The organism is Enterobacter sp. DSM 30060 (genome assembly GCF_013375955.1).
GTDB lineage: Bacteria > Pseudomonadota > Gammaproteobacteria > Enterobacterales > Enterobacteriaceae > Enterobacter > Enterobacter intestinihominis.
Map to the genome: position 1 here is coordinate 3890237 of NZ_CP056118.1, position 56252 is coordinate 3946488.

The 56252-nt window shown below is 54.3% G+C and carries 54 protein-coding genes and 3 pseudogenes (2 of these 57 running past the window's edge); 27 read left to right on the forward strand and 30 right to left on the reverse strand.

The annotated features are described in order from the left end of the window. The 5 genes from HWQ15_RS18690 to HWQ15_RS18710 all read right to left on the reverse strand — a co-directional run. Positions 1 to 269 carry the start of a dimethyl sulfoxide reductase anchor subunit family protein gene (locus HWQ15_RS18690; protein ID WP_063149346.1) on the reverse strand. The gene continues 586 nt to the left of window position 1, outside the view, so the window shows 269 of its 855 coding nt (coding positions 1–269); it begins with the start codon at positions 267 to 269; the stop codon falls past the left edge of the window. 1 nt (position 270) lies between these two features. After that, positions 271 to 888: a DMSO/selenate family reductase complex B subunit gene (locus HWQ15_RS18695; protein ID WP_063929058.1), complete on the reverse strand. Its 618-nt coding sequence runs from the start codon at positions 886 to 888 to the stop codon at positions 271 to 273. Between the two features lie 10 nt (positions 889 to 898). Further along, positions 899 to 3337, reverse strand: a complete 2439-nt coding sequence (gene ynfE, locus HWQ15_RS18700) for a selenate/tellurate reductase subunit YnfE (RefSeq protein WP_023300003.1) — start codon at positions 3335 to 3337, stop codon at positions 899 to 901. A gap of 130 nt (positions 3338 to 3467) precedes the next feature. Then, positions 3468 to 3773 (reverse strand): DUF1161 domain-containing protein, encoded by a 306-nt coding sequence (locus HWQ15_RS18705; protein ID WP_006808860.1) that lies wholly within the window; start codon positions 3771 to 3773, stop codon positions 3468 to 3470. A 102-nt stretch (positions 3774 to 3875) separates the two neighbouring features. After that, complete coding sequence (locus HWQ15_RS18710; RefSeq protein ID WP_023306114.1) at positions 3876 to 4730, reverse strand: beta-1,4-mannosyl-glycoprotein beta-1,4-N-acetylglucosaminyltransferase; 855 nt, start codon at positions 4728 to 4730, stop codon at positions 3876 to 3878. 192 nt (positions 4731 to 4922) lie between these two features. On the opposite strand from HWQ15_RS18710, the gene HWQ15_RS18715 reads away from it, so the two are divergent. After that, a complete protein-coding gene (locus tag HWQ15_RS18715) occupies positions 4923 to 5633 on the forward strand; it encodes a YnfC family lipoprotein (protein WP_045621666.1) in 711 nt (236 codons plus the stop codon). 17 nt (positions 5634 to 5650) lie between these two features. Here HWQ15_RS18715 and speG read toward each other — a convergent pair whose 3' ends face one another. Together speG and HWQ15_RS18725 are read right to left on the reverse strand one after the other, a co-directional pair. Beyond that, positions 5651 to 6211 (reverse strand): spermidine N1-acetyltransferase, encoded by a 561-nt coding sequence (gene speG / locus HWQ15_RS18720; protein WP_022647983.1) that lies wholly within the window; start codon positions 6209 to 6211, stop codon positions 5651 to 5653. Further along, entirely contained in the window at positions 6211 to 6549 is a 339-nt protein-coding gene (locus HWQ15_RS18725) for a DUF1283 family protein (RefSeq protein ID WP_023300007.1), read from the reverse strand. The genes speG and HWQ15_RS18725 overlap by 1 nt, the downstream gene beginning before the upstream one ends. Positions 6550 to 6699: 150 nt before the next feature. On the opposite strand from HWQ15_RS18725, the gene HWQ15_RS18730 reads away from it, so the two are divergent. The 5 genes from HWQ15_RS18730 (at position 6700) to HWQ15_RS18750 (ending at position 12526) form a co-directional block, all read left to right on the forward strand. Beyond that, positions 6700 to 7026: a YnfA family protein gene (locus HWQ15_RS18730; protein WP_023300008.1), complete on the forward strand. Its 327-nt coding sequence runs from the start codon at positions 6700 to 6702 to the stop codon at positions 7024 to 7026. A gap of 111 nt (positions 7027 to 7137) precedes the next feature. Beyond that, entirely contained in the window at positions 7138 to 8352 is a 1215-nt protein-coding gene (gene manD, locus HWQ15_RS18735; RefSeq protein WP_063215913.1) for a D-mannonate dehydratase ManD, read from the forward strand. A 14-nt stretch (positions 8353 to 8366) separates the two neighbouring features. Then, positions 8367 to 9386: a Zn-dependent oxidoreductase gene (locus HWQ15_RS18740; protein ID WP_045309024.1), complete on the forward strand. Its 1020-nt coding sequence runs from the start codon at positions 8367 to 8369 to the stop codon at positions 9384 to 9386. A gap of 73 nt (positions 9387 to 9459) precedes the next feature. Then, on the forward strand, positions 9460 to 10839 hold the full coding sequence (locus tag HWQ15_RS18745) for an MFS transporter (protein WP_063148833.1): 1380 nt from the start codon (positions 9460 to 9462) through the stop codon (positions 10837 to 10839). A 223-nt stretch (positions 10840 to 11062) separates the two neighbouring features. Beyond that, positions 11063 to 12526, forward strand: coding sequence for a mannitol dehydrogenase family protein (locus tag HWQ15_RS18750; protein ID WP_058676693.1), 1464 nt, complete (start codon positions 11063 to 11065; stop codon positions 12524 to 12526). Between the two features lie 44 nt (positions 12527 to 12570). On the opposite strand, the gene ydfZ is transcribed toward HWQ15_RS18750, so the two are convergent. Next, positions 12571 to 12774 (reverse strand): putative selenium delivery protein YdfZ, encoded by a 204-nt coding sequence (gene ydfZ, locus HWQ15_RS18755; RefSeq protein WP_003857405.1) that lies wholly within the window; start codon positions 12772 to 12774, stop codon positions 12571 to 12573. Between the two features lie 287 nt (positions 12775 to 13061). On the opposite strand from ydfZ, the pseudogene HWQ15_RS18760 reads away from it, so the two are divergent. Beyond that, positions 13062 to 13492: pseudogene (locus HWQ15_RS18760) on the forward strand (universal stress protein). Between the two features lie 35 nt (positions 13493 to 13527). On the opposite strand, the gene HWQ15_RS18765 reads toward HWQ15_RS18760, so the two are convergent. Together HWQ15_RS18765 and ydfG are read right to left on the reverse strand one after the other, a co-directional pair. Then, entirely contained in the window at positions 13528 to 14214 is a 687-nt protein-coding gene (locus HWQ15_RS18765) for a GntR family transcriptional regulator (protein WP_003857403.1), read from the reverse strand. Positions 14215 to 14304: 90 nt separating this feature from the next. After that, the gene (gene ydfG, locus HWQ15_RS18770; RefSeq protein WP_038415990.1) at positions 14305 to 15051 is read right to left on the reverse strand and encodes a bifunctional NADP-dependent 3-hydroxy acid dehydrogenase/3-hydroxypropionate dehydrogenase YdfG; all 747 of its coding nucleotides are present in this window, start codon (positions 15049 to 15051) and stop codon (positions 14305 to 14307) included. Between the two features lie 143 nt (positions 15052 to 15194). Between ydfG and dcp the strand changes: the two genes are divergently transcribed. Continuing rightward, positions 15195 to 17228 (forward strand): peptidyl-dipeptidase Dcp, encoded by a 2034-nt coding sequence (gene dcp / locus HWQ15_RS18775; RefSeq protein ID WP_063148835.1) that lies wholly within the window; start codon positions 15195 to 15197, stop codon positions 17226 to 17228. A gap of 297 nt (positions 17229 to 17525) precedes the next feature. Here the strand turns inward: dcp and HWQ15_RS23430 are convergent, their stop codons facing one another. Both HWQ15_RS23430 and HWQ15_RS18780 read right to left on the reverse strand, forming a co-directional pair. Next, positions 17526 to 17633, reverse strand: a complete 108-nt coding sequence (locus HWQ15_RS23430; RefSeq protein ID WP_022647993.1) for a YnaM/YnfT family protein — start codon at positions 17631 to 17633, stop codon at positions 17526 to 17528. A 209-nt stretch (positions 17634 to 17842) separates the two neighbouring features. After that, on the reverse strand, positions 17843 to 18070 hold the full coding sequence (locus HWQ15_RS18780) for a hypothetical protein (protein ID WP_071881491.1): 228 nt from the start codon (positions 18068 to 18070) through the stop codon (positions 17843 to 17845). Between the two features lie 149 nt (positions 18071 to 18219). On the opposite strand from HWQ15_RS18780, the gene HWQ15_RS23135 reads away from it, so the two are divergent. Then, complete coding sequence (locus HWQ15_RS23135; protein WP_213083702.1) at positions 18220 to 18384, forward strand: YnfU family zinc-binding protein; 165 nt, start codon at positions 18220 to 18222, stop codon at positions 18382 to 18384. 248 nt (positions 18385 to 18632) lie between these two features. On the opposite strand, the gene HWQ15_RS18785 is transcribed toward HWQ15_RS23135, so the two are convergent. The 3 genes from HWQ15_RS18785 to HWQ15_RS18795 form a co-directional block, all read right to left on the reverse strand. Further along, positions 18633 to 18851 (reverse strand): cold shock domain-containing protein, encoded by a 219-nt coding sequence (locus HWQ15_RS18785; RefSeq protein WP_022647994.1) that lies wholly within the window; start codon positions 18849 to 18851, stop codon positions 18633 to 18635. 367 nt (positions 18852 to 19218) lie between these two features. Then, positions 19219 to 19908, reverse strand: coding sequence for an SOS response-associated peptidase (locus HWQ15_RS18790; protein ID WP_058646326.1), 690 nt, complete (start codon positions 19906 to 19908; stop codon positions 19219 to 19221). A gap of 263 nt (positions 19909 to 20171) precedes the next feature. Beyond that, positions 20172 to 20411 carry a DinI family protein gene (locus tag HWQ15_RS18795; RefSeq protein WP_006808847.1) on the reverse strand — a complete coding sequence of 80 codons (240 nt, stop codon included), beginning with the start codon at positions 20409 to 20411 and terminating at the stop codon, positions 20172 to 20174. A 326-nt stretch (positions 20412 to 20737) separates the two neighbouring features. Between HWQ15_RS18795 and HWQ15_RS18800 the strand changes: the two genes are divergently transcribed. Beyond that, entirely contained in the window at positions 20738 to 21157 is a 420-nt protein-coding gene (locus HWQ15_RS18800) for a translesion error-prone DNA polymerase V autoproteolytic subunit (protein WP_022647996.1), read from the forward strand. A 1-nt stretch (position 21158) separates the two neighbouring features. Next, positions 21159 to 22427, forward strand: a complete 1269-nt coding sequence (locus HWQ15_RS18805; RefSeq protein ID WP_032622206.1) for a Y-family DNA polymerase — start codon at positions 21159 to 21161, stop codon at positions 22425 to 22427. Between the two features lie 79 nt (positions 22428 to 22506). Here the strand turns inward: HWQ15_RS18805 and HWQ15_RS18810 are convergent. Next, positions 22507 to 22611: pseudogene (locus tag HWQ15_RS18810) on the reverse strand (ASCH domain-containing protein); the annotation flags it as partial. Between the two features lie 117 nt (positions 22612 to 22728). Here HWQ15_RS18810 and HWQ15_RS18815 point away from each other — a divergent pair. Then, the gene (locus HWQ15_RS18815; RefSeq protein ID WP_063148836.1) at positions 22729 to 23490 is read left to right on the forward strand and encodes an OBAP family protein; all 762 of its coding nucleotides are present in this window, start codon (positions 22729 to 22731) and stop codon (positions 23488 to 23490) included. A 74-nt stretch (positions 23491 to 23564) separates the two neighbouring features. Here the strand turns inward: HWQ15_RS18815 and HWQ15_RS18820 are convergent, their stop codons facing one another. The 3 genes from HWQ15_RS18820 to HWQ15_RS18830 form a co-directional block, all read right to left on the reverse strand. Further along, positions 23565 to 26873: an autotransporter domain-containing protein gene (locus HWQ15_RS18820; RefSeq protein WP_063215914.1), complete on the reverse strand. Its 3309-nt coding sequence runs from the start codon at positions 26871 to 26873 to the stop codon at positions 23565 to 23567. A 333-nt stretch (positions 26874 to 27206) separates the two neighbouring features. Further along, positions 27207 to 28172, reverse strand: a complete 966-nt coding sequence (locus HWQ15_RS18825) for a magnesium and cobalt transport protein CorA (RefSeq protein ID WP_022648001.1) — start codon at positions 28170 to 28172, stop codon at positions 27207 to 27209. Between the two features lie 121 nt (positions 28173 to 28293). Further along, the gene (locus HWQ15_RS18830; RefSeq protein WP_023306125.1) at positions 28294 to 29151 is read right to left on the reverse strand and encodes an alpha/beta fold hydrolase; all 858 of its coding nucleotides are present in this window, start codon (positions 29149 to 29151) and stop codon (positions 28294 to 28296) included. 368 nt (positions 29152 to 29519) lie between these two features. Here HWQ15_RS18830 and HWQ15_RS18835 point away from each other — a divergent pair, with 368 nt between their 5' ends. Both HWQ15_RS18835 and HWQ15_RS18840 read left to right on the forward strand, forming a co-directional pair. After that, positions 29520 to 29885 (forward strand): hypothetical protein, encoded by a 366-nt coding sequence (locus tag HWQ15_RS18835; protein ID WP_023300020.1) that lies wholly within the window; start codon positions 29520 to 29522, stop codon positions 29883 to 29885. A gap of 10 nt (positions 29886 to 29895) precedes the next feature. Beyond that, the gene (locus tag HWQ15_RS18840; protein ID WP_022648004.1) at positions 29896 to 31992 is read left to right on the forward strand and encodes a pyrroloquinoline quinone-dependent dehydrogenase; all 2097 of its coding nucleotides are present in this window, start codon (positions 29896 to 29898) and stop codon (positions 31990 to 31992) included. Positions 31993 to 32067: 75 nt separating this feature from the next. Here the strand turns inward: HWQ15_RS18840 and HWQ15_RS18845 are convergent, their stop codons facing one another. Then, positions 32068 to 32658: a DUF4142 domain-containing protein gene (locus tag HWQ15_RS18845; protein ID WP_032624324.1), complete on the reverse strand. Its 591-nt coding sequence runs from the start codon at positions 32656 to 32658 to the stop codon at positions 32068 to 32070. A gap of 249 nt (positions 32659 to 32907) precedes the next feature. On the opposite strand from HWQ15_RS18845, the gene HWQ15_RS18850 reads away from it, so the two are divergent. Both HWQ15_RS18850 and HWQ15_RS18855 read left to right on the forward strand, forming a co-directional pair. Next, positions 32908 to 33186, forward strand: a complete 279-nt coding sequence (locus tag HWQ15_RS18850) for a DUF1471 domain-containing protein (protein WP_003857380.1) — start codon at positions 32908 to 32910, stop codon at positions 33184 to 33186. 307 nt (positions 33187 to 33493) lie between these two features. Continuing rightward, complete coding sequence (locus tag HWQ15_RS18855; RefSeq protein ID WP_022648006.1) at positions 33494 to 33667, forward strand: GnsA/GnsB family addiction module toxin; 174 nt, start codon at positions 33494 to 33496, stop codon at positions 33665 to 33667. An 87-nt stretch (positions 33668 to 33754) separates the two neighbouring features. On the opposite strand, the gene HWQ15_RS18860 is transcribed toward HWQ15_RS18855, so the two are convergent. Both HWQ15_RS18860 and HWQ15_RS18865 read right to left on the reverse strand, forming a co-directional pair. After that, positions 33755 to 34591, reverse strand: a complete 837-nt coding sequence (locus HWQ15_RS18860; protein ID WP_063148838.1) for an alpha/beta fold hydrolase — start codon at positions 34589 to 34591, stop codon at positions 33755 to 33757. A gap of 658 nt (positions 34592 to 35249) precedes the next feature. Then, a complete protein-coding gene (locus tag HWQ15_RS18865) occupies positions 35250 to 36239 on the reverse strand; it encodes a 2-hydroxyacid dehydrogenase (protein ID WP_022648008.1) in 990 nt (329 codons plus the stop codon). A 210-nt stretch (positions 36240 to 36449) separates the two neighbouring features. Here HWQ15_RS18865 and HWQ15_RS18870 point away from each other — a divergent pair, with 210 nt between their 5' ends. Genes HWQ15_RS18870 through HWQ15_RS18880 form a run of 3 tightly spaced genes read left to right on the forward strand, consistent with a single transcriptional unit; the run spans position 36450 to position 39602 of the window. Beyond that, positions 36450 to 39089: a YdbH family protein gene (locus HWQ15_RS18870; protein ID WP_063148839.1), complete on the forward strand. Its 2640-nt coding sequence runs from the start codon at positions 36450 to 36452 to the stop codon at positions 39087 to 39089. Next, the gene (locus HWQ15_RS18875; protein WP_003857369.1) at positions 39086 to 39277 is read left to right on the forward strand and encodes a YnbE family lipoprotein; all 192 of its coding nucleotides are present in this window, start codon (positions 39086 to 39088) and stop codon (positions 39275 to 39277) included. The genes HWQ15_RS18870 and HWQ15_RS18875 overlap by 4 nt, the downstream gene beginning before the upstream one ends. Before the next feature lie 7 nt (positions 39278 to 39284). Further along, the gene (locus HWQ15_RS18880) at positions 39285 to 39602 is read left to right on the forward strand and encodes a YdbL family protein (protein ID WP_022648010.1); all 318 of its coding nucleotides are present in this window, start codon (positions 39285 to 39287) and stop codon (positions 39600 to 39602) included. Here HWQ15_RS18880 and feaR read toward each other — a convergent pair whose 3' ends face one another. Then, the gene (feaR, locus tag HWQ15_RS18885) at positions 39603 to 40511 is read right to left on the reverse strand and encodes a transcriptional regulator FeaR (RefSeq protein WP_023300024.1); all 909 of its coding nucleotides are present in this window, start codon (positions 40509 to 40511) and stop codon (positions 39603 to 39605) included. It abuts the gene before it with no gap. A 241-nt stretch (positions 40512 to 40752) separates the two neighbouring features. Between feaR and HWQ15_RS18890 the strand changes: the two genes are divergently transcribed. Together HWQ15_RS18890 and HWQ15_RS23485 are read left to right on the forward strand one after the other, a co-directional pair. After that, positions 40753 to 42252 carry an aldehyde dehydrogenase family protein gene (locus HWQ15_RS18890; protein ID WP_063148840.1) on the forward strand — a complete coding sequence of 500 codons (1500 nt, stop codon included), beginning with the start codon at positions 40753 to 40755 and terminating at the stop codon, positions 42250 to 42252. Positions 42253 to 42630: 378 nt separating this feature from the next. Further along, positions 42631 to 42705, forward strand: a pseudogene (locus HWQ15_RS23485) (hypothetical protein); the annotation flags it as partial. A gap of 97 nt (positions 42706 to 42802) precedes the next feature. On the opposite strand, the gene HWQ15_RS18895 reads toward HWQ15_RS23485, so the two are convergent. The 7 genes from HWQ15_RS18895 to paaZ form a co-directional block, all read right to left on the reverse strand. After that, complete coding sequence (locus tag HWQ15_RS18895; RefSeq protein WP_045309013.1) at positions 42803 to 43909, reverse strand: GGDEF domain-containing protein; 1107 nt, start codon at positions 43907 to 43909, stop codon at positions 42803 to 42805. A 52-nt stretch (positions 43910 to 43961) separates the two neighbouring features. Further along, positions 43962 to 45935: an alkyl/aryl-sulfatase gene (locus HWQ15_RS18900; RefSeq protein WP_063148841.1), complete on the reverse strand. Its 1974-nt coding sequence runs from the start codon at positions 45933 to 45935 to the stop codon at positions 43962 to 43964. Positions 45936 to 46101: 166 nt separating this feature from the next. Next, the gene (tynA, locus tag HWQ15_RS18905) at positions 46102 to 48375 is read right to left on the reverse strand and encodes a primary-amine oxidase (RefSeq protein ID WP_063148842.1); all 2274 of its coding nucleotides are present in this window, start codon (positions 48373 to 48375) and stop codon (positions 46102 to 46104) included. Positions 48376 to 48534: 159 nt separating this feature from the next. Beyond that, complete coding sequence (locus HWQ15_RS18910) at positions 48535 to 48930, reverse strand: hypothetical protein (protein ID WP_022648016.1); 396 nt, start codon at positions 48928 to 48930, stop codon at positions 48535 to 48537. Continuing rightward, complete coding sequence (locus tag HWQ15_RS18915) at positions 48908 to 49201, reverse strand: polymorphic toxin type 44 domain-containing protein (RefSeq protein WP_223825170.1); 294 nt, start codon at positions 49199 to 49201, stop codon at positions 48908 to 48910. The genes HWQ15_RS18910 and HWQ15_RS18915 overlap by 23 nt, the downstream gene beginning before the upstream one ends. Positions 49202 to 49314: 113 nt before the next feature. Continuing rightward, positions 49315 to 49797 (reverse strand): Hcp family type VI secretion system effector, encoded by a 483-nt coding sequence (locus tag HWQ15_RS18920; protein WP_022648017.1) that lies wholly within the window; start codon positions 49795 to 49797, stop codon positions 49315 to 49317. A gap of 225 nt (positions 49798 to 50022) precedes the next feature. Then, positions 50023 to 52062, reverse strand: coding sequence for a phenylacetic acid degradation bifunctional protein PaaZ (gene paaZ, locus HWQ15_RS18925; protein ID WP_063138214.1), 2040 nt, complete (start codon positions 52060 to 52062; stop codon positions 50023 to 50025). Positions 52063 to 52347: 285 nt separating this feature from the next. On the opposite strand from paaZ, the gene paaA reads away from it, so the two are divergent. The 6 genes in view from paaA to paaF are tightly spaced (at most 12 nt apart) and all read left to right on the forward strand, a layout consistent with a single transcriptional unit that may run on beyond the window. Further along, complete coding sequence (paaA, locus tag HWQ15_RS18930; RefSeq protein WP_022648019.1) at positions 52348 to 53277, forward strand: 1,2-phenylacetyl-CoA epoxidase subunit PaaA; 930 nt, start codon at positions 52348 to 52350, stop codon at positions 53275 to 53277. A 12-nt stretch (positions 53278 to 53289) separates the two neighbouring features. Further along, positions 53290 to 53577: a 1,2-phenylacetyl-CoA epoxidase subunit PaaB gene (paaB, locus tag HWQ15_RS18935; RefSeq protein ID WP_003857353.1), complete on the forward strand. Its 288-nt coding sequence runs from the start codon at positions 53290 to 53292 to the stop codon at positions 53575 to 53577. 8 nt (positions 53578 to 53585) lie between these two features. Next, positions 53586 to 54332 (forward strand): 1,2-phenylacetyl-CoA epoxidase subunit PaaC, encoded by a 747-nt coding sequence (gene paaC, locus HWQ15_RS18940; RefSeq protein WP_063148843.1) that lies wholly within the window; start codon positions 53586 to 53588, stop codon positions 54330 to 54332. A gap of 11 nt (positions 54333 to 54343) precedes the next feature. Continuing rightward, positions 54344 to 54841 carry a 1,2-phenylacetyl-CoA epoxidase subunit PaaD gene (gene paaD, locus HWQ15_RS18945; protein ID WP_032624316.1) on the forward strand — a complete coding sequence of 166 codons (498 nt, stop codon included), beginning with the start codon at positions 54344 to 54346 and terminating at the stop codon, positions 54839 to 54841. 7 nt (positions 54842 to 54848) lie between these two features. Continuing rightward, positions 54849 to 55919, forward strand: coding sequence for a 1,2-phenylacetyl-CoA epoxidase subunit PaaE (paaE, locus tag HWQ15_RS18950; protein ID WP_032676250.1), 1071 nt, complete (start codon positions 54849 to 54851; stop codon positions 55917 to 55919). Continuing rightward, positions 55916 to 56252 carry the start of a 2,3-dehydroadipyl-CoA hydratase PaaF gene (paaF, locus tag HWQ15_RS18955; RefSeq protein WP_022648023.1) on the forward strand. Its footprint extends 431 nt past the window's final position, so only the first 337 of its 768 coding nucleotides appear in the window; its start codon is at positions 55916 to 55918; its stop codon lies beyond the right edge, outside the window. Before paaE ends, paaF begins: the two co-directional genes overlap by 4 nt.

A 56252-nucleotide genomic window follows, 5' to 3' on the forward strand; every position in this document is an offset into this window, starting at 1 on the left:
CCCGCCGCGATCTCATTACTCAGCGCTGACGTTCCCACGCGGTTAAGCGAGTTGAAGGCGCGCAGCGGGGAGCCAAGATGCAGTACCGAGGCCATAAACCCAATACCCATTACCAGCCAGAGAAAAAACAGGCTGCGCACGATGCGTATTCTGGCCTTGTCATCACGTTCATTCAGCCAGGCGAAGCCCATCACGATTAATGCGCCAGCCACGCACTGCCCGAAAACGGTGAAGATCACCAGCGGCCATTCATGCCATCCACTTCCCATCTCACACCTCCTTCGGGTTTGCCAGGTAGCCGGTGGTGTCACCCGTCGGACGGCTGTTGGCGTTAGGTTTAATCACAATACTCGGCTTCGTGAAGTGCGCAGACGGCAGCGGCGCGACCGCAGCAAGCTGGCCGTGTTTTTTGCGCAGCTCTTCAATCGGGCCTAAGTCCAGCGCGCGCAGCGGGCAGGACTCGACGCAGATGGGCTTTTTGCCGTCCGCCACGCGGCTGTGGCAGCCGTCGCACTTGGTCATGTGGCCTTTAGCCGCGTTATACTGCGGCGCACCGTACGGGCAGGCCATGTGGCAGTAGCGACAGCCGATGCAGACATCCTCGTTCACCACCACAAAACCGTCGTCTCGCTTGTGCATTGCCCCGCTCGGGCAGACCTTAGTGCAGGCCGGATCTTCGCAGTGGTTGCAGGCAATCGACAGGTAATAGGCGAAGACGTTCTGATGCCAGACGCCGTTATCCTCCTGCCAGTCGCCGCCCGCGTATTCATAAATACGACGGAAGCTGACGTCCGGGGTCAGATCTTTGTAATCCTTGCAGGCCAGCTCGCAGGTTTTACACCCGGTGCAGCGGCTGGAATCAATAAAAAATCCATACTGGGTTGTCATCGGTTAATCCTTATGCCTTCTCGATCTGCACCAGGTTCGTGTGCTGCGGATTGCCTTTCGCCAGCGGTGACGGGCGGTGTGTGGTCAGGGTATTGATGCAGGAGCCGTGATCGACACGATCGCCGTTCATGTTGGCGTCATGCCAGGCGCCCTGGCCCATCGCGCTCACACCAGGCATGATGCGCGGGGTGACTTTGGCGGCAATGCGCACTTCGCCGCGATCGTTAAACACGCGCACCGTGTCACCGTTTTTAATGCCGCGCTTCTCGGCGTCTACAGGGTTAAGCCACACCTCCTGGCGACAGGCGGCCTGGAGCACATCCACGTTGCCGTAGCTGGAGTGGGTACGGGCTTTAAAGTGGAAACCGAACAGTTGCAGCGGGAATTTGCTGCGCTCGGGCGCGTCCCAGCCTTCAAAGGTTGAGGTATAGACCGGTAGCGGGGTGATGGTTTCGTCTTTTTGCAGTTCCCAGGTTGCCGCAATATCCGCCAGCTTGCTGGAGTAGATCTCGATTTTCCCCGACGGGGTTTTCAGCGGATTGGCATCCGGATCGTCACGGAATTTTTTATAGGCCACAAAATGTCCATTTGGATCTTTGCGCTTATAAATACCCATTTTTTTCAGCGCGTCGTAGGACGGCAGCAGCGGATCTTTGGCAACCATTTTGGCGTAAAGGTAGCGCAGCCACTGCTCCTGCGTACGGCCTTCGGTGAATTTCTGATAGACATCCGGTCCGAGACGTTTCGCTACTTCGCTCATGATCCAGTAGATGGGCTTGCGCTCGAACTTCGGGGCGGTTACCGGCTGGAGGAAAATCAGGTATCCCATGTTGCCGGCGTAATCGTTGGGGATGATATCTTCCTGCTCAACGGTCATCAGGTCCGGCAGGACAATATCGGCATACTTCGCGGACGAGGTCATGAAGTTGTCGATAACGACGATCGTTTCGCACTTACTCTCATCCTGCAAAATGTCGTGAGTTTTGTTGATATCAGAGTGCTGGTTGATGATGGTATTACCCGCATAGTTCCAGATGAACTTGATCGGCACATCCAACTTATCCTTACCGCGTACGCCGTCGCGCAGGGCGGTCATCTCCGGTCCACGCACGATGGCATCCGTCCAGCTGAAGCAGGAGATTTGCGTTTTCACAGGATTTTCCGGCAGCGGCATACGTTCGATGGTGATGGTGTAGGTCGATTCGCGCGCGCCGCTGTTGCCGCCGTTAATGCCGACGTTGCCGGTCAGGATCGGCAGCATGGCGATGGCGCGGGATGTCTGCTCGCCGTTGGCCTGACGCTGCGGGCCCCAGCCCTGGCAAATGTAGGCCGGTTTTGCCGAACCGATTTCACGGGCCAGCTTAATGATGCGATCGGCAGGAATGCCTGTAATGCGCGACGCCCATTCCGGGGTTTTCGCGGTTTTGTCATCACCCTGGCCGAGAATATAGGCTTTGTAATGACCGTTAACAGGTGCGCCTTCCGGCAGGGTTTTTTCGTCATAACCTACGCAGTATTTATCGAGGAAGGGCTGATCGACGAGGTTTTCATTAATCAGCACCCACGCAATACCTGCCACCAGTGCGGCATCGGTGCCCGGACGAATCGGGATCCACTCGTCTTCGCGGCCTGCGGCGGTGTCGGTGTAGCGCGGATCGATAACGATCATTCGTGCGTTAGACCGTTCACGTGCCTGTTCAAGGTAGTAAGTGATCCCGCCGCCGCTCATGCGCGTTTCTGCCGGATTATTGCCGAACATCACCACCAGTTTGGTGTTTTCGATATCCGATGTACTGTTGCCGTCGTTGCTGCCGTAGGTGTAGGGCATTGCGCAGGCGATCTGCGCGGTGCTGTAGGTGCCGTAGTGGCTGAGGAAGCCGCCGTAGCAGTTCATCAGGCGTGCCACCAGCGAGGCGTAAGGGGAGGAGCGGGTGATATTGCCGCCGACAATTCCGGAGGAGTAGTTAATGTAGACCGCTTCGTTGCCGTATTTTTCGACCACGCTTTTCAGGCTCGCGGCGATGGTGTCCAGCGCTTCTTCCCAGGTGATACGTTCAAACTTGCCTTCTCCGCGTTTGCCCACGCGTTTCATCGGATAGTTCAGACGGTCTGGATGATTAATGCGACGGCGAATTGAACGGCCTCGCAGGCAGGCGCGAACCTGATGGTTGCCGTAAACATCCTCGCCGGTATTATCCGTTTCAACCCAATAGACTTCGTCATCGCGAACGTGCAGACGTAGCGCGCAGCGGCTACCGCAGTTTACCGAGCAGGCGCCCCAGACGACTTTATCTTCCGCTGGCTGAATAGCGGTCTGCACTGCGGCGGCGGCGCTTTTCAGACCAAAAGGCAATGCGATCCCACCGGCGGCAAGCGCCAGAGATCCTATGGCAGTAGATTTAACCAGAGTTCGACGGCTTATCCCGTCGTGATGTTCAACTTCGGACATAACTCACCCCATCATTGTTAATAATTATTTTCACCCGTGACTACAACCGGGCTAATGATGGGGGGAGTGTTACTTATTTAGAGGTATTAAATATTAATCCTCGTCAACTCAGGGGAATTGAGTGGGAAAATCATTGCGGCTCAGCGGGTGCATTCTCCTGCGTACCTGCACCGCTTACCGGGTAGTTTCCGCTACTGGTGCGAGTGTACAAAATTTTGAAAGTATCGTTGGCGCAATGCCCAACGACCTGCGCATCCGGCTGGTCGGCCTGATCGTTCGGCACGATGTTCAGGGTAAAGCCAGACTCCGGTACGCCGTTGTTGATAATTTTCTGCTGAATGTCGCTTTTCACGCGCTCGCAGGAGTCCGGGGCCGCAAGAATAGCAGGTGAAGCACTCATTAACAGCAGGGCGGTAATCCAGGGTAACCGTTTCATCTGTAGCTCCTTTTCACTGTGTAGACTGTAAGCATAGCAGGGTTAGGGTAAGCTTTTGTTTTTGTGTCTCTCTTTCTGAATTGTCCTGGAGCCCCGCCTGCGTCATAAAATAAATTGCGAATAATGGTGCTGATTGTCTACCAGATAAGAAGGCAGGGTGCGTTTTGATACCTCTTGCCTGACCAGTTTTCGGTCTCGTCCCCAGATATCTTCGGCGTTGGTGATAACCTTCATAATATGTTCCGGGTTATTAAATTCCGGCAGATCGTATTCGGTATGAGAAATGGTAGACATTTTTTCGGAAATTCTTTCTGGGGTCATTACCCAGGAGAAATGCCAGCCGCCATCTTTCACAACCTTATTATTGATTTTTAGCCAGTTCCATTTAAACCATGACCAGTTTTTATCTTTGCGTGCCCGCTTCCAGTTTCTGAAAGATTCAGGCTCACCGTGGAAGAAATGCTTAAGGTTGTAATAGGACGTCGCGCGGGGCAAGGTACATTTTCTCGGCGTACCATCCATGTTGTGAACCTGAAGATTAAACTGATAGTTGAACACGTTTTGATGAATAGTCGTGCAGAGCGCGCGTGGATTAATGGCCCTGACCGTCTCGGGAGAGAAAATTTCATCAACGTCTGACACCAGAATCAGATCGTCGTCTGCCGCGTCTTTTAACCCATTCATAATGGAGTTGCGAAGCGCTGCTTCATTTGCCCAGGCATCAACCTGGTTATTGTCAGCACTGTTTAAAATAGGCTGCGCGTCAAAAGGCACGTAAATAATTTTGTCTCTGAATTTGGCAAACTTCGTAATATCGAAATGTAATTCTCGCGGTATGCCCGTAAAAGAGTGTGTTGCTTCTACAATGACAAAACGGTCAACGACATCAGCGAGCGTATGTAATCTGATGTCGAGCAACATATCTTCGTCATAGTACAAAAAACAGTCGTAAATCATGATGTTAACCTGAAAAGTTAAGAATCTAATTTTATAATAATGTGGAATCTTCCGCGCCCAAAGTAGCCACTTTGGCAGGTCTCGTCAATGCAAACGACGGATTTATACAGCGTAAAGAGTCAAATGAAGAGCTGTTATGTAAGTTGCTGTATTTGCTAATATGATTGTATCTCTCTCTGAACGGTAAATGATGTGAATAAATACGCAGCGATAACGCTACTGGCAACGGTACTGGTGGGATGTGACAACAACACCGCGCCGCTGTCATTTACGCCGGAGATGGCGAGCTTTTCGAACGAGTTTGACTTTGACCCTCTGCGCGGGCCGGTGAAAGATTTTACCCAGACGCTGTTGAACGATAAGGGTGAAGTCTCTAAACGCGTGACCGGAACGATGTCGTCGGAGGGGTGTTTCGATACCCTTGAACTGCACGATCTGGAGGCTAACACGGGCGTTGCGCTGGTGCTGGATGCTAACTACTACGTCGATGCGGAAACCCAGCAGCAGAAGGTGAAGTTGCAGGGAAAATGTCAGCTGGCGGAACTGCCGTCTGCCGGCCTGACGTGGGACACCGACGATAACGGGTTTGTGGTTGCCGCGCACAGCAAAGAGATGGAAGTGAAGTACCAGTATGATACCGACGGCTACCCGCTCGGTAAAACCACGGTCTCCGGCGACCAGCGTTTATCGGTCAAATCGATGCCGTCGAAAGATCTGCGTAAGCGCATGGATTATACGGCGGTAAGCCTGTTGAACGATAAACCGATGGGCAATGTAAAGCAGAGTTGCGATTACGATCGCCACAACAACCCGGTGAGCTGTGAGCTGGTGATCACCGATGACAGCGTTAAACCTGCCATTGAGCGCAAGTACACCATCAAAAACAGCATTGAATATTATTAAGAATAAAACCGCGCAGGTTACTGCGCGGTGGGTTTAAGCAGGTTGGCGGAGGAGGATTTATGCCCGGCCAGATGCTGATGCTGGAAAATGCACATGCGGATGGTGTTACGGTATTCGCCATTAATAAAGAACTCATGGATCAGTTCACCTTCCACCATAAAGCCGAGCTTACGGTAGATATGAATCGCTTTTTCGTTCTCTTTATCGACGATGAGGTAAAGCTTGTAGAGATTCAGGACGTTAAACCCATAATCCATCGCCAGCTTTGCCGCCCGCGACGCAAGACCTTTCCCCTGGTGCTCCGGTGAAATAATGATCTGAAATTCCGCCCGACGGTGAACATGGTTGATCTCAACCAGTTCAACCAGCCCGGCTTTCTCACCTTCGCACTCCACCACAAACCGGCGTTCACTCTGATCGTGGATATGCTTATCGTAGAGATCGGACAGCTCGACGAAGGCCTCGTAAGGCTCTTCAAACCAGTAGCGCATTACGCTGGCATTGTTGTCGAGCTGGTGGACAAAGCGTAAATCTTCGCGCTCCAGCGGACGGAGCTTAACGTCACACGGCGTCGACATTACGGTGCTACCGTGCGGCCAGTGCGACGATCCAGACAGCGCAGGGTGTTAGGCTCCCAGTAAGCGTTGACGTTGGCACTTTGCTGGCATTTGTCGCGGGCATCAAACGCGACGTCTTCTTTATCCCACTCTTTTTCCACGCGCTTATTCACTTTCTGACGCAGGCTGCGGGTGTCATTCCATTGTTCTTTGTCCATGGCGGCGTTCTGACGGCTTTGCGCGCTGTCACCAGACTCAATGATGAGTTTGCTGGTTTCGGCTGATGCCGTTGCGGCGAAGGCGAACGAGGACAGCGCCAGTGCGGCTGTCAGACAAAGGCGTTTGCTTAATGTAGTCATAGCGTTTCCTTTAAACGGGTGCAGACAATCGGATTACCCCGTTGGATTCTACACCAATCCGAAAGGGTGTCATACCCGCGCGGCAGGTATGGGAACGATGAGAGCATTATCGCGTATGATGTCTAAATCAATCCTCACGAAACGAGAAAAATGTTCAAAACGACGCTGCTTTTTTTCGCGACCGCGCTGTGTGAAATCATCGGATGCTTTTTGCCGTGGCTCTGGCTAAAGCGGGGCGCTTCCGCGCTGCTGCTGATCCCGGCGGGTGTGTCCCTGGTTCTTTTCGTCTGGCTGCTCACCCTGCATCCGGCCGCCAGCGGGCGGGTTTATGCGGCCTACGGAGGGGTGTACGTCTGTACTGCGCTGCTGTGGCTGCGCTTTGTCGATGGCATCAGGCTAAGCCTGTATGACTGGGCAGGCGCGCTGGTTGCCCTGTGCGGCATGTTGATCATCGTGGCCGGCTGGGGACGCGCATAGTCGTCCTCATAGTGTGATCGCCCGCTGATTTTTCGATCGTTATACTTGTATGGTAGTAGTGTAGTTGCGTAAATTTCCTGCATCACAACGAGCGATGTAAGGAAATGGATTATGAAGATTGTCGGGGCTGAAGTATTTGTCACCTGCCCGGGGCGTAACTTTGTCACCCTTAAAATCACCACCGATGAGGGCATTGTCGGCCTGGGTGATGCCACGCTTAACGGACGTGAACTTTCCGTTGCCTCCTACCTGAAAGATCACCTGTGCCCTCAGCTGATTGGCCGCGATGCGCACCGCATCGAAGATATCTGGCAGTTCTTCTATAAAGGCGCGTACTGGCGTCGTGGCCCGGTCACCATGTCAGCGATTTCTGCCGTGGATATGGCGCTGTGGGACATCAAAGCGAAAGCCGCGAACATGCCGCTCTATCAACTTCTGGGCGGAGCCTCCCGGGAAGGGGTGATGGTTTATTGTCATACCACCGGGCACACCATTGACGACGTACTGGAAGATTATGCCCGTCATAAAGAGATGGGCTTCAAGGCTATTCGCGTGCAGTGCGGTGTGCCGGGGATGAAAACCAACTATGGTATGTCTAAAGGAAAAGGGCTGGCGTATGAGCCTGCAACCAAGGGCGACTGGCCGGACGAGCAGCTTTGGTCCACCGAGAAATACCTCGACTTTACGCCGAAACTGTTCGACGCAGTGCGCAGTCAGTTCGGCTTCAACGAACATCTCCTTCACGACATGCACCACCGTCTGACGCCCATCGAAGCGGCGCGATTCGGCAAAAGCATTGAAGAGTACCGCCTGTTCTGGATGGAAGATCCGACTCCCGCTGAAAACCAGGAGTGTTTCCGCCTGATCCGCCAGCACACCGTCACGCCCATTGCGGTGGGGGAAGTGTTCAACAGCATCTGGGACTGCAAGCAGCTGATTGAAGAGCAGCTCATTGACTATATTCGCGCCACCATAACCCATGCGGGCGGCATTACCGGGATGCGTCGCATTGCTGACTTTGCCTCACTCTACCAGGTGCGCACCGGCTCACACGGCCCGTCGGATCTGTCGCCGATTTGCCACGCCGCGGCACTGCATTTTGACCTGTGGGTACCGAACTTTGGCGTGCAGGAATATATGGGGTATTCAGAGCAGATGCTGGAAGTGTTCCCGCACAGCTGGCGCTTCGATAACGGCTATATGCACCCGGGCGACAAGCCAGGGCTGGGCATTGAGTTTGATGAGAAGCTGGCAGCGAAATACCCGTACGAACCGGCCTGTCTGCCGGTGGCCCGTCTGGAAGACGGCACCCTCTGGAACTGGTAAACGAGGAGCGAATGATGAAAAGCGTAGTGATCCAACAGCCGAATATGCTGGTGATTGAGGAGCGTCCTCTCCCGTTGCCGGGCGCAGGCGACGTCCGCGTCAGAATTAAACTCGCCGGTATCTGCGGTTCAGACAGCCATATCTATCGCGGGCATAACCCGTTTGCGAAATACCCGCGGGTAATCGGTCACGAGTTCTTTGGCGAAATAGACGCGGTTGGCGAAGGTGTGGAGAGCACCCGACTGGGCCAGCGCGTGTCTGTGGATCCGGTGATCAGCTGCGGGCACTGCTACCCGTGTTCCGTCGGAAAACCGAACGTTTGTACCTCGCTGGTGGTGCTGGGCGTCCACCGTGACGGTGGCTTCAGCGAATACGCCGTCGTGCCGGCGAAAAATGCCTGGCACATTCCGGATGCGATCCCTGACAAACACGCGGTGATGGTTGAGCCTTTCACCATTGCCGCCAACGTGACGGGGCAGGCGAAACCCACCGAACAGGACGTGGCGCTGATCTACGGCGCAGGCCCGATGGGGCTGGTCACCGTGCAGGCGCTAAAGGGCGTTTACAAGGTGAAGCAGGTCATCGTGGTGGATCGCATTGATGAGCGGCTGGGGATGGCGCAACGCAGCGGCGCAGACTGGGTCTTCAACAACAGCGAGCACTCATTACAGGCCGCGCTGGATGAAAAAGGCATCAAGCCGACGTTAATCATCGATGCTGCCTGTCATCCGTCCATTTTGCAGGAAGCGATTACGCTGGCGTCTCCGGCGGCGCGCATCGTGCTGATGGGCTTCTCCAGCGACCCGAGCCAGATCGTGCAACAGGGGATCACCGGCAAAGAGCTGTCGATCTTCTCTTCGCGCCTGAATGCCAACAAATTTCCGGTGGTCATTGACTGGCTGGAAAAAGGGCTGATCGACCCTGAAAAACTGGTCACCCATACATTTGACTATCACCACGTTACAGACGCCATCGAACTGTTTGAAAAAGACCAGCGGCAGTGCTGCAAAGTCTTGCTCACGTTCGACCAATAATAATTCACGCGGTTAAGAGCCTGCGAAGACAGGCTCTCAGTGGTACGCATCTTACCTTGCAGAGATAGCCATTATGACTCAAGCACAACCTCAAAGAAGTACGTCAGACCTGGTGAAAGCCGCCGTATCCGGCTGGCTGGGCACCGCCCTGGAGTTTATGGATTTTCAGCTTTACTCCCTTGGCGCCGCGCTGGTATTCCATGAAATTTTCTTCCCTGAACAATCCGCGGCCATGGCGCTGATCCTGGCGATGGGCACCTATGGGGCAGGCTACATCGCGCGTATCGTCGGGGCATTTATCTTCGGCAGAATGGGCGACAGAATTGGCCGCAAAAAGGTGCTGTTTATCACCATCACCATGATGGGGATCTGCACCACCTTAATCGGCGTCCTGCCAACCTACGCGCAGATCGGGATTTTCGCACCGGTGCTGCTGGTGACGCTGCGCATTATTCAGGGGCTGGGCGCGGGGGCAGAAATCTCCGGCGCAGGTACCATGCTGGCGGAGTACGCGCCGAAGGGTAAACGCGGCATCATCTCCTCGCTGGTGGCCATGGGAACCAACTGCGGGACGCTGAGCGCCACGGCGATCTGGGCCGTGATGTTCTTTGCCCTCGATCGTGAAGAACTTATTGCCTGGGGCTGGCGCGTGCCGTTCCTCGCCAGCGTGGTGGTGATGATCTTCGCCATCTGGCTGCGTATGAACCTTAAAGAGAGCCCGGTGTTTGAGAAGGTTAACGACGCCGAAACCGTTGCGCCGGTTGCTGCGCCGGATACCTCATTAGGTGCGATGTTTAAGAGCAAATCGTTCTGGCTGGCGACGGGGCTGCGCTTTGGTCAGGCCGGCAACTCAGGTTTGATTCAGACTTTCCTTGCCGGATATCTGGTGCAGACGCTGTTGTTTGATAAGGCGATCCCAACCGATGCGCTGATGATCAGTTCGATTCTCGGCTTCCTCTCCATCCCGCTGCTGGGCTGGCTGTCCGATAAAGTGGGGCGCCGTCTGCCGTATATCCTCCTTAACATTTCAGCCATTATTCTGGCTTACCCGATGCTGTCGATTATCGTCGATAAGAGTTACGCGCCGGGCGTGATTATGCTCTCTATCATCGTTATTCATAACTTTGCGGTGCTCGGGCTGTTCGCGCTGGAAAACATCACCATGGCAGAGATGTTTGGTTCGCGGAACCGCTTTACCCGCATGGCTATTTCGAAAGAGGCGGGCGGGCTGGTAGCTGTAGGGTTTGGTCCGGTGCTGGCGGGGATCTTCTGCAACATGACCGGGTCCTGGTGGCCGATTGTGGTGATGCTGGTGGCGTACTCGCTGATTGGGCTGGTCTCCGCGTTGCTGATGCCGGAAGTGCGCGACCGCGATTTGAGTGAAGCCGAAGATGCTGCGGAGGCTCCTCATAAGAACTCGGTAGCGTACGGCGCGCTCTCTTCACGCCGCTAGTGGTTTACATCTTGCGTTACCTGTCACACAACTTTTTACTGATGTCACACCACATGGCGAAAAGTTAATGTAAATCAAGATCTGAAAACGATGTATCAGTATGGTTAATGGCAGCGTTTTTTGACTCCGACTACCATTCTAGTTGGTGTAGTCAGCAGGCGCTGCCGCTCTTAAAAGGAAGCGGCAGTGGATCACAGCTTTCATTAATTAACGAGTCTCAATCATGGAAAACCGGTTATTACAGGCGAAGGCAACGCATCCTCAATACGATCGCGACAGCCTCAAGGCACGCATTGTTCATTTAGGGTTTGGCGCGTTTCACCGTGCGCACCAGGCGGTGTACACCGATATACTCGCCGCAGAACAGGGCAGCGACTGGGGTTACTGCGAAGTTAACCTGATTGGCGGCGAACAGCAGATCGCCGATCTGAAGGCACAGGATAACCTTTATACCGTGGCAGAGATGTCTGCCGATGCGTGGACGGCGCGCGTGGTCGGCGTCGTCAAAAACGCGCTGCATGCGCAGATCGACGGGCTGGAAACCGTGCTGGCGGCGCTGTGCGAGCCGCAGGTCGCCATTGTTTCCCTGACCATCACCGAGAAAGGATATTGCCACTCCCCGGCAACCGGACAACTGATGTTCGATCATCCGTTAATCGTTGCAGACCTGCAAAACCCGCATCAGCCTAAATCTGCGCCGGGCGTGGTGGTTGAGGCGCTGGCGCGTCGCAAGGCGGCGGGGCTACCGGCATTCAGCGTGATGTCATGCGATAACATGCCGGAGAACGGCCACGTGATGCGCAATGTGACCTGTGCCTACGCGCGCGCCGTAGACGGCGATCTGGCGGACTGGATCGAAGCGAACGTCACCTTCCCGTCAACGATGGTGGACCGCATTGTGCCCGCCGTCACGGCTGATACGCTGGATAAAATCGAACAGCTGACTGGCGTACGCGATCCGGCAGGTGTCGCCTGCGAGCCGTTCCGCCAGTGGGTGGTGGAAGATAATTTTGTTGCCGGACGTCCCCAGTGGGAAAAGGCCGGTGCGGAGCTGGTTTCTGATGTCATTCCGTTTGAAGAGATGAAGCTGCGAATGCTTAACGGCAGCCACTCGTTCCTGGCCTATCTCGGCTATCTGGCCGGTTATCAGCACATTAACGACTGCATGGAAGATGAACATTATCGCGCAGCCGCGCATGCGCTGATGCTGATAGAGCAGGCGCCGACGTTGAAAGTGCGGGGCGTGGATTTGGGTCGTTATGCCGACCAGCTGATTGCGCGTTACAGCAATCCGGCCCTGCGTCACCGCACCTGGCAAATCGCCATGGACGGTAGCCAGAAATTGCCGCAGCGCATGCTCGATTCCGTGCGCTGGCACCTTGTCCACCAGAAACCCTTCCCGCTGCTGGCCCTCGGCGTGGCGGGCTGGATGCGTTATGTCGGCGGTGTGGATGAGCAGGGTAACGCGATTGAGGTGAGCGATCCGCAGCTGGCGGTGATTCAGGCGGCGGTAAACGGTAGCGCTGAAGGTGAAAGCCGCGTTAGCGCGCTGTTGGGCATTGAGGCTATTTTCGGTAACGAGCTGCCGAAGGACACGGTATTCGTGGCTGCCGTCATGCAGGCCTATCAAACGTTGCTGCAAAAAGGCGCGAAGGCCACGGTTGCTGAGTACGCAGTCCGGCTTTAACGCTTTGACATGCCGCCGTTCGCGGCGGCATGTCGGGGCACAGCTTAGTGCATCCCCAGGCGAATCAGCTCAATCGGTTCGAACTTACCTTCGCATCCTTCCACTTCAACCGTTTTACCACGACGCACCTGCTCGGCATTAAGGCCGTCGCTGTGGATCGCTTTAATCACGCCGAACTGACCTGTGCCGCTAATCATGACGCGGCTGCCAGTGGTGATTGCATTTCGGTTACGGTCGTATGTCATCATGGTATTTTCTCCTCTCGCACTTATCCGTTACGGCGCTAATTCAACGGCTGCCGTTCACGGGGCACTATTAATACGCCTCTCTTAAACGAAATTATTTGCTTTTGATCAAGCTCACACTTTTTTCTTATTTCCTGATGGCGTTGACGGTTCAGGACACCGCTTTACAAAGCGGACAGTTATTTTCCTTAATTGATAGTTTCCAGACGCAAGCGTTTAGGCTTTGTTTATATCCACAATGCCATTCTGGAGGCAGAAAATAACCCTTCATCGGAAAAGGAGTCAGGCTTATGTATAAGAAAATTTTGATGCCTGTTGACGTGTTTGAAATGGATCTAAGCGATAAAGCGGTACGCCACGCGGTCAACCTCGCGAAATCGGAAGGCGCGACGATCACCCTGGTCAACATTCTCCCTAACAGCAGTCGTTCGTTACTGCGGGGGTTCAATGCCGATATTAAGAAGTTCGAAGAGTATATGACCGCCGAGTCGGATAAGAAGATGAAGGCACTGAAACGGCTCTTTGATATATCCCCGGAAAATATTGATTGTGAAGTACGTTTCGGCAACGTACGCGATGAAATCATCCAGCTCAGCAAAGAGGGGAATATGACGTTATTGTTATTGGGTCAAGAAACCCGAGCATGACAACACATCTGCTGGGCTCGAATGCTGAAACTATCCTGCGCTACGCCACTATTCCGGTATTAGTGGTCCGCTAATCACTTCGCCGCAACCGAAAGGGGGCGGCGAAGCTTTATTCTTCGCTAAACCACTCGCGGTTTTCCTGACGAATTAACTGAACTGACTCGCTAATTTCCTGAAGGTGAAGCGTCATCGCTTTATCTACGGCTTCCACGTCGCGTTTTTCCAGTGCGCTGAAAATATCGTGATGCTGGCGCAGCAACATCTCTGGCGGAGAAACATGGTCGAGGCTCATGTAGCGCACGCGGTCGATGGTAGCTTTGATGTTTTCGACGGTATCCCACGCGAGCTGGCACTCGGCGATCTGCGCCAGTTTCTGGTGAAATTCGTCGTCCAGCTGGAAAAAGTCGTTCAGCTGTTTGCGGTCGATGGCAATGCGTTGCTGATGCAGGTTTTGCTCCAGCAGGTAGCACTGGTTATCGTTGATGAGCGACGCGGCGCGACGCACAACGGCGCACTCAATGGCCTGGCGAACAAAACAGCCATTCCGTACCTGCGAAAGCGAAATTTTATTTACATAGCTGCCGCGCTGAGGGCGGATCTGGATAAGGCCGTTTTCTGCGAGCTTAATAAACGCCTCGCGCACGGGCTGACGAGAAACGTCAAAACGTACCGAAACCTCTTTTTCTGAGAGTGGCGTTCCCGGTGGGATCAGGCAGCGAACGATATCACGGCGTAAGATGCGATAAATTTGCTGATTTACAGGCTGGGTAGGATTAAGTTGCGATTCAGCGGCCATGGGTTGTGATTTCTCAGAGAGTTAACCTGAACATACTACCATTCTTTTACCCGTCATCACATACCCGGCCCGCAGGCCGGGAAGGGTGAATTACCCGCGATGCACGCTGAGTCCGGCATAGGTCTGGCTGACGGGCATCATCTCAACCGTGTTGATGTTGACATGCTTCGGCAGCGTCGCGACCCACCAGACGGTTTCGGTGATATCTTCCGGCGTCAGCGCATTCGCATTTTCATAGGTTTTATCCGCTTTCGCGTCATCGCCTTTGAAACGCACGTTGGAGAATTCCGTTCCACCGACCAGACCCGGCTCAACATCGGTCACGCGGATCGCGGTACCGTGCAGGTCGGTGCGCAGGTTCAGGCTGAACTGGCGTACAAAGGCCTTGGTTGCGCCATAGACGTTGCCGCCCGCGTAAGGCCAGCTGCCTGCGGTGGAACCGATATTAATGATATGACCACGATTACGTTCAACCATGCCCGGCAGCACGGCGCGGGTCATGTACACCAGGCCTTTGTTGTTGGTGTCGATCATGTTCTCCCAGTCTTCGACGTTGGCTTTGTGGGCAGGCTCCATGCCCAGCGCCAGGCCAGCGTTATTGACCAGCACGTCGATTTCACGCCATTCGGCAGGCAGGTTGGCAATCATCTCTTCAATGGCGGCGCGGTTGCGCACGTCCAGCTGTGCGGTCAGGATGCTGTCGCCCAGCTCGTCTTTCAACTCCTGGAGACGCTCCTGACGACGACCCGTTGCAATCACCTTATGTCCGTTGGCGACGAAGCGACGCGTGATGCTTTCACCAAAACCTGCTGTCGCCCCGGTAACTAATATAATCATCTCACTGTTCCTCAACGCTTTTTGTGTTGTACTACCATAGCACGCACTCGGGCAGATCGTTAAGGCAACATTTGTATGACGCCATTGCAGGCCGGAGCAGGCTGGCCTACTCTGGTGAGAAATACCGTGCTCAGGAGTAAACGATGTCGGTCAACAACCCTTTCTTTGACGTTAGCCTGCTGCCTTATCAGGCTCCGCGTTTTGATGTGATAGAAGACAGCCACTATCGCCCGGCGTTTGATGAAGCAATGCGCCTCAAGCGTGCAGATATTGACGCGATTATCGCGCAGAGCGCCGTGCCGGACTTCAACAACACCGTGCTGGCGCTGGAAAAGAGCGGGGCCATGCTGTCGCGCGTCAGCAGCGTGTTCTTCGCCATGACGTCCGCACACACCAACGATTATCTTCAGGCACTGGACGAGCAGTTCTCCACCGAACTGGCCGGGCTGGCGAACGATATCTGGCTAAACGATACGCTTTTCGCCCGCGTGGAAGCCGTCTGGCAGGATCGCGACACGCTGGATGCCGAATCCCGCCGACTGACGGAGGAGACGTATCAGCACTTTGTTCTTGCGGGCGCGCGTCTGAACGCCGATGAAAAAGCCGAGCTGAAATCTCTGAATACCGAAGCCGCCACCCTGACCAGCCAGTTCAACCAGCGCCTGCTGGCGGCGAATAAGGCGGGAGGGCTGGTGGTGGATGATGTTCACCAGCTTGACGGACTCAGTGCGGAGGAGATGGCTGCCGCGGCTCATGCTGCCGCAGAAAAAGGGCTGACGGATCGCTGGCTGATCCCGCTTCTGAATACCACGCAACAGCCCGCGCTGGCGGCGCTGTCTCTGCGCGAGACCCGTAAAAAGCTGTTTAGCGCGGGCTGGGAACGCACTCAAAAAGGCGACGAAAACGATACGCGCGACCTGATCCTTCGGCTTACCGCGTTGCGGGCAAGACAGGCGCAACTGCTCGGCTTTGATAACTATGCCAGCTGGAGCATTGCCGATCAAATGGCGAAAACGCCGGATGCCGCGCTCGAATTCATGCGCGGGATAGTTCCTGCGGCGCGCAGCAGGGCCGCGCTGGAGCAGGCGGATATTCAGAAGGTCATTGACGACGAGCAGGGCGGTTTTACGGTGCAGGCCTGGGACTGGGCGTTTTATGCCGAACGCGTGCGTTCAGCGAAATACGCGCTGGATGAGTCGCAGATCAAACCCTATTTCGCGCTCAATACCGTGCTGGAAGATGGCGTATTCTGGACCGCCACGCAGTTGTTCGGTATCCGCTTTGTCGAGCGTTTCGATATTCCGGTTTATCACCCGGACGTTCGCGTGTGGGAGATTTTCGACCACACGGGTGAAGGCATGGCGCTGTTCTACGGCGACTTTTTCGCGCGTGATTCCAAAGCGGGCGGGGCGTGGATGGGGAATTTTGTTGAGCAGTCTTACGAGTTTGCCGCGCGTCCGGTGATTTATAACGTCTGCAACTATCAAAAACCAGCGAACGGGCAGACCGCGCTGATCTCCTGGGATGATGTGATTACCCTGTTCCACGAGTTTGGCCATACGCTGCATGGCCTGTTTGCCAGCCAGCGCTATGCCACGCTTTCAGGCACCAACACGCCGCGTGATTTCGTTGAATTCCCGTCGCAGATCAATGAACACTGGGCCAGCCATCCGCAGGTGTTTGCGCACTTTGCCCGCCATTATCAAACCGGCGAGCCGATGCCGGATGCGCTGCGGGAAAAAATGCTCAATGCGACCCAGTTTAATAAGGGTTATGACATGACGGAACTGCTGAGCGCCGCGCTGCTGGATATGAACTGGCACGGCATTCATGAGCCCGTTGAAGACGTGGAAGCCTTTGAAGCCGCCGCGTTGAAAAAAGAAGGGCTGGATCTTCCAGCCGTACCGCCGCGCTATCGCAGCAGCTATTTTGCCCATATCTTCGGCGGCGGCTACGCGGCGGGCTATTACGCCTATCTCTGGACGCAGATGCTGGCGGACGATGGCTACCAGTGGTTTGTCGAGCAGGGTGGTTTGACGCGCGAAAACGGACAGAAATTCCGCGAGGCGATTTTGTCGCGCGGCAACAGCACTGATTTAGCTGAACTTTACCGGAACTGGCGCGGGCACGATCCGAGGATCGAACCAATGCTGGAGAATCGTGGATTGAGTGTTTAAGGGCTTTTTAGTGTGGAAACAGAACCGGGCGCGATGCCCGGTTTTTTGTTCGATTTTTTCTTCCCCGAAACTCCTCCAAATTCCTCCCCAAAATGAATCCTTAAATTCTGCGAAATTTGCAGGATAACTTTCTTATGGCTGACCCTATATATCAGGGCGAACGACTGGGCAGCTTCCTGCTGCGCCAATGGAGAGGGAATTAATTGTGGCACGTACCCGGGGCTGGAGTGGCGCTGCCTGCGAGGAAAGGTGAATAGGCTGCCCAGTAAATAAAGAGGTTATGGAAACTTGAATACATTACAGTTCATCAGGATTGTTCGATACGCTGATCCCGATCTTGATCAGACTTAAAATCATCAATGCCAGTACCATTGCCACGATAGTAGAGATGATAAGCGTTGTCATAAAGGCCCCCTTTGTGAGTATATCTTTTAGACTGTTTGAATCAAAAAATGTTCCGAGTCCTAAAAAATATATGACATTAGACAGGAATGTATCGTCTGCTAAATGAAAAAAAAAGCCTACGCCAGGTAGGCAATACTGATAATTCCTAATTGTTTTAATAATGCTTGTTACTAAAGGTTATCTGCAGTGTTGGTAGAAGATATTGAAGCTTATAGATACTTCCTGGCTGCATCTAATATTTCCTGAGATGTAAGCTCTCGATCTGATGCAACATAGATAACTTCATGGTCACCTGTTAAAGAGGGAAAACCGGCTGACATTATCGGAAGGTTTATCCCTTCTCCATTAGGGTATTGTTCGCGTATTGATGTCACGCCCTTAAGTACGGTGATTACTTTACCTGGTTTACCATTAAAGAAAATAATTACTTTTTTCATGTATCACCATGTATTTCAGGGGGTTTTATGGCCCGGGGTTGTTCGAAAGGGGTTGATTTATTGACGTTTAGTTACCTCTTTCGAAATTAAAACAAGCAATATTCTGCCTTAACGTGTACTGTAGCAGTCCATTTGTACTGGAGAAGCTTATGTCTGCACGTAAAAACACGCAATTCCGCCGAAATTATTTAGTCAAATGCCCTTGTCCAAACTGCACAAGAGACTCGGAGCACAGTTACAATCGTGTACAAAAGGGAGCTCAACTGGTTTGCCCTTACTGCAACGCGTTGTTCAAATCCCCTCAACATTACTAAAAAATCTCATATAATAACTAAGAAGTGATGCTTTTGGAGGCTGCCTAACCTCTTACGCACTTTAATATTTTATAAGCAGTTAGTTTCTGCTTTGAGACTATTCATGCAGCAGTCCTGCATTTCATCACATCGGTCAGCAAATTTGACGGTGCTGTAAATATGCTGGCCTGTTGTAATGATATTCGCAAACGATAAATGACGCTTCTGATTATTTAATTCACAGAAGCTTAAGCGGTCATTGAGGGGGGTTATTTATCGCAAAGCGTAACATTTGCAGCTGTCGGACCTTTGGTACCGGCAATGACAGCAAATTTAACTTTTTGGCCTTCAAAAAGAGTTTTGAATGTCTCTCCCTGTAGAGAAGAAGAGTGAACAAGGATATCTTTACTTCCATCGAGTGGGGAGATGAAGCCAAAGCCCTTATCATCGTTAAACCACTTAACAAGACCTATCATTTTTGATGACATAAAAACTCCACTTGAACACTTAAAAGTTACAAGTTCATGAAAAGAAACGCATGATGGCATACGTATGGACTCAAGAGGAGGGGATATCAGAGATAGCACCTGGTTATGAGGACTACTTTGGAAAAGTCAGATTCACATTGCATCGAACCAACCGCATCATTAAGGCACGTGTAGATCTTTTAAGCAAATCTTATTTTAGCCATCTGGGAGGCCATACAGATTAGATTAGCCAATCCAAATTTTTCCTGTGTCGTCAAATTTGATTTATAGCAAGGAAATAATTTGTCTCGTAAAATGACAGGAGTTGTCAAAGGTTTTGACTTCAATAGAGGGAAGGGTTTTATTATCCCATCTAAAAAGTGCAGGTCTAACTAAGTTCAGATTTGATTTCTATTTGCTCAATCAAATTCCTCCCCTGGTTTTTTACATTTCCTACTGTACGCGTTACCGCATGCCAGACGAACTTATCGGTGGGCACTGCACCATCTGAAGCTATCTCTTCAGCTTCTTTCCCGCCAACATGCTGTCGCATCCACTCGCGTGCCGCTTCTGGTGACAAAACCAGTGGCCTGCGGTCATGAATGTCGACGAGGCCTTTATCAGCCGCAGACGTCACAATCAGAAATCCCTCGGCTTCATCGCCGCGCTCAAACGGTGTGCTTCCGATCGCCGCCATAAAGATTGGCTGACCGTCGGCCCGGTGGATGAAGTAGGGTTGTTTCTTGTCACCTGACTTCTTCCATTCGAACCATCCATCGGCAAAACAGATCGCCCGGCCATGTTGCCACAGAGGTTTAAACATTCTGCTGGTGGCCGCGGTTTCTACACGTGCGTTAATCAGTGGTGCTTTGTCCCACCATCCAGGTGCGTAGCCCCAGAACACCGGATCGAGGTGCAGTAGTTCGTCGCGTTCGCTCAGCAGCAGGACTTTGGTACCGGGCGCGACGTTGTACCGACCAATGGGGGCCGGGTCATACGCGATGTCGCGATCGCCTTCGTCGGCAAGGTAGGCCAGGTATTCTTCACGGGTTTGGGCTTGTGCAAAGCGTCCACACATAGAAACCTCCAGTCGGATGTCATACTCAAAGTATAGGGCAGGGATAAGATGACTTGATCGACATGCAAAAGCTGTATTTTGTGCAAGATAACGCGAGAAAATGGGCAGAAATTCCGGGAGGCGTTTTTATCTTGCGGGCACGATCCGAGAAATGAACCGATGCTGGAGAACCGCGGGTGAGTGATTAAAGGCATTACTGGCTGAAAACAGAACCGGGCATTGCGCCCGGTTTTTCCCCGGTGGGCTGGTATTTGTTAACCTTGTTACTCTTGCGTCAGCCACATGTCCGACTCTTCAAACATTTCCTCAAGCATACGGTTCAGCTTTTCCCGGTCGCTTTTGCTGGCATCGCTATTCAGGCCATTCGCCTGCATTGGCTTAACCGTCACGCTGGCATCAGGAAAAATCCGGTGCACACGTTTTGTCAGTTCAGCCAGAATTATCTCCCTGGCTCCCTCCAGCCCCTGTACGTTTCGCTTGTCATAAACCAGTTCAACAAACATTATTTTTTCCCTATGAATATTAATTGTGCGATTCTGTCTGCACGTAAAAATACTACTGTATATGGGTACAGTCAAACGGCATTCCGGCTAAAGAAATGCCATGCCGCTCTTCACCTTGTTTATGTTGATGACAATCTATTCATTTAGCCTTTAAAACGAGCAGTCGAAGCGTTTAATCGTAAAATTTACAAAAACCATAATTTGAAGCCAGAGAGAAACTTACAAACGAAACGGTGAAGGTTTAAACAGTCGCTACGGTTCAGCTGCCTTGCGCGTGCTTCAAAACAAAACTACTGTATATAAAAACAGTATTAGAGGTATGCGTAATGGAATTTATCAGACCTACAGAACTGCGTGAGATTATCGCGCTTCCACTTTTCAGCGATTTAGTTCAGTGCGGATTCCCAAGCCCGGCTGCCGATTATGTGGAGCAGCGCATTGATCTTAATGAACTTCTGGTTGCCCACCCCAGCTCGACGTATTTCGTTAAAGCCGCGGGTGATTCAATGATTGAAGGGGGAATAAGCGACGGCGATTTACTGGTGGTCGATAGTTCCCGAACGGCTGAGCACGGCGATATCGTCATCGCCGCGGTGGAAGGGGAATTCACCGTTAAGCGCCTGCAACTGCGGCCTAATGTTCAACTCAATCCGATGAACAGCGCTTATTCACCGATTATCGTTGGCAGTGAAGACACGCTGGACGTTTTTGGTGTGGTCACTTTTATTGTTAAATCGGCCAGCTGATATGTTTGCGCTCTGTGATGTGAATTCATTCTATGCATCATGCGAGACGGTATTCAGGCCAGATTTGAGAGGCCGACCGGTGGTTGTCCTCTCAAATAACGACGGTTGCGTGATAGCGCGCAGCGCAGAGGCCAAAGCCGCTGGCGTTACCATGGGGGCGCCATACTTTAAGCAGAAAGACCTGTTCCGGCGCGCCGGCGTGGTTTGCTTCAGCAGTAACTACGAACTTTACGCTGACATGTCCAGCCGGGTAATGACCACGCTGGAAGAAATAAGCCCTCGCGTCGAAATATATTCCATTGATGAGGCCTTTTGTGATCTCACCGGGGTTCGTAATTGCCGGGACCTGACTGATTTTGGCAAGGAGATCCGTGAAACGGTTTTGAAGCGTACGCACCTGAAGGTCGGCGTTGGCATAGCCCAGACGAAGACGCTGGCGAAGCTGGCAAATCACGCGGCGAAGAAATGGCAGCAGCAGACGGGTGGGGTGGTTGATTTATCCAATATCGACCGCCAGCGCCGGTTGTTGGCTATCGTGCCTGTAGAGGACGTATGGGGCGTGGGCAGGCGCATCAGCAAGAAGCTCAATGCGATGGGTATCAAAACGGCGCTGGATCTCTCAGAGCAGAGCACGTGGATTATCCGCAAGCACTTCAATGTAGTGCTGGAGCGAACGGTCCGGGAGCTGCGCGGCGAGCCGTGCCTCGATCTGGAAGAGTTTGCACCGACAAAGCAGGAGATCGTCTGTAGTCGGTCATTCGGTGAGCGCGTGACAGAATACGAGCAGGTGCGCCAGGCTATATGCAGCTATGCGGCCCGTGGCGCTGAGAAGTTACGTGGCGAGCACCAGTATTGCCGCTTTATCTCGGCGTTCGTAAAGACCTCTCCGTTCGCTCTGAACGAACCCTATTACGGCAACAGTGCCTCAATGACGCTTCTCACACCCACTCAGGACTCCCGCGACATTATCAACGCCGCGGTAAAGTGCCTCGACAAAATCTGGAAGGAGGGCCACCGCTACCAGAAAGCCGGCATTATGCTCGGGGACTTCTTCAGCCAGGGCGTTGCCCAGCTCAATTTGTTTGACAATAGCGCGCCGCGTGCCGGAAGTGAAAAGCTGATGGAAGTGCTGGATCGTCTGAACGCGAAAGATGGAAAGGGTACGCTTTATTTTGCCGGGCAGGGCATACAGCAGCAATGGCAGATGAAGCGTGAAATGCTTTCACCGCGGTATACGACCCGGTATTCAGATTTACTGAGAATTCGATGAATGTTAATGGCTGTTTTGTGCCAGAAGCGGGCACTGATATAAATGGCAATTGATCAAACGCCAGCCCCTTTACTTTGTCCTACAGGATCTCAACCACTTCAAACTCTTCTGCGATCAACTCCATATCTTCAGAAAAATGGCCTTCGCGGCTGAAAAATCTCTGATGCTCTTTCTGCCAGTATTTAAATGGTGTTCTTAAACGGAACGTACGCCAGTTTGCCGGATGGTTTAATAAAAACTCTCCTGGCGTGTCTGCGCGAATGTACTACTTTCAGTAAAGTGACTTTTACAGGGAGGGTCAATGAAACCATTATCGCTTTTATTATTGTCGAGCCTGACGTTAGTGGGTTGTGGCGCGAACAATACCCCTTCAAATACGCCTGTTCCGGGTGTAAAAACCTCCGTCGGGACGAGCACGCTTGAAGCCGGTGCTCAGCTTATCCAGTCCCGTCCGCCCATTGATGCAATGAGTGCCTACCTTGACGGTTTCCATTTTTATAGCGGGGATAAAAATGGCCAGATGGAAGCCCATCATTATGTAACCGTGTTGAATGAAGACGTGATGCAGGCGGTGATCTACGACGGTAACACCAAAGATGCCCGTTTAATGGGCGTTGAGTACATCATTAGTGAGCGTTTGTTTAACACACTGCCGCCGGAAGAAAAAAAATTGTGGCACAGCCATCAATATGAAGTGAAATCCGGCAGCCTGATTGCTCCAGGTTTACCTGCAGTGGCTGACAAAGCATTGATGAGCAAAATTGTGAATACCTACGGCAAGACCTGGCATACCTGGCACACCGACCGCGATAAAAAGCTGCCGCTCGGCATTCCGGCACTGATGATGGGCTTTACCGGGGAAGGGCAGTTAGACCCTAAACTTCTGGCGGACAGAGATCGACGCTTTGACGTGAGCACGCAAGCCATCAAAGAAGAACGTAAGGATATTGTGGCGCACCCAGTTGCTAAGGGAGCGGATGCCTGGCAACGTGGTGAAGAGATCCAGCTTAAGCGGGTTAGAGGTTCAGGTGAGCATGGCCAGGGCGACACAAGCCATTTTTGATATCAAAAGCCTTCAGGAATACCCCGGCAACGCCGGGGATAGGGCCAGTCCTATTATTTTCTCGTCCTCAGGCATCAGAAACGCCATGTGGCTGAAAGATTACCTGCAATCGAGTCATAGCCAGAACGAAACATTTCGCTTTCAACCCCGATGCCCAATTCGACATCAGCGTTGATTTTATAGCTCATACCTGCCTTAACACCCAGAGTGTCACGACCAGTCACCTGATTCCTGGAACTAAACCCTGTGCTTCGATAGTTGGCGAAAGAGGCGTGTTGCACTACGTTGCCATCAAGCAGTTCATGATCCCAGCTGAGCTGCAGCTCAGCTGCGAACGATGCCCCTGAAGCGAGGGGTACATTCCAGTTACCATTCACCCCGATACTTGATCTCAGAGAATCGAAGGTCTGCGAACCCAGCATCAGTCGGCTGCCGTCATTGCCGCTTTCCTTCACGCCGGGACGATGTAATGTGGTGTAATTCAATGACGTTACCGGTCCGGCGTTCACATTATTATTCAGCGCCCATCGATAGCCTCCGCCGGCCGTAACAGAACCTGACAATCCGGTCCAGGTGGCATGGTGGCTTGCTCCGTAAGTTTCTACATTAATGTTTCTGTCCAGCCAGCTGTCTTCAATACCCAATCGGCCAGTGCCGAATAAATACATTCCTTCGGACCTTTCAGCGCCGTAACGAGCATGAACACCCAGATCGAAAGCAGTGGTTTTCCCGGTTGCGGTTTCTGGTGATTTCACCGTCACCGACTGACCGCTGACCGCACCATGAAAGCCATACATCCAGTTGTGATTCTCATCGTTTTGTTTTTCAGCACCGAATACAATGCCATAACTGCTGGCGTCGTACCCTACACTGTCACTCTGACGCTGTTGCCAGAAGCCGCCGCCAAAGGGTATGGCAAAGCTGCGCCATTCGCCTTCCGTCAGTTGCTTCGGCATAACCACAGGATTTGGCCCGCCCACGATCCGCGCTATCTGCTGTTCACGCTGAAGGGAACTTGCGAACATGGCGCTGTAGGCGCCCGCAGAAAGTTGCGGCAAGGCATTGCTGATACTCCCGCCATCAGTGGCTGAGAAATCCAGAGTACGGTACAGCGGTTGTATATCCGACTTAGCTTCCGCCACAATTTTATCCAGCGCTTGCCCTACCTGCCGCGCATTAGCGTCCTGCGCATACCTGCTGTATGCGTTTGAAGCGCGCAGCATTGAGAGCTGCCAGCCATTCTTTCCCTGTGGCGTTGTTTGCAGCGTTAGCGTGGGTGAACGGAGCACGCTGTTCACCGCACTGAAATTGCCGTCGGAAGCGTCCGTTTTTAGCAAATCTTGCGTATTCAGACGCCAGTTTGTTGCGTACCAGTCCGGCTGCGGCGCAAACGTCAGTTGACCGTCAAATTGTGCGTGACCGTCCACTCGCAGAGTATCATGCCTGCCGCGCCCGTCGACTTCCAACAACAACTGCCCGGTATTCCCCTGTTGATAAGCACCGGATATATTGATTTGCCCAAGTGAATTACCCGGCGCAAGGATCCCGTTATTTACAAAGCGGCCTTCCTCATTAAGCGTATAGCTGGCGTTGCCGGACAGGCTGGCACCTGGCGCGATAGTCATGCTGTAAATCTGAAAATCGCCGTTAAGCGAGGTTTTCCCTCCGTGCGCGTCCAGTGCCAGATTATTGATACCTTCAATGTTTCCGCGGTACGTAAAGCTGAAATCAGCATCGGCAGCTTCCGTCGCTTGCCCGTACGCATTGGCCTTCCGACCGAAGGTAAGCAGCGTTAACCGCTGTTGGCCATAGTCATCCCGCTGGGCGTAGTCCGAATAAATATCACCCTCCAGCCGGGCACCCGTTAATATATTTATATTACCGACCAGCGCGTTCGGTGATATATAAATCGCCGCGCCTTTACCGGCAACCCGTCCGCTGATGTCGGCATTGTCTACCAGCGCTCCCTGCAACTCGGGTAATAACGCATCGTAATAGCCGTCCACGATATGAAGCCAGGATCCACGATAGTCCACCTCGTTACCCAGGAGGTTATTGCCAAAATCAAAACTGATACCGACGCCACTGGCTCCCAGTGCCTGAACGTCGCCACGTTGAATAAGGCTGTGCTGTTTACCGTAGGCAAACATCACCCCACGGCCATTAACGCCATCGGCGTATATCCGTACACCGGGATCGATGCTCAGGGTGTTATTTTGCCCATCTATACGGATGCCCGCGCCGCCAGCCCCTGACGTCAACAGGTCCGCTTGTTGAAAGATATGATTATTACTGCCATACACATGCAGGCCAACTCCCAGATTAGCGGTATTGTATTGACCAGCCAGATAGCCATCCGCCTGCTGATTACGCTGAAAATAGCCATTGCGGTTAACGAGCGTTTGCCCGTTGCCATATAGCGAAAAACCGAAAAAGTTACGCCGGTCAATCTGATATCCCATATCCTGCAGCAACGCCAGTTCCGCTTCCATAAACGTGGTGTAATTGCGGTAGTTCTGATGGCTCATCATGCTGTTTTTCAGCTCGATATGGCTCATGTAGTTATCATCGACCGAGCCGTCGTCTGCTAACATTTTCACCGGCACGCCAGGCATGGCGCCTGCAAGGACTTCATCCACATGCCTGCCGGTGAAATAGCCTTTATCAAGCCGTACATCAAAGCCTTGTGGATCCCATCTGTTATTGCATCCAATACACAATATTACTTGCCCTGGCCGGGCAGGATTGCCACGGTCATCGCGCAGATGGCTGGTCCAGGAGCCAAAAGGCACGGTATCAAAAGCAGGCGTGAATGTGCCACTTCCTTGCAGATCGGTAACCATATTGGATATTCCCAGTCCATGTGCCAGCTCATGAACAGCGACGCTGACCAGATCGGCCTTTCCAGTGCGCGGCAATTGCGCGGGCACATAGGGAACGTTATCAAAATCCAGTTTGCCCATGATGAACTGGGCGTGGGAGCCAAAGGTCAGCTCTCCGGTATCAATACCGTTCAATGCGCCTTGCAACTGCGTCAGACTTATAATGCCGTCGGTAACTGAATCGCTGGAACCTGCGGCATTCTCGTCGTTAAACGTCCCCACATTGATAATGGCAGGCAGTTGCCCTGGGCTGGGGGTAATAACCTCAGCCCAGTAACGCATAGCATCGAGTATTTTTTCTTTTTGTTGCTGGCCAAGATCCCAGGTTGACTCAGACGCATTCGGCCAGTCCGGCATAAAGGGGCCGTCGCCAACATTAAAGAAACGCACTTCAAATACCGCAATATTATGTGGGTTATAGACCAGATAGCTTTCTCCTGCATACGGATTATTACTGACAAATAAACCCGTTAATGCAGCCGTCATAAAAACCCTTTTCATATTAACCATCCTTGTGTGAAAAAATAATGTTTACGTCCGTCAATATAAATTCACATCTGAGCTCAATGAATCATAAACAAATATAATAATTATCGATGTGGTTTGATAATTTAGAATAACGAGTGACCTTGCCCTGTGATAGCCTCGTTTTTCAGGATTTTATAAACGGTGGAGCGGGCGATCCCGGATTGAGAAACCGGGTCCCGGTGAACAGGAATATACCGACATATGCAGGGGAAATAACGGATAGGGTATGGTGTCGTGGCATAATCGACATAAGCGTGAGGCTTTACTGTACTTCACGACACCAAAAACTATCAGATCGCTTATCAATCAAAGCCAGCGAGAGCGTTTGAGCCGAAGCCACAGTAATACACAGGCTCCCAGCGTGACAGCGACCGTAGCCGGATAACCAAAGAGCGTCTTCAGTTCCGGCATATGTTCGAAGTTCATACCATACATGCTAAAGACTACCGTCGGGATCACGAGGATGGCCCCCCAACCGGCCAGTTTCTTCACGACTTCGTTTTGCTGCACTGAAACCAGTGCCAGGTTAACGTGCATCGCGCTGCTTAGCAGCTCACGCATGTCATTTACATCCGTTACTACATGGCTTGCGTGATCCTGAATATCTCTGAAATACGCCCTGAGGGGTTTTGGAATAAGTTCTTCATGAATGCGGATAAGCTCTGTACAGATTTCTTCTACTGGCTGAGCGGCGTTGCGAAGCCCGAGTAGATTACGGCGGAGGGAATACACGTCCTGAATAGCTTCACGGTCAAATTCACTGTGAAAAAGTGTCGCTTCTATATCACCAATTTTGGTGTTGAGGCGCGCAGTCAGCTCTGCATAACTGTCAACAATAAAATCCAGAATACAGTAAAGAGGATAAGCCGGACCGTACGAAAGCATGTCCGGGGCCTCAGCAGCACGGGCGCGTATAGGTGCATAGCTCACTGAAGCACCATGGCGCACCGTAATAAGGAAGTTTCGGCCCACAAACAAATGCGTTTCGCCAAACTCAATATTGTCGTCCTGTCCACTGACGGTTTTTACAACGATAAATGCCGAGCTGCCATAACGCTCTATTTTAGGCCGCTGATGTGCATTAAGCGCATCCTCAACGGCCAGATCGTGCAGACCGAACTCCTCCTGGACTTTGTACATAAACGCAGGTTCAGGTTGCCAAAGCCCCAGCCAGATAAACGCATCGGTATCCTGGATGACTTCACTGATATCCTCAATATCTACGGTTTCGGCGGGGTGGCCTGAACGGTAGACCATACAGTTAACAATCATTTCCTGACTATCCCTTAAGCATGTGTCTAAGAAGCTTAACCATTTCCGTTAAATTTCCAAATTTTTATGCCGGCAGGTTTTAATATGTTGAATACTCAGAAAGGTCATGTTCACGCGTCGTTCAATCCGGGCACTGACTCTCCAGCCATTGACCGACGACGGGCCATAATTTCTCCGCACATCGTGTACGAAAAAATCCCATATGCCCAATGGACGAAAGACCAAACTCTGCGTGCCGTATCTCGCAGCGTTCTATTTTTGCTTGTTGCACTGGCTCCATCAGCCGCGCAATAGCTTCACGGTTAGCCCAGGGATCGTCATCAAATCCCATTACCAGCACGGGTAGGGTGATCTCACTTGCCCGCTGGCGTGCATTCCAGTGTGGATCATCGTAGAAATAACCAGGCATTGCGCTCCAGCGCCCCCATTGAAGCATGACTGGCGCCGGTAAATCTTCACCCAGCCCCAGGCGCCTGGCAGGCATGTAACCGAAAATACGACACAGAATCGGAGCCAGAACACGCAATACGCACCAGACACGCACCTTTTCTGTAGTGCGTTTGATGGTGCTCGTCACCCCGGCATGTGAGGCTACAATGACCGCAGCTTGCAGGGCGTGGGTGGCTGTTGAAAGCAGAACGGCATGCCCGCCCACACTGTGTCCTACCGCCAACAGGCTAAGCTCTGGAAAATGTGCTTTAGCCCAGGCGGTTATACATCCGACGTCCTGGTCGATCCAGTCAGACATAGAAACGCGGTAAGTACGGACCAGCCCGGATTTAGAGAGGCCGGTGCCGCGATAATCGTATGTGAGGACGTTGAATCCTCTGTTAAAAAGATATTCTGCGAATCCCTTATAAAACCCCTGTACAACCGCCGTTGCCGGATGAAGGAGCACTATCGCTTTGGCATCGCTTCTTTCCCAAATTGTGGCTGCCAGAAATCCACCTTCATTGACGGGTATTATGACTGAACGCATTCATAGAGCCTTATTTATGTGGTCATACCAGTTATGCCTGAATTAAATCTAGCCTTTACTACCCCATCTGGCGATTTTTTTTTACACCCCAGCGTTTGTCCCTCGCTCAAAGCAGACAATAAACCTCGCCCGAGCGTTTTTAGCGAAACACACTGCCTTATGGGCTCAACGTGAGGAAGGGTACTCGCCGGATAAACGCCCCTTTAAAAAATCCTCTTCTATACTCAGTTACGTTTAGGGAAATATGCCGCCGTTTTTCACGTCGCGTTGTTTTAATAGCCATTGCACGCGCGAACAGCAGGGACATATATCCACGAAAACGCCTTAATGTTGGTCCATTTTGCATTTTTTAGAGGGGGATTCCTGGTATGTTGCATTCTCAATCTTCGCGCGTCGGCACTATTTTGCTGCTATTGGCCGCGGTTATAGGCTTCGCGGTGGCGCTATACGCCTGGTGGACGCCGCTTACCGGCGTCACAGGCACCATTGGCGCACTGGGCGTGGCCATTGCCAGCGCGGTGCTGGCGATACTGATCTTTGTGTTACGTGCGGCATCGGGGCGCGGGGCGCGTGTTTTCCTGATTATTGTCACCCTGGTGGTGTTGGCGGGTATTGGTTTTGCCGCCGCGCTGCTGCACCAGTACATCATAACGGCAGCCATGGTGGTCGGCCTGATTGGTCTGATTATGCTGAGCAGCCATTCCGCCCGTTACAACCATTCCGTCAGAACCTGAGGAGCCGCCCGTGCATAACGATAAGCATTATCCCTTCATAAAAGTCAGCATGACGGCGCTGGCGCTGCTGGTCACCCCGTTCGCGCTGCAGGCGCAGGATAAAGCCGCTGAGGCCTCTCAGGGGACCCAGGAATCACTGAATATTGATGCGGCCGATCAGCAGGCGCCTGGAACCACAAAAACCACAGACGATGCCTCAACCGGTAGCGGTGACGGAAAGAAAGTCGCCTCGGCCAGCCAGCCAGCGACGCCGCTGGTGCCCGGCACGCCAACCTGGGACAGCTTCCACGGCCAGCTTAACGCGCAGAAATACAGCCCGCTTACCCAGATCACGGCGGATAACGTCAGTAAATTAACGAAAGTCTGGGAGTTCCATACCGGCGACGTCTCGGATGGTAAAGGTGATACGCCAGCGACCGTGTGGTCCGCAACGCCCATTTTCGCTAACGACACGCTCTACATCGGTACCCCTTTCGATCGCCTGATTGCGCTGGATCCGGGCACGGGTAAAGAGAAGTGGCACTATGACACTAAATCGTCGCGCAAGGCACTGACCCAGCCGGTGCTGAAAAACCGCGGCGTTTCCTACTGGCAGGCCAAAAATCCGGTGAAGGGAGAGGCGTGCCAGAAGATGGTCTATATGGGCACCGTTGACGGCAAGCTCTTTGCGCTGGACGCCGATTCAGGCAAACCGTGCAGCGGCTTTGCGGACAACGGGGTGCTGGATCTGAACCAGTGGAACACCGTTAACGCCAAGTATCCGCTCTCTGTCCTGCAACCGCCAACCGTCGTCGGCAACCATCTGCTGGTGGGTTGGGCCGGGAAAGACTGGGCCTATGCCGAAGCGCCTCCGGGTACCGTATTTTCTGTCAACGCCCAGACCGGCAAGCTTGAATGGACCTTTGAGGCGATACCGGCAGAGATCCGCAAGCGTACCGGTACCGCCAACGTCTGGACGCACATGTCCGCCGATGAGGCCAATGGGCTGGTCTATCTCCCGGTCTCATCGCCGTCTCCCAACTATTGGGGCGGCAACCGCGTCGACGCAATTCCGCTTGGCACCTCCACCACCGCGCTGGACATCAACACCGGTAAAGTGGTCTGGTCCCGTCAGTGGGTACACCACGACGTCTGGGATTACGACATCAACTCTGCCCCGACGCTGATGGATATCACCGTAGACGGCAAGCAGATCCCGGCGCTGGTTCAGGCCACCAAGCAGGGCTTCCTGTTTGTGGTTAACCGCCTGACCGGGGAGGACGTATGGCCAATCGAAGAGCGTCCGGTTCCGCAGGGTGATGGTTCGGTCCAGGGCGAAGTTCTCTCGCCTACACAGCCGTTCCCGACCAAACCTGCGCCGCTGCTCGACCAGTCGAAAAAGCCGGAAATCTGGAAGCTGGCGGATATCGTCGGTGGCGGCCAGTGCTCTCGCCTGTGGGATAACCTGACCTATGAGGGAATGTATACTCCGCCTACCACCAAAGGCGAAGGCACGCTCACCTATCCCGATAGCGCCGGCGGCGTGCAGTGGGGCGGGGTGGCGTTCGATCCGCAAAAACAGATCGCCATCGTCAACACCTCGCATATCGTTCAGTACGTGAAGCTCTACAGCCGTGAGGATTACGATAACGCGGACAAAGACTCCGGCAACGAAAGCGGCTTTGCCCCACAGGAAGGCGCCCCGTACGGTATGCGTCTGCTGGTGGCGAGCAACTGGCTGGGCATGCCGTGCTGGCAACCGCCGTTTGGTGAAATCGTGGCGATAGACATGCACACGGGCGATGTGAAATGGCGTCGTCCGGTTGGCGCCTCACAGCAGTATGGCTTCTTCATGCCGGAAAGCTGGGGTTCGCCTACCATTGGTGGCCCGGCAGTGACGGCGGGTGGCGTGATCTTCATCGGTGCTTCAATGGATGCCAAAGTGCGTGCCTACTCGGTAGAGAGCGGTGAGGAGCTGTGGTCCGATCAGGCAGAAGCTCCAGCGGTAGCGAACCCGTCCGTGTATGAATATAAGGGTCGGCAGTATGTGGCCTTCGTGGCTGGCGGGAACACGATCCTGAAGGATCAGGTAGGCGATCAGGTGGTTGTCTACGCGTTGCCGGAATAATTCATCAGGAAGGTGAAATAAGCGTGGGGCCTGCGGACCCCACTTTATTTTGCAGTAGTCGTTTCACCGACGCACTTATTTATCGGCTGATGTGCCAGCTCGCGTTGACATCTGCTCGGCGGACTTCAGATGCTGCTCAACGACCGGCGTGTGCTCGTTGGCCAAAGCTTTCACATCCGGATCGTCGATTTTACTGGCGTCGCTCTTAAGCTTCGACAGCACCTTCTCGTGGTCCTTCACGCCAGCATATTCCATATACATTTTGTCAAAAGCGTCACCGCGCTGGTTTTCAAGCCTTGAGTTCAGGGCTTTATGGGCGGCGTCTGGCTCGGTCGGCAGCTCTACGCCCTTTTTCTGGGCAACGGCCTGCACTTTGGTCAGGGCGGCGCCGTGGTCGTCGACCATTTTCTGGGCGAATGTTTTCACTTCACTGGTCTGGGCCTTGTCCAGGGCGAGCCTGGCGGCGGCGACTTCGTTGATATTGGCCTGCGCCATGTCCTTTAACGCTTTCTCGTCGCCGGAGCTGAGTCTGGCGTCCGGTTGAGCCTGGCCCGCAGCGTTAGTTTGCGCGGCGCTTGTCGTCTGGGCTTGTACGCCAACGGTGCTGAACATTGCTGCAACTGCTGATACGGCTAGCAGCCTTTTCAGGGTTTTACTCGTGTGCATATTGTTCTCCTGATGGTCATGGTACAGGTAAGTTTCGGTTACCTAATGCGCAACCGGGCAGATAAATGCTAACTGCACAGGTCAGTATAGTAGATGAACCTGCTGTAATCGCAGGTTGCGTCAGAGAGGGCAGGTAATAATGCTCAACAGGCGACGCTTATCGCTCAGTCTCTCTACGACATTGGCACGGATCATTCCCATATTTGATGCTAATGTTAAATAGAAAGATTTATTAACAGGAGGAATGATATGAAAAAAGCACTATTAGGGAGTGTATTGGCTTTAACAGTTGCAAGCTTTGGCGCATCTGCGGCAGATATGATTTCCAAAGATGAAGCGCACCACTTCAAACTTGAATACCTGGGCAATGTATCTGTAGGGGCTTCAGGTGGACAAATTTCTTCACCTTCAGATCTTCATCAAAAACTCTCGAAACTGGCAGATGAGAAGGGCGGGAAATACTATGTCATCATCGCTGCTCGAGAGCATGGCCCTAACTTCCAGGCCGTAGCAGAAGTCTTCAAATAATCTTTCCGAATAACGCAGAAACCCGCTCATGGCGGGTTTTTTGCTTATAGGGAGCAAAAAAAATGCCCCTGGTGCGGGGCGAGTTTGAGTCAAATCTTTTCTTATGTTTATGTGCTCTAAGGCGTTGGCACAATAACAGCTTATTCAAATAATGCAATCTAAATGCATATTTAAATGCAATGGCCCCATCTGCCCCTCATCTCAAGGTGAAGGCAGCATACGTAACGCAGATAGTCTACGCTTTACATAGGGTTATGGTTAAAACCAGTTAGATACTGGAAACAGTAAACGGCCGCAAGAGGTAAATATGAAAGTTGACGCAATGACGCAAAAGGCAGAGGAAGAAATTTCAGCGCTTATAGCCAAAAAAATTGCAGAACTACGAAAAAAAACAGGGCAGGAAGTATCTGAAATTGAGTTTATCGCTCGTGAGGCCATGACAGGCCTGGAGGGGTATGAAGTAAAAATCAAACTCCTGTAAGCGTTTCTTCCTGAAATGGTCGCTCAATTGTTGCCGCAAAAGAGAACCGGGCGTGGTGCCCGGTTGTTTTATGGATAATCAACGTCTTTATGAGCGAATAAACGTCAGGATATCGGCATTTATGGTATCTGCATGCGTGGTATGCATCCCATGCGGGAAGCCTGGATAGATTTTAAGCTCGCTGTTTGCGAGCAGCTTATCCTGAAGAAGGGAGGCATTTTTATACGGGACGACCTGATCGTCATCACCCTGCAACACCAGGACGGGAACCGTGATGGCTTTGAGATCGTCCGTCTGGTCGGTTTCTGAAAATGCCTTAATGCCATCATAGTGGGCTTTGGCGCTACCGATCATACCCTGACGCCACCAGTTCTGGATTGTTCCCTGCGAAACCTCTGCTCCGTCTCGGTTAAATCCATAGAAAGGACCGCTGGCGACGTCGAGGTAAAACTGGGCGCGGTTAGCGGCCAGCGCCTGGCGGAAGCCGTCGAACACCTCAATGGGCGTACCGCCGGGGTTCGTGTCTGATTTTACCATCAGCGGAGGAACGGCGCTGACCAGTACCGCTTTGGCCACCCGCCCCTGAGGCTGGCCGTACTTCGCAACGTATCTGGCGACCTGGCCTCCGCCGGTGGAGTGGCCGACGTGCACTGCATTACGCAAATCAAGGCTTTCGACCACGGCTGATGCGTCGGAGGCATAATGATCCATATCATGACCTTCACTTACCTGATCGGAACGACCATGACCACGACGGTCGAGGGCGATGACGCGGAAGCCTTCTGCAAGGAAAAAGAGCATCTGGTTATCCCAGTCATCGGCGCTCAGCGGCCAGCCGTGATGGAAAACGATCGGCTGCACATCCTTCGGACCCCAGTCTTTGTAATAAATACTGACACCATCTTTCGTTGTTACGAATGCCATATTTCAGACTCCTCTGCTAATGGCAACATGTGTGAAGGCTAAGTAAATAGCCCAGCATTTAGGGACGTAATAAAACTGACTTATATTAATCTTATTACTGATATATCCGCTTAAAGTGTAGAAGGGTTCCTGAAAACAGTTATAGATTAATTTTGTATGGTCATTATTTATTTTTAAACGAAATATCTCCTAAACAGCCGGGGCACTGTGTTATTTTTCTCGCGTGGTGAATCCCCCTGTGCGGAGGGGCTAAACAGCACGTGTAGCTTAGGCAATCAGTAGCGGGTCAAGGTGGCTGACCAACGACTCACCGGGAGGCACCCGGCACCACACATACGTTAAAGCTTGTATCTCGCTAAATTTATTAGGGATGGTGTATGAAGTTGGGCTTTTTGGCTGGAGCAGTGCTGGCAACCTGGTTGTCTTTAACCTACCCGACGCAAATGAGAGCTGTTTTTGAACAACTGGTTACGATAGTGCAGCAAATCACGCAGCCTTCAGCAGAGCCTCATTCTGATATGGTCACACCGGAACAGTCATATCCTTGATTGTTATATTTACGATGAACGTTACCCATCGTAATAGTTAACCTGTGCTTATTTTTCTGATGGGCTTATTATTGGCCGGGCAGAGGTTACCGCCACCCGGCCTGACGGTCTTAAACGATCGCGTTAGGGCACGCTTCGCCCTTTTCAAGCTGCTGTAAATTCCCCAGCGTGGTTTCCGAAATACTGATCAGCGCTTCGGCGGTCAGAAACGCCTGGTGGCCGGTGAACAACACGTTGTGGCAGGCCGACAGGCGACGGAACACGTCGTCCTGAATCACGTCGTTAGATTTATCTTCAAAGAACAGATCGCGTTCGTTCTCATACACGTCCATACCCAACGCGCCGATTTTTTGCGTTTTCAACGCTTCGATAGCGGCCTGAGAGTCGATCAGTCCGCCGCGGCTGGTATTGATGATCATCACGCCGTCTTTCATCTGGTCGAACGCCGACTGGTTAAGCAGGTGATAGTTTTCAGGAGTCAGCGGGCAGTGCAGGGAGATAACATCAGACTGCGAGAAGAGCGTTTTCAGATCGACATACTCCACGCCCAGCTCCAGCGCAGCGGCGCTTGGGTACGGATCAAACGCCAGCAGGCGCATGCCAAATCCTTTCAGGATGCGTAGGGCGGCCACACCAATTTTGCCGGTACCGATCACGCCTGCGGTTTTACCGTACATGGTAAAGCCAGTCAGCCCTTCAAGAGAGAAGTTGGCATCACGGGTACGCTGATAGGCACGGTGAATACGACGGTTGAGCGACATCATCATCCCGACCGCATGTTCTGCCACGGCTTCCGGAGAATAGGCCGGAACGCGAACAACCTTCAGACCCAGCTCTTTGGCGGCATCGAGATCGACGTTGTTAAAGCCCGCGCAGCGCAGGGCAATGTATTTCACGCCCTGTTTTTTCAACTCTTCCAGTACCGGTCGGCTACCGTCATCGTTAACGAAGATACACACGCCTTCGCAGCCGTGGGCGGTTTTAGCCGTCTTTTCAGTCAGCAGAAAGTCGAAAAATTCAAGATCGAAACCGTACGTCTCGTTAACATGTTGCAGATACTTTTTGTCGTACTGCTTTGTGCTATATACCGCGAGTTTCATAAGACTTTCTCCAGTGATTTTGGAACCACGTTAGCATGTTTAAAATTATCTTACAATTTTTCAAAATTCATTGAAATCAATAAGTTCTATGAATTATTGTAGAGCATCTACTCTTAAAAATGGCATTACCTTCAACTGACTGGCTAAACATGCGACAATGAGCGGCAAGAACGGCTTATTTATTTCGCAAAATCAGGATATTAACTGCCCATGAAGGGTAAATACAAAGCCGCAATCGCGCTATTACTGCTGCTATTTCTTGTGCCGCTGACGCTGCTGATGACGCTCGCCCAGTGGGTGCCCACGCTCGCCGGGATCTGGCTTCCCGTTGGAACACGCATCGCGTTTGAAAAAAGCCCAAGGCTCACGCGCCACGCCCTGATCATCCCCGATCTCCGTTATCTGGTAGAAGAGTGCGAAATTGCCCGCGTGGAAAACGTGACCCTGTCACACCCCAGCCGCTGGGATCTGGATATTGGCGCACTTGAACTTAACTCTGTCTGCCTGAGCAAATTACCGCAATCGGCGCCGTCTACGGTGGCGCCGAAAACGCTGGCGCAGTGGAAGGCCATCCTGCCCAACACCTGGCTGACCATCCACCGTTTTACCCTTTCTCCCTGGCAGCAGTGGGAGGGTGAGCTGCATGCCTCACTCACGCCAGCCCGCCAGGACATCACCTATAAAGGCGAGCAGGTGAGCATTAAGGGGCAGTTGCGCGGCCAGACGCTCTCCTTCAGCCAGTTCGATGTGCAGCTGCCGGACCAGTCGCAGCCCGTGAAGCTGGTCGGTGAATTTACCCTGCCGCTGGTGCCGGACGGCGTACCGGTGAAAGGGCATACGGTCGCGACCTTTAACGTGCCACAGTTATCCTCGCTGGTCGATGCCGATCTGGACTGGGAGGATAATCAGGGCCAGCTGGTGGTTATGGCGCGGGACAACCCCGATCCGCTGCTCGATTTACCGTGGCAGATCACCGCTCAGCAGTTGACCATCAGCGACGGGCGCTGGAACTGGTCAGCCTCCGGTATGCCGATGAGCGGTCGCATCGGCCTGAAGGTGGATAACTGGCAGCAGGGGCTGGAGAAAGCCACCTTCACGGGGCGGCTCAACGTGCTGACCCAGGGGGACGCGGGTAAGGGCAACGCGGTGCTGAATATCGGTCCCGGCTCGCTCAGTATGGAAAACAGCGCTATGCCGCTGCACCTGAGCGGGGAAGCCAAGCAAAACGATCTGATCCTGTATGCCAGACTCCCGGCGAAGCTGACCGGCAGCCTTTACGATCCGCAGCTTACGTTTGACCCCGGCGCACTATTGCGCTCGCGCGGACGCATCATTGACTCGCTGGATATCGATGAGATCCGCTGGCCGCTGGCGGGCGTGAAGCTCACGCAAAAGGGCGTGGACGGCCGCCTGCAAGCCATTCTGCGGGCGCATGAAAACGAGATGGGCAATTTTGAGCTGCATCTGGACGGCCAGGCTAACGACTTTTTACCGGACAACGGTTTGTGGCAGTGGCGCTACTGGGGTAAAGGGAACTTCACGCCGATGAACGCGCGCTGGGATGTCCGGGGAACCGGGGAGTGGCGCGACAACGTTATCGAACTGACCGATCTTTCCACGGGGTTCGACAAATTGCAGTACGGCACGATGCTGGTCAGCAAACCGCGCCTGGTGCTGGATCACCCGGTGCGCTGGTCGCGGGACCCGGATAACCCCACCTTTAGCGGCGCGCTCGCGCTCAATGCCGGGCAAACAAGCTTTTCAGGCGGAAGCGTGCTGCCGCCGTCCGTTTTGACCTTCAGCGTTGACGGGTCAGACCCGACGGTGTTCCAGTTTAAAGGGAACCTTCATGCGGATGACATCGGCCCGGTCCAGGTGAATGGACGCTGGGACGGCGAACGCCTCCGCGGTCAGGCCTGGTGGCCAAAACAGTCTCTTACAGTGTTCCAGCCGCTGATCCCGCCAGACTGGAAAATGACCCTGCGCGGCGGCGAAATGTACGCGCAGGTGGCTTTCTCAGCGGCCCCCGACCAGGGGTTTGAGGCCGGGGGGCACGGGGTGCTGAAAGCGGGCAGCGCGTGGATGCCGGATAACGAAATCAACGGCGTTGATTTTGTTCTGCCGTTCCGCTTAAGCCAGGGCACCTGGTCACTGGGCACGCGCGGACCGGTAACGTTACGAATCGACGAGGTGAAAAACCTGGTCACAGCCCGAAATCTCACCGCGGATCTTCAGGGCGATTATCCCTGGACCGAAGCGAACCCGCTCCTGCTCACCAACGTGAAGGTGGAAGCGCTCGGCGGGAAAATCACCATGCAGCAGTTGAGAATGCCGCAGCACGATCCGGCTTTACTGCGCGTGGATAATATTTCCTCCAGCGAACTGATAAGCGCGGTAAATCCGAAGCAGTTTGCCATGTCCGGCCCGGTGAGCGGCGCGCTGCCGTTCTGGCTGGACAATGAGAAATGGATCATTAAAGATGGCTGGCTGACCAACCCGGGGCCGATGACGCTGCGCATCGACCAGGACACGGCGGATGCCATTGTGAAAGACAACGTGGTTGCCGGGGCGGCGATCAACTGGCTCCGCTATATGGAAATTTCGCAGTCGTGGACAAAACTCAATGTGGATAATCTGGGTGTGTTAACCATGCAGGCGGCCATTAAAGGCACCAGCCGCGTCGAGGGCAAAAGCAGTTTCGTTAACCTGAATTACACCCATGAAGAGAACATTTTTACCCTCTGGCGCAGCCTGCGCTTTGGGGACAATCTGCAAACATGGTTTGAGCAACATGCGGCGATACCCCTTCTCCGCGGTTCGACAGGCAAGGAAAGTGAGGAACAACAATGAAAAAGAGGGCTGGTGTACTCACCGTGGCCGTCGTCGCGCTGCTGTCAGGCTGCACGCCGCGCATTGAAGTGGCGGCGCCCAAAGAGCCGATCACCATCAACATGAACGTGAAAATCGAGCATGAAATCCATATCAAGGTGGATAAAGACGTCGAAGCCCTGCTGAAATCCCGCAGCGATCTGTTCTGAGGATGCCATGAAACGATTAGCTCTGATGTTACTGGCGCTGGGGATGAACGTTCACGCCGCCACGCTTACGCTCAACGATGCGCGCACCCAGGGGCGCGTAGGGGAAACCCTGAGCGGCTATCTTGCGCCCGTTCAGCACGACGCTGAAACCCTGGCGCTGGTGAACCGTATCAACGCCGCACGCACGGAAAGTTACCAGCAGCTTGCTGACAGCAATAATTTGCCCGTCGATGAGGTGGCGAAAATGGCGGGGCAAAAGCTGGTGGCCCGCGCGCAGCCGGGTGAGTACGTGAAGGGGATTAACGGCAAATGGCTGAAAAAGTAACTAGCGGTAACGCTTACGGTATTCGCCCGGCGAAACCCCGAAACGCTGCTTAAAGGCGGTGGAAAAATGGCTATGGTCGGTAAAGCCCCAGCTGTAGCCAATGCCCGCCAGCTTTTCGTCATCGCCGATGGAACGCAGCGCCTGAGCGCATAAATCGAGGCGACGGTTCTTAATATACTGCGCCACCACCAGCCCTTTCCCGGCAAACATGCGGTACAAGCTACGCACGGACATGCCGCTCTCTGAGGCTATCCACTCCGGTCTTAATGCCTCCGACTGAATATGATCGTCAATCAGGGACAGAACGTGGCGGAACTGACGCTCCTTGCGCGGCAGCACCTCGTCATGCTGCTGGAAGGCCGGACGCAGCAGACACACCATCGCCTCCAGCGCCGCTTCGCTTTCACTGGCGCTGAGATCGGCATTGCCCATGCTCTCCTGTAACAGTCGGTAGCTCAGCTGTACGGTAGGCAGACTGCGGGAGAGGGGCAACGCGCACCTCACTTCCTGAAAACGCGCGTGTTGCTCAATGATTTGTCGCGGGAGCAGCAGCGAAATCTGGCGGGAACGCTCCTGCCAGTAAATTGAGCACGGGCGGGAGGCGTCAATCAGCGTGATATCCCCGGCTTTCAGCAGCGCGCGCTGGTCGTCCTGTTCGATTCCGGCGCTGCCTTCCAGCTGAAACACGGTGTAGAACCAGGCATCGTTGCCGTTTTTGATTTCCTGACGGGTGCGAAACAGGTTAACGCCTGCGGCGGTCACCGTGCTCAGCTTCAGACTTTGGGTATAGCTGGTTTCCAGTTCGCCGAGAAACGCCCCCTCTAACGGACGTGCCGCAAAGCGCCCACAAACCTGGTTAATTTGCGCCAGCCACTGCTGAAAATTGTCCTGTTCGCTTGCACATGCCATTGATGTTCTCGCTGCACCGTCACTGTTTTCGCATTGTTGCATTTATGTTGCATATTGTCAGGGCTACGAGGCTGACTATAGGAAAGAACACTCAACGGTTACAGCGATATAAGCGGGAATTATCACGATTTGCGGAGCCTGTCACAGCTGGCAAAGCGAATGTCACACAGACAAAAGCAGGAATGCGAATCCCCTCTTAGACTGCATACACACCCTGCGAAGCATAACGAAGGAGTATCCTATGTCCGAATCACACGTCGCCGTCCTGCCTGGCGTGCAGCAGTTTTTAGATCGTCAGCACGGCCTGTGGATCGAAGGGCGTCAGGCGGCATCCGATAGCGAAAAGCGTCTGAATGTCTACAACCCGGCGACCGGAGAGGTCATTGCCTCCACCGCCGATGCCAGCGTTGATGATGTCGATCGTGCGGTGATGTCTGGCTGGCGCGCCTTTGTCGCCCGAAGCTGGGCCGGGCGGCTTCCGGCCGAGCGGGAACGCATCCTGCTGCGGTTTGCGGATCTGGTGGAACAGCATGGCGAAGAGCTGGCACAGCTCGAAACCCTGGAGCAGGGGAAATCGATTAACATTTCCCGCGCCTTCGAGGTGGGCTGCACCCTGAACTGGATGCGCTACACGGCAGGGCTGACCACCAAAATTGCCGGTAAAACCCTCGATCTCTCGATTCCACTGCCGCAGGGCGCGCGTTATCAGGCGTGGACGCGTAAAGAGCCGGTTGGGGTCGTGGCGGGGATTGTGCCGTGGAACTTCCCGCTGATGATTGGCATGTGGAAAGTGATGCCCGCGCTGGCGGCAGGTTGCTCCATCGTGATCAAACCCTCGGAAACCACGCCGCTCACCCTGTTACGGGTGGCGGAACTGGCGAGCGAGGCGGGGATCCCGGATGGCGTTTTCAACGTGGTGACTGGCAGTGGCGCCGTCTGTGGCGCGGCACTGACCTCGCACCCGCGCATTGCCAAAGTGAGCTTTACCGGATCGACGGCGACGGGCAAGCAGATTGCCCGCGCGGCGGCGGATACGCTAACGGGCGTGACGCTGGAACTGGGGGGCAAAAACCCGGCCATCGTGCTGAAAGATGCCGATCCGGCGTGGGTGATTGAAGGGCTGATGACCGGCAGCTTCCTGAATCAGGGGCAGGTCTGCGCGGCCAGTTCACGTATATATATTGAAGCTCCGCTGTTCGACACGCTGGTCAGCGGCTTTGAACAGGCCGTGAAATCCCTGAGCGTCGGGCCGGGCATGTCGCCGGATGCGTTTATCAACCCGCTGGTGTCGCGCGCCCACTGCGATAAGGTCCAGGCGTTTCTGGATGAGGCGAAGGCGCACAATGCGGAGCTGATCGCCGGGAACCGGGGGCCAGACGGCAAAGGCTATTACGTTTCGCCAACGCTGGTGGTCAACCCGGATAATCATCTGCGACTGACGCGTGAAGAGGTCTTCGGGCCGGTGGTGAATCTGGTCCGTGTAGCTGACGGGGAAGAGGCGTTTCAGCTGGCGAACGACACTGAATACGGCTTAACGGCCAGCGTCTGGACGCAGAACATCAGTAAAGCGCTGGAGTACACCGACAGGCTACAGGCCGGAACCGTGTGGGTGAACAGCCACACGCTGATAGATGCCAACCTGCCGTTCGGCGGCATGAAGCAGTCTGGCACCGGGCGCGATTTCGGCCCCGACTGGCTGGATGGCTGGTGTGAAACCAAGTCGGTGTGTGTGCGGTATTAAAAAAACGCCGGGTGGCGGCTACGCCTTACCCGGCCTACGGGATCGAGGAAAAAGGTTGGTTTTGTAGGCAGGGTAAGCGCAGCGCCACCCGGCGTAACTTACAGCGACCACCGATTCCGCCCGGCCTCCTTCGCCCTGTACAGCGCCGCATCGGCGCGGGCGATGATTTCCGCCCCGACTGGCTGGACGGCTGGTGTGAAACCAAGTCGGTGTGTGTGCGGTATTAAAAAAACGCCGGGTGGCGGCTACGCCTTACCCGGCCTACGGGATCGAGGAAAAGGTTGGTTTTGTAGGCCGGGTAAGCGCAGCGCCACCCGGCGTAACTTACAGCGACCACCGATTCCGCCCGGCCTCCTTCGCCCTGTACAGCGCCGCATCGGCGCGGGCAATGATTTCCGCCCCGACTGGCTGGACGGCTGGTGCGAAACTAAGTCGGTGTGTGTGCGGTATTAAAAAAACGCCGGGTGGCGGCTACGCCTTACCCGGCCTACGGGAGCAAGGAAAAGGTTGGTTTTGTAGGCCGGGTAAGCGCAGCGCCACCCGGCGTAACTTACAGCGACCACCTATCCCGCCCGGACTCCTTCGCCCGATACAACGCCGCATCGGCGCGGGCGATGATTTCCGGGCCGGCCAGTCCTGGGGTATAGCCGGCAATGCCCATACTCACCGTCACACATTCACTCACCTTCGACGCGCTGTGCGCAATGGCTGCGGTGCGCAGGCCAGCCTGGATCCGCGCGGCGACTTTCTCAGCAACGCTTTCTTCACAGTCAAAGAGGATCACGACGAACTCCTCACCACCGTAGCGCGAAACCACATCCTCTGGCGTGCGCACCGAAGTGTTCAGCACCTCCGCGACCCGCGCGAGACACGCGTCCCCCGCCTGGTGACCATAGGTGTCGTTATACAGTTTGAAGTAGTCGACATCCAGCATCAGGACCGTGAAGCGTTTGCCTTGCTCCACCGCATTTTCCAGCACCAGCTCCATCGCCCTGCGGTTGGCCGTTTTCGTCAGCGGATCCTGATGGGCCAGCGCATCCAGCCGCGAAATTAAACGCTGATTCTGCTGGTTGCGACGCCAGGCCTCTTCAAACCAGCTCAAGAGGATGTAGCGTCCGCAAACGAGAATGAACGTGAACACCACCCACAGCCCGGCAAAGCGAAGGTTCATCTCCTGATTCAGCAGCATGCTGGCAACGGGCATGGTGATCCACAGCGGCGCGATAAAGCACACCAGCCCCACCGGATGAAAATAGAGCGCGGTCATACCGGCCATCAGCAGGGTAACGAATATCGGCCAGGGATGAGGAAGCTGAATCACGTTGATAAACCAGTAACAACTTATCGACCATAGCAGGCTACACATTAACAGCACGGCGCTGACGCCGCGGATGTGGCGCCAGGCCATTATTACCAATGCCACGGAAAGGATGACTACCCCCAGCATGGAAGCGTCAATCATCTGTGTGAGAGGTGGGCTGACGTGTAAGAGGGTATCAATTTGGCCGAACAGGGAATTGCGCAGCAGGATCATTAGCGCAAAGCTCGCGTTGACGAAGGCGAGCCACGGCAGGTTCATGGCCAGCCCGTGGACAACCATGGCGTTACGGGTCGGCCAGGTCGCGGGCTCCGGAGTGGCGTTGTGTCTTTTTTCCATGAGAGAGAATGTCCCTGTGGCGGGCGGAAAGACCGCCCGCGAGTGCATGCCTTTACGGGGTCACGATGTTAAACCAGAATTCAAATTTATCCATGTAACCGAGCATGGCATCGAGTTTTGCGGCATCGCCCGTCACTTTGATATCGCCATTATCCTGAGCCTGTTTAAGCGTCACTTCTTTCAGGATGATTTTATTCAGCGTATCGCGGTTGAGGGTCACGGTCGCGTCAGCATCCTTCGCTTCGGCGTTCGCCGTGTGGTTCAGCACGCCATTTTCCAGCTCCAGCTTGTATTTGCCGCCGTCGCTGCCGAGGTCGATGTTAAACACCGATTTTGCATCCGCTGCTTTTTCACCGTTGATATGCACCGCCAGATAGTCAAAGAACATTTCTGGCGTCATTGCGCGCACGGTATCCGGGCTGGCGGTATTCGGGGTTGGACCTTTCACCACGCCGTTACGCAACTCCTGCGCGCCGGTCAGGTAGAAGTTACGCCATGGGCCGGATTCAGCCTGATAACCCAACTGCTCCAGCGCATCCGCTTCAAGGTTACGTGCGGCCTGGTTGTTTGGATCGGCGAACACCACTTTGCTGACCACCTGAGCCACCCAGCGATAGTTGCCCTGGTCAAAATCGGTTTTAGCTTTACTCAGGATGGCATCCGCGCCTCCCATATACTCCACAAATTTCTTCGCGGCTTCTTCAGGCGGCAGTTCATCCAGGGTCGCGGGGTTGCCGTCAAACCAGCCTAAATAGAGCACGTAGGTGGCTTTGACGTCATGACTGACTGAACCGTAATAGCCTCGGTTGGCCCAGGTATTGGCCAGGGAGTTCGGCAGCTTGAAGTTGGCGGCGATCTCGTCACGCGTCAGCCCTTCATTCGCCATGCGCAGGGTCTGGTCGTTGATGTAGCGGTAGAGGTCGCGCTGGCTTTTCAGCAGGTTAACCACATTCTCGTTGCCCCAGGTCGGCCAGTGGTGCTGCGCCATGATAACTTCGGCCTTATCACCCCAGCGTACAATTGCCTGGTTGATGTATTTCGACCATGGCAGCGGTTCACGAATTTTCGCACCGCGCAGGGAGTAGGTGTTGTGAAGGGTATGGGTGACATCTTCCGCAGACTCGATCAGCTTTTTCTCTTCGATATACCAGAGCATCTCGGAAGGCGCTTCCGATCCCGGCGCGAGCATAAAATCATAGGTCAGGCCGTCGATCACCTCTTTCTGACCATCTTTCTCGATGATATTGGTCGGGGCGATCAGGGTCACCGTCCCGGCGGAGGTGGTGGTGCCGAGACCCGCACCCACCTGGCCTTTCGCATCCGGCTTCAGCAGGTTGCCGTACATATAGCTGGCGCGGCGGCTCATGACGTTACCCGCCATGATATTTTCCGCGACGGCGGCCTCCATAAATCCGGCTGGCGCGTAGACTTTAACCTTGCCGGACTTCACGTCGGCTTCGTCCACCACGCCGCGCACGCCGCCATAGTGGTCAACGTGGCTGTGGGTGTAAATAACAGCGACGACAGGTTTCTTGCCGCGATTTTTATAGTAAAGATCCATCCCGACTTTGGCCGTCTCCGCCGACACCAGCGGGTCGACCACGGTAATGCCTTCTTTACCTTCAATAATGGTCATGTTTGACAGGTCGAGGTTACGGATCTGGTACACGCCCTCGGTGACTTCAAACAGGCCGCTGATGTTAATCAGCTGGGACTGACGCCATAAGCTCGGGTTAACCGAATCGGGCGCTTTATCGCCTTCCTTGATAAAGGCGTACTGCAGTGGATCCCAGACGGTGTTGCCTTGCTCCCCTTTGATAATTTCCTGAGGTAGCGGGGCGATAAACCCTTTGTGGGCATTGGTAAAATCGGTGTTATCAGAGAAAGGAAGCTGGTTGAAGAGTGCGTTGTTGGCCTGCTGAGTTGCTGCGGTTGCATCCTTAGGGGCTTCTGCGGCCCAGGCTGAACTGGCGGAAATGAAAAAACCGGCCAGCGCAAGGCTTCTTGCTATCTCATTGACTTTCATCCTAAAACCTCTCGGTTATGTATAGCGTTGTTCATGGATACTTCGATATCTACAAAATGTTTCAGATGTTGCAAAAGCATTAAGCGAAGTAACATTAACTATAATCGGGGAGTGGTATTCAGCAAGAAAGCGAATGAAAAACCGGGCATCGTGCCCGGTCAACGTGTTATTTCTGCTCTTTTTTCTTGCCGAGCGTTGGCGTCTCGTCAAAGAAGTTCCACGGCTTGAGTAACGTGTGCACCCATTCCGTCGGCATTATCGGCCACTCCTCGGCGCGGGCGACATGGGTGGTGCCGGTGGTCATCCAGATGACGTTATCCTGGTCGTTCAGCGACTCGTTATCTTTGCTGTACTGGCCTAGGCCCGTATCGTGCGTGGAACGGTTCGGGTATTTTCCCTCCGGGTACATCTCGTCGGGATGGTAACGCGTCACCCACAGCTGTTTATCCATAAAGCTCAGGCGGTGATAAATCCACTCGTCCGGGGCAAACTTCGCGCCCGTCGCCACCGGGTGTGTGCCCCCCGCGTAAGGGATGATCTGATACGAGACCGGGTTGCCCATGCGGTTCTCTTTGCTGGTGTTGCTCAACAGACGGATGGTGCCCGGATCAAACTTCTGCGCCGCCTGCTGTTCGGTATCAATATCATACTGATTAACCTGCATGGTGCTGGTGCGCGGTCCGCCAGCGGTGTTCGGTTTGACGTCCGGATCCATGGCCACCAGCTTGTTGTTGATGCCGTCCACGTCCATATCCAGACGGAAGTTGTAGATGTGCTGGTGGGTGGTGCCGACAATATTATGGTCGATCAGCGTACCGTATCGGGTGTCATCCTTCGCGGTGGCATCATGCATGGTTTTCGTCTGCACGCCTTTCACCGCTTCAATGCCCGTGGCCCCTGCATCAATGCCGATGGTGCCGTTTTCGTGGAATACCCAGTCGAAGATATAATCGTAGTTACCCACGGTGCTGACCCAGCGCACCACCAGCTCGCGGCGCTCGGTGCTGACGTTGGGTTTACCTAACTCCTGATGCTTATACTCCGGCCCGGCGTAACGCTCGAAAATGGCGATCGCCCGGGGGATCTCCATTGGCGCACCGGTATAGTCCGGGATGGTTTCGTTGAGCATCACGGCGTTAGACGGAACATCCTTGCCGCGCACCAGCGGGGAGGTCAGGGTACCCATGCCGTAGTCGCCGGAGTCCAGGTAGGCCTTAAAGTACCAGCCGATATCCGGGTCGCCGTACGGCACAATCATTCCGCCGAGCGATCCCTGATACATCACCTGTCGCTTTTTGCCGTTGTCGTTATAGGTCACGGTGGAGATCATCGGGCCGACGCGCGAGTCCAGGCTCAGATGAAAATCCCAGTTCTGCCAGTGCACCATATCCCCGGTAATGGTGTAGTTCTTGCCTTCCGGCTCGATAATCTCCAGCGGTTTTTTCACCGTTTCAACGCGGTCACGGCCATCATAAGGACGCGGGGTGAGCGGCACCGGCACGACCGGGCCTTCCTCAATCTTCTGGATTTTCTTCTGCTCAAGATCCACCACCGCAACCAGGTTTTCGATCGGGTGCGCCCAGTAGTTACCGTCGCCCACGTCGAGATAGCTGATCACTTTCAGCAGGCGGTCTTCCTGTTTCAGCCCATCCTTGCCGTCAAAAAAGCCGACGGTAAGCGGGGTGGTGATCACTTTCTTCGGATCGGTAATGCCGCGCTTTTTCAGCACGGCGGCAAACTCCGGGCTTTCATTGATGATCTGCTGCACGGTATTGAAGTCATCCAGCAGCACCATGCCGTGCGCGTCTTTGATCGGCTCCCAGCGGAGGATCTTTTTGTCCTTCAGATCCACCCGGCTTTCGATGATGCGTTTGCCGTCAAGCATAATGATATTGGCCTGGCGGGGCGCATCCACCGCCGTGCCGTTAAGCACAAAGTCCCAGACTTTGGCCTTTTCTGGCTCCGCCAGCGCAATCTGGGTAAAGCGGGTATTGGGTTTAAAATCCGCAGAGGCTTTCACAATGGCTACGGCCTGGTTGATTTCATCAGCGGTCAGCGCGTTTAACGGGTGGGGGCGTTTTTCAACCTGGAATGTCTGATCAAGACCGGACTGAAAGACATCGTTGATAAAAGTCTCCGGGATATAGGCCTTATTGTTCTTCATCACCACGGGCACCTGGAGCGTCAGCGGTTTGCCGTTAACGATGGCGGTGTTGGCGCCGGGTTTGACCTTCACAAAGGCACCGTCTTTAACGATGGTGAACATCTGGGCGTAATCATCCCACTGCACGTCCGCGCCAAACGCCTGAAGCGTTTTGTCCATCGGGACCATATGCGCCTCGCTGCCGTGAGCGTAAACAGGGGATTGCCAGGCGCAACAGAGCGCAACGGCCATGGCCAGTGCCGTTCTACGGGCAAAAAAAGAAGAATTGCTTCCCATCGCAGACCTCATCTTGTTGTGTTTATTGTGTTGTGTCAGCCTTATCCTGACAGGCGCGCACGAAAAGCGTTTGCCTGCATCTGCCAGGTTGTTTGTCAGTCTTGCCAGGTTAAAAAAAGACCGGGGGTGCATCACACCCCGTGAAAGTGAAAGTGTGCTTCAGTAAGGTGAACTGTCGAGATGAATGCAGACATCGAAACCTACCGTCGTGAACGAATAAACCGTACCGCGAACGCGAAGATAAATGTCTCCATTTTTAATTGCCACTGAAGCTTTATCATCATCGGTGATCATGACGGGATTGATATTCTTAATGTTAGACATGAATTCTTCCGGACTTTTTTTCGCATCAAAGAGATAAATATGAGACCTGTTTTTAGACAGTGAGCCCGTCTCAACCTGGGTGATGTAAAGAGTTAAACGATCGTTAACCTTGATTTTTTCCTGCAAATTTTCATACACGGTAAAAAGATCGCGGAAAGGGTATGCAATGAATATGAGAAAACTAAAGATAATAATTCCAGCTCGCCAGTTAAAAACCCGAACGTCGCGCATAATCTATTCCTGCCCTTATCCATAACTGATCGACTGGATCATCACCGTAATTATTATTGTTCTGGAATTTTGCAAATTCGGCAGGATCGCTTGTCCCGGCAAGAATCTGTGCAGTGCCTGCCCCCCGGAGCAGAATTCCCTCAGGAATGCCTGCTGCCGCACCAACGGCACCGTAATGAAAATTGCCAAAATTGGCATACTCTGCACGGCCTTGTTTATAATCCCAGGGACCATGGTTTCTGACCATTTGATAAAACCATATGTAGGTCATTAATGAGGGGCCACCATGAAATCGCGCTATTATCATGTGGCTAACGACGTCCACGCCAGGTGGTGCAAAGGATGCAATATTATAGGGTGTTGAATAGGAAGGATTTCGCATATTTAACGCTCAGCCCAACAGTCTGCAAACTGTATATTACCATCGCAATATGTCCATGTTATTTTATCATAGCGTAGTTCCACGACTTCAAGATGATTATGTTTTTCTTTCGTCGGGTCTTTAATGTCATGCATCAATGGCGTAACGGAAACGACGCGAATATTATCGAGACGCATATTGTAATATTCTACTTCCTGTCCGGCGTCATTAATGCGATACCACCTGAACTCGGCCGTTTTAAGGGTTTGGCCAGTCGCAACGGCTTTCATCAGGTAAGGGGAGGAGGAATCGATTTCTTTTTGAAATACGACTGGGGCATGGTTACGTTTACTGGTAATTTTCCCGGTCAATGGATCGGTTGGGAGGCGAAGATTGTGTGTAAAGCCAGTGACTTCAATGCTTCCCTCTCGGTAACAAACATCCACCGAGCCTGTAATTTTTGTACCACCATCGTCAGTCAAGAAAAGGTAAACAGGAATTGCCATAGTCTGTTAATCATCCATGTAATTTAACGCGGGAATATTCCCGGCGATAAATAATAACTATGCTAACTATACGGTCAATTTGCTTAGTGTTTCCGGTTGTAACTTATCCAAACCAGGCAGACTGGATGGTTCGATTAATCAAAGCCAACCAGTCCCTGTATTACCTTCCGTTTATTTTGATGCGCTCAAACACTCCAGGCAGCAAGGTTAATGCCATTGCTTTGATTAAAAGTCACCCTGCTGGCGCACCACCAGCGTCAGGATGGAGTAAAGCGCCACGGCCTGCTGATGCTGGTTGAAGATCTCCACCGCCCATTCCACCACGCCCGTCGGTTTTTCCTCGGCAGTGCGCTGTTTCTTCAGCGTTTTACGTTTACAGGTCAGGCGCACCTGAATGGTATCGCCCGGCTTGACCGGCTCGATAAAGCGCAGGTTTTCCATGCCGTAGTTGGCAATGACCGGCCCAACCCCGGCATCGACAAACAGCCCCGCCGCGGCGGAAATCAGGAAATAACCGTGTACCACGCGCTCGCCAAAAATCGACTCCGCCGCGCCAATTTTGTCCATATGGGCATAGAAATGATCCCCGCTCAGGCAGGCAAAATTCACGATATCCGCTTCCGTCAGGGTACGACGCGGGGTCAGCAGGCTGTCGCCCGGCTGTAACTCCTCGAAGTATTTACGGAACGGATGAACGCGATCTTCCAGCACCTCCGCGCCACGGACCCACTGTTTGCCGATGGCGGCGAGCATGGAAGGGCTGCCCTGAATGGCCGTGCGCTGGAGATAGTGCTTCACCGCACGCAGGCCGCCCAGCTCCTCGCCGCCGCCCGCACGTCCCGGGCCGCCGTGCACCAGCTGCGGTAGCGGTGAACCGTGGCCGGTGGATTCTTTCGAGGATTCCTGGTTGAGGATCTGAATGCGTCCGTGGGCGCGCGCGGCACCGGCAATAAATTGCCGCGCCACGTTTGAATCTGCCGTGACCAGCGTTCCCGCCAGGCTGCCGCCGCCCGCCCGCGCCAGCTGCATGGCGTGTTCACTGTTGCGGTACGGCATCAGGGTGGCGACGGGGCCAAAGGCTTCGGTGGCGTGAACGGCCGGAGTTTCGTCCGGCTGCGGGCAGAACAGCAGGGTGGGCGGGAAGAATGCGCCAGCCGCCTGCATATCGGCTTTACCACCCAGACGGATCTGGCAGCCCGAGGCAAGCAGATGATCGACTTTTTCCTGCACGTCAGCACGTTGCTCACTGTTGACGAGAGCCCCCATCTTCACCCCTTCCTGGGCCGGATCGCCGACGACCACGTTCTCCAGCCGCGCAATCAGCGCCTGGCTGACGGCTTCAACCTGCGCTTCCGGCACGATGATGCGGCGGATGGCGGTACATTTTTGCCCGGCTTTGGCGGTCATCTCGCGCACCACTTCGCGAATAAACAGCGCAAACTCCGGCTGCTCCGGCGTCACGTCCTCACCCAGCACGCAGCAGTTAAGGGAATCTGCTTCCATGGTAAACGGAATGGAATGCGCGACGATATTCGGATGTACGCGCAGGCTCTGCCCGGTGCTGGCCGACCCGGTAAACGTCACCACGTCCTGGCTGTCGAGCTGGTTCAGCAGATCGCCCGCGCCACCACAGATCAGGCTGATGGCGCCGTCCGGCACCAGTCCGCTCTCGACGATCGCTTTCACCATTGCCTGAGTCACCTGCGCGGTGGCGGTGGCGGGCTTGATGATGGCGGGCATCCCGGCAAGCCAGGTGGGTGCGAGCTTTTCCAGCATCCCCCAGCACGGGAAGTTGAACGCGTTGATATGCACCGCCACGCCGGATTTCGACGTTAACACGTGACGTGCCGCAAAGCCGCCTTCCTTCGACAGCGGGATCAGCTCATCCTCCGGCCACAGGGTATCGTCCGGCAGCTCACGGCTGCCGAGGCTTGCGTAGGTGAAGAGGGTGCCGATACCGCCTTCAATATCCACCCAGCTGTCGGCCTTCGTCGCGCCGGTCTGGGCTGACAGGGCATAAAACCGATCCTTCTGGCTCAGCAGATGTTTGGCCACCGCCTTCAGCATGGCGGCGCGCTCGATAAAGCTCATTGCGCGGAGCGCTTCTCCGCCGTGTTCAATGGCGTAACGGCGCGCGGCCGCCATATCCAGCCCTTCGCTGGTGACTTCAAATAGCGTTTCCCCGCTGATGGCGTGGGTGATGGTGCGCTCGCGGCCCCGGCCTGATTGCCAGGTGCCGGACAAGAAGCTGGCTAACTGCTGCATTTCTTCTCTCCAGGTGTTTCGTGATTTCACTATAAATAGTTTGATCGCGAATCATAAAAAGCAAGCTGAGTTTTAATGAATTGTTAACGTTGTGATCTCTATTGCTTAGCCTGACCACCCGAAAGCCTTGTATAATCGGCCTTTCATGAAAAGACTTGCGAGCGTCGTCACAAAATAAACAAACGCTTCTTGGGGTTATATTTAACCTTTGTGTAACTTTTAAGAAACCAAATGATTCACCATTATGCTGTTTTTGGTGATTTAACGAATCACAAAGGTGGTTATGTGACGCAAGAACAACGCTTTGAGCAACGCATCGCACAGGAGACGGCCATCGAGCCGCAGGACTGGATGCCGGATGCCTATCGCAAGACGCTGATCCGCCAGATTGGACAGCACGCCCACTCTGAGATTGTCGGCATGCTGCCGGAAGGAAACTGGATCACCCGCGCGCCGACGCTGCGCCGGAAAGCCATTCTGCTGGCGAAGGTTCAGGACGAAGCCGGACACGGCCTGTACCTCTACAGCGCGGCGGAAACGCTGGGCTGCGCCCGGGAGGACATCTATCAAAAGATGCTCGACGGCAAGATGAAATACTCCTCCATCTTCAACTATCCGACCCTGAGCTGGGCCGATATCGGCGTCATTGGCTGGCTGGTGGACGGGGCGGCCATTGTGAACCAGGTGGCGCTGTGCCGTACGTCTTACGGCCCGTACGCCCGGGCGATGGTGAAAATCTGTAAAGAAGAGAGCTTCCACCAGCGTCAGGGTTTTGAGGCCTGCATGGCGCTGGCGCAGGGCAGCGAAGCACAGCGGCAGATGTTGCAGGACGCCATCAACCGTTTCTGGTGGCCCGCGCTGATGATGTTCGGACCCAACGACGACAACTCCCCAAACAGCGCCCGCAGTCTCGCCTGGAAGATCAAACGCTTTGGCAACGATGAGCTTCGCCAGCGCTTCGTGGACAACACGGTGCCTCAGGTGGAGATGCTCGGCATGACCGTGCCGGATCCCGACCTGCGTTTCGATGAAGAGAGCGGCCACTACCGCTTCGGCGAAATCGACTGGCACGAATTTGACGAGGTGATCAACGGGCGCGGGATCTGCAACCACGAACGTCTGGCCGCAAAACGTAAAGCCTGGGACGACGGCGCATGGGTGCGTGAAGCCGCTCTGGCCCACGCGGAAAAACAACGCGCCCGCCAGGCCGCATAAGAGGAATCAACCATGAGCAATGTTTACTGGCCGTTATACGAAGTTTTTGTCCGTTCGAAGCAGGGGCTGTCGCACCGCCATGTGGGCAGCCTTCACGCTGCCGACGACCGCATGGCGCTGGAAAACGCGCGCGATGCCTATACCCGCCGCAGCGAAGGCTGTTCCATCTGGGTGGTGAAGGCGAGTGAAATCGTCGCCTCCCAGCCGGAAGAGAGCGGGGAGTTTTTCGATCCGGCGGAAAGCAAGGTCTACCGCCATCCGACGTTTTACACCATCCCTGATGGCATTGAGCATATGTGAGGTTGGGGATGAACAACGTATCTGCTTATGCCCTGCGTCTGGGCGACAACGGTCTGGTGCTCTCACAGCGTCTGGGCGCCTGGTGCGGCCATGCGCCGGAGCTGGAAATTGACCTGGCGCTCGCCAATATCGGCCTTGATCTGCTCGGGCAGGCGCGCAATTTCCTGACCTACGCCGCTGAACGGGAGGGTAAGGGCGATGAAGACACCCTGGCCTATGGCCGCGATGAGCGTCAGTACCGCAATTTGCTGCTGGTGGAACAGCCAAACGGCAGCTTCGCCGACACCATTGCCCGTCAGTATCTGATGGATGCGTGGAACGTAGCGCTGTACGAACGGTTGATCCACAGCAGCGACAGTCAGCTTGCCGCCATCGCGGCAAAAGCCATTAAAGAGGCGCGCTATCACCTGCGCTTTAGCCGCGGCTGGCTGGTGCGGCTGGGGGACGGGACAGAAACCTCCTCACAGAAAATGCAGCAGGCGGTGGATAGCCTGTGGCGCTTTACGGCTGAATTGTTCGACGCCGACGACGTCGAGCTGGGGCTGATTGACACCGACGTGGCGGTTGATCCGCGCGCCCTGCGGGAACCGTGGGAGCGCGAAGTGTTTGCCGGGCTGGCGGAAGCTACCCTCCGCGTGCCCGAGGAAGTGGCGTATCGCACGGGCGGCAAGAAGGGGCTACATACTGAACACCTCGGACCGATGCTGGCTGAGATGCAGTATCTTCAGCGCGTTTACCCCGGCCAGCAGTGGTAAAGGAGAACGCTATGCAACGCCTCGTCGACATTGCGCCTGCCCAAATCCCGCAGATTTGGGCGCTGTTAAGCCAGATCCCCGACCCGGAAGTGCCGGTGCTGACCATCACCGACTTAGGCATGGTGCGCAGCGTGAAGGCGCAGGGGGAAGGCTGGGTTATAGGCTTCACGCCAACCTATTCGGGCTGTCCGGCAACGGAGCATCTGCTGGGTGCGATCCGCGAAACTCTGACCGGGAACGGCTTTTCCCCGGTACATATTCTGCTGCAACTGGAGCCCGCCTGGACCACCGACTGGATGACCGACGATGCCCGCAGGCGCCTGCGGGAATATGGTATCAGCCCGCCTGTTGGCCATAGCTGCCATGCCCACGTTCCCGCGGAGGTGAGCTGCCCGCGCTGTGCAAGCACCGATACCTCGCTCATCAGTGAATTTGGTTCCACGGCCTGCAAAGCGCTCTACCGCTGCAATACCTGCCGTGAGCCCTTCGACTATTTCAAATGTATTTGAGGCTGCCATGACAACGTTTCATTCATTAACAGTGGCAAAAGTGGAACCTGAAACCCGCGACGCGGTGACCATTACCTTCGCGGTGCCGCAGGCGTTACAGGAGGCGTACCGCTTCCGTCCCGGTCAGCATTTGACCCTGAAAGCCAGTCCTGGCGGGGATGAACTGCGCCGCTGTTACTCCATCTGCCGGAGCACCGCGTGCGGTGAGATCAGCGTGGCGGTCAAAGCCATCGAGGGCGGACGATTTTCCCGCTATGCCCGGGACGAGATCAAACCGGGCATGGCGCTGGAGGTGATGGTTCCCCAGGGGCATTTTGGCTACCAGCCGCAGGCCGAACGCGAAGGCCACTATCTGGCGATTGCCGCCGGGTCCGGGATCACCCCGATGCTGGCGATTATGTCCGCTACGCTGGCCACTGAAGCCCACAGCCACTTCACCCTGATTTACGGTAACCGCAGCAGCCAGAGCATGATGTTCCGCCGGGCGCTGGCGGACCTGAAAGATAAATACCCGCAGCGTTTGCAGCTGATCTCTATCTTCAGCCAGGAGACGCTCGACAGCGATCTGCTCCATGGCCGTATTGACGGGGAAAAGCTCCATGCGCTGGCAAAAACGCTGGTGAATTTCCGCCAGTACGATGAAGCCTTCATCTGCGGCCCGTCGGCGATGATGGACGAGGCTGAGGCGGCGCTGAAAGCGCTGGGTATGCCGGAAAAAGCGATCCATCTTGAACGCTTTAACACGCCGGGAACCCCCGTTAAGCGGACAGTCAGCGTGCAGGCCGACGGGCAGAAGGTCACCGTCCGTCAGGACGGGCGCGACAGGGAGATCACCCTGACGGCGGACGACGAGAGCATTCTTGACGCGGCCCTGCGTCAGGGGGCAGATCTGCCTTACGCCTGCAAGGGCGGCGTGTGCGCCACCTGCAAATGCAAAGTGCTTCGCGGGGAGGTGGACATGGCGACCAACTACAGCCTGGAGCCGGACGAGCTGGCCGCAGGCTATGTGCTGAGCTGTCAGGCGCTGCCGTTAACCGCTGACGTTATCGTCGATTTTGATGCGAAGGGGATGGCATGAGCGAACTGATTGTCACCCGTCATGGCCGCGTGTTGCAGCTGACGCTTAACCGTCCGGCGGCGCGCAACGCGCTCAACAATGCCCTGCTCACGCAAATTGCGGAGCAGCTTGAAGCCGCCGCCGCGGATGCGGAGATCGCCGTCTGTGTGATTTACGGCAACGAACGCTGCTTTGCCGCCGGGGCCGATCTCAACGAAATGGCGGAGAAAGACCTGCCCGCAACCCTGAACGATATCCGCCCGCAGCTGTGGGCGCGAATAAACGCCTTCACCAAACCGCTGATTGCCGCCGTGAACGGCTACGCGCTGGGGGCAGGCTGTGAGCTGGCGCTGC

Bases quoted from the DNA above. Each gene is read 5' to 3' on its own strand.
- ydfG (WP_038415990.1), bottom strand. From the start codon at position 15,051: ATGATTATATTAGTTACCGGGGCGACAGCAGGTTTTGGTGAAAGCATC.
- HWQ15_RS18855 (WP_022648006.1), top strand. From the start codon at position 33,494: ATGAAAGTTGACGCAATGACGCAAAAGGCAGAGGAAGAAATTTCAGCG.
- ynfE (WP_023300003.1), bottom strand. From the start codon at position 3,337: ATGTCCGAAGTTGAACATCACGACGGGATAAGCCGTCGAACTCTGGTT.
- HWQ15_RS18805 (WP_032622206.1), top strand. From the start codon at position 21,159: ATGTTTGCGCTCTGTGATGTGAATTCATTCTATGCATCATGCGAGACG.
- HWQ15_RS23135 (WP_213083702.1), top strand. From the start codon at position 18,220: ATGTCTGCACGTAAAAACACGCAATTCCGCCGAAATTATTTAGTCAAA.
- HWQ15_RS18820 (WP_063215914.1), bottom strand. From the start codon at position 26,873: ATGAAAAGGGTTTTTATGACGGCTGCATTAACGGGTTTATTTGTCAGT.
- HWQ15_RS18785 (WP_022647994.1), bottom strand. From the start codon at position 18,851: ATGTCATCAAAAATGATAGGTCTTGTTAAGTGGTTTAACGATGATAAG.
- HWQ15_RS18825 (WP_022648001.1), bottom strand. From the start codon at position 28,172: ATGATTGTTAACTGTATGGTCTACCGTTCAGGCCACCCCGCCGAAACC.
- paaD (WP_032624316.1), top strand. From the start codon at position 54,344: ATGCAACGCCTCGTCGACATTGCGCCTGCCCAAATCCCGCAGATTTGG.
- HWQ15_RS18765 (WP_003857403.1), bottom strand. From the start codon at position 14,214: ATGGCCGCTGAATCGCAACTTAATCCTACCCAGCCTGTAAATCAGCAA.
- HWQ15_RS18910 (WP_022648016.1), bottom strand. From the start codon at position 48,930: ATGCGCGACGTTCGGGTTTTTAACTGGCGAGCTGGAATTATTATCTTT.
- HWQ15_RS18865 (WP_022648008.1), bottom strand. From the start codon at position 36,239: ATGAAACTCGCGGTATATAGCACAAAGCAGTACGACAAAAAGTATCTG.
- HWQ15_RS18835 (WP_023300020.1), top strand. From the start codon at position 29,520: ATGTTGCATTCTCAATCTTCGCGCGTCGGCACTATTTTGCTGCTATTG.
- paaZ (WP_063138214.1), bottom strand. From the start codon at position 52,062: ATGCAGCAGTTAGCCAGCTTCTTGTCCGGCACCTGGCAATCAGGCCGG.
- HWQ15_RS18800 (WP_022647996.1), top strand. From the start codon at position 20,738: ATGGAATTTATCAGACCTACAGAACTGCGTGAGATTATCGCGCTTCCA.
- HWQ15_RS23430 (WP_022647993.1), bottom strand. From the start codon at position 17,633: ATGACAACGCTTATCATCTCTACTATCGTGGCAATGGTACTGGCATTG.
- ydfZ (WP_003857405.1), bottom strand. From the start codon at position 12,774: ATGATGACATACGACCGTAACCGAAATGCAATCACCACTGGCAGCCGC.
- HWQ15_RS18730 (WP_023300008.1), top strand. From the start codon at position 6,700: ATGTTCAAAACGACGCTGCTTTTTTTCGCGACCGCGCTGTGTGAAATC.
- tynA (WP_063148842.1), bottom strand. From the start codon at position 48,375: ATGGGAAGCAATTCTTCTTTTTTTGCCCGTAGAACGGCACTGGCCATG.
- HWQ15_RS18780 (WP_071881491.1), bottom strand. From the start codon at position 18,070: ATGAAAAAAGTAATTATTTTCTTTAATGGTAAACCAGGTAAAGTAATC.
- HWQ15_RS18875 (WP_003857369.1), top strand. From the start codon at position 39,086: ATGAAAAAGAGGGCTGGTGTACTCACCGTGGCCGTCGTCGCGCTGCTG.
- paaE (WP_032676250.1), top strand. From the start codon at position 54,849: ATGACAACGTTTCATTCATTAACAGTGGCAAAAGTGGAACCTGAAACC.
- HWQ15_RS18920 (WP_022648017.1), bottom strand. From the start codon at position 49,797: ATGGCAATTCCTGTTTACCTTTTCTTGACTGACGATGGTGGTACAAAA.
- HWQ15_RS18695 (WP_063929058.1), bottom strand. From the start codon at position 888: ATGACAACCCAGTATGGATTTTTTATTGATTCCAGCCGCTGCACCGGG.
- feaR (WP_023300024.1), bottom strand. From the start codon at position 40,511: ATGGCATGTGCAAGCGAACAGGACAATTTTCAGCAGTGGCTGGCGCAA.
- paaB (WP_003857353.1), top strand. From the start codon at position 53,290: ATGAGCAATGTTTACTGGCCGTTATACGAAGTTTTTGTCCGTTCGAAG.
- dcp (WP_063148835.1), top strand. From the start codon at position 15,195: ATGTCGGTCAACAACCCTTTCTTTGACGTTAGCCTGCTGCCTTATCAG.
- speG (WP_022647983.1), bottom strand. From the start codon at position 6,211: ATGTCGACGCCGTGTGACGTTAAGCTCCGTCCGCTGGAGCGCGAAGAT.
- HWQ15_RS18890 (WP_063148840.1), top strand. From the start codon at position 40,753: ATGTCCGAATCACACGTCGCCGTCCTGCCTGGCGTGCAGCAGTTTTTA.
- HWQ15_RS18815 (WP_063148836.1), top strand. From the start codon at position 22,729: ATGAAACCATTATCGCTTTTATTATTGTCGAGCCTGACGTTAGTGGGT.
- HWQ15_RS18860 (WP_063148838.1), bottom strand. From the start codon at position 34,591: ATGGCATTCGTAACAACGAAAGATGGTGTCAGTATTTATTACAAAGAC.
- manD (WP_063215913.1), top strand. From the start codon at position 7,138: ATGAAGATTGTCGGGGCTGAAGTATTTGTCACCTGCCCGGGGCGTAAC.
- HWQ15_RS18850 (WP_003857380.1), top strand. From the start codon at position 32,908: ATGAAAAAAGCACTATTAGGGAGTGTATTGGCTTTAACAGTTGCAAGC.
- HWQ15_RS18750 (WP_058676693.1), top strand. From the start codon at position 11,063: ATGGAAAACCGGTTATTACAGGCGAAGGCAACGCATCCTCAATACGAT.
- paaC (WP_063148843.1), top strand. From the start codon at position 53,586: ATGAACAACGTATCTGCTTATGCCCTGCGTCTGGGCGACAACGGTCTG.
- HWQ15_RS18725 (WP_023300007.1), bottom strand. From the start codon at position 6,549: ATGACTACATTAAGCAAACGCCTTTGTCTGACAGCCGCACTGGCGCTG.
- HWQ15_RS18895 (WP_045309013.1), bottom strand. From the start codon at position 43,909: ATGGAAAAAAGACACAACGCCACTCCGGAGCCCGCGACCTGGCCGACC.
- HWQ15_RS18790 (WP_058646326.1), bottom strand. From the start codon at position 19,908: ATGTGTGGACGCTTTGCACAAGCCCAAACCCGTGAAGAATACCTGGCC.
- HWQ15_RS18915 (WP_223825170.1), bottom strand. From the start codon at position 49,201: ATGACCTACATATGGTTTTATCAAATGGTCAGAAACCATGGTCCCTGG.
- HWQ15_RS18705 (WP_006808860.1), bottom strand. From the start codon at position 3,773: ATGAAACGGTTACCCTGGATTACCGCCCTGCTGTTAATGAGTGCTTCA.
- HWQ15_RS18795 (WP_006808847.1), bottom strand. From the start codon at position 20,411: ATGTTTGTTGAACTGGTTTATGACAAGCGAAACGTACAGGGGCTGGAG.
- HWQ15_RS18740 (WP_045309024.1), top strand. From the start codon at position 8,367: ATGAAAAGCGTAGTGATCCAACAGCCGAATATGCTGGTGATTGAGGAG.
- HWQ15_RS18845 (WP_032624324.1), bottom strand. From the start codon at position 32,658: ATGCACACGAGTAAAACCCTGAAAAGGCTGCTAGCCGTATCAGCAGTT.
- HWQ15_RS18900 (WP_063148841.1), bottom strand. From the start codon at position 45,935: ATGAAAGTCAATGAGATAGCAAGAAGCCTTGCGCTGGCCGGTTTTTTC.
- HWQ15_RS18745 (WP_063148833.1), top strand. From the start codon at position 9,460: ATGACTCAAGCACAACCTCAAAGAAGTACGTCAGACCTGGTGAAAGCC.
- HWQ15_RS18870 (WP_063148839.1), top strand. From the start codon at position 36,450: ATGAAGGGTAAATACAAAGCCGCAATCGCGCTATTACTGCTGCTATTT.
- HWQ15_RS18710 (WP_023306114.1), bottom strand. From the start codon at position 4,730: ATGATTTACGACTGTTTTTTGTACTATGACGAAGATATGTTGCTCGAC.
- HWQ15_RS18880 (WP_022648010.1), top strand. From the start codon at position 39,285: ATGAAACGATTAGCTCTGATGTTACTGGCGCTGGGGATGAACGTTCAC.
- HWQ15_RS18830 (WP_023306125.1), bottom strand. From the start codon at position 29,151: ATGCGTTCAGTCATAATACCCGTCAATGAAGGTGGATTTCTGGCAGCC.